A 57,671-nucleotide genomic window follows, 5' to 3' on the forward strand; every position below is an offset into this window, starting at 1 on the left:
CTTCACGGTGTAGCTGACCGGCGTGGTCGTTCCCGCGAAGGTGCTGACCGGCGTGAAGATCACCGTGCCGTTCGCCTGCACCGTGTACGTGCCCTCGGCGTTCGTCAGGGTCTTGCCGCCGTTGCTGACGGTGCCGCCCGCCGTCAGGATCACGGAGGTGGTGTCGATGGGCAGCGTCCTGGCGGTGTCGTTCGTCGCGCCTTCCAGGGCGACGGGCGTGTTCCTGGGGGTGGTCTTGCTGTCGTTCACGGCCACCGGCGGGGTGATGGCGCTGACCGTGACGGTGAGGCTGGCCGGGTTGCTCGTCTGTCCGGCCGCGTCCACGAAGGTGTACAGCACCGGGTTCAGGGTGCCGGTCCGGCCGAGGGCCGGGGTGAAGTCGACGGTCCCGTCGGTCCGGATGGCGTACACGCCATCCGCGTTGGTCAGGGTCTTGCCGCCGTTGCTGACGACGCTGGTTGCGGGTTGTCCTGTCGCCGGGAAGAGCAGGCTGGTGAGGACCTTGCCGGTCCCGAGGTCGTTGTTCAGGACGGGAACGTTCACCAGGGTGCTGGGCGCGGTGGTGGCGGTGTCGCTGGTGGCGACAGGCGTCACCGTGACGGTGAGGGTGGCCGCGTTGCTGGTGGCGCCCTGGTCGTCCTGGACGGTGTAGTTGACGGGGGTGGTGGTGCCGCTGTACCCGGGGGCGGGCGTGAACGTCACGTTGCCCGTGTTGTCGAGGGTGTAGACACCCTCGCCCGGAACGGTGAGGGTGCGGTTGCCGTTGCTGAGCGTGCTGCCCGCAGGCTGCCCGGTGGCCGCGAAGACCGTGCTGGCCGCGTTGACCGTGCCGGGCGCGGCGTCCGTGTCGTTACCGGTCACGCTGAACGTCTTCGCCACGCCGGCCGCCGTCGTGCCCGTGTCGTTCACGGCGGTGGGCGGAACGTTGATGGCGGTGGTGACGGTGTTGCTGGTGTTGTTGCCGGTGCTGGTGTCGCTGACGGTGGTGGGCGCGGTGACGGTGGCGGTGTTGCTGAGCGATCCGGAGGCGTTGGCGGGCACGGTGCCGGTCACGGTGACGGTCACGGCCGCGTTTCTCGGGAAGGTGGCGACGCTGCCCGTCACGGTGCTGCCGCTGACGCTCGCGCTGCATCCGGCCGCGCCGCCGCTGAGGGTGCCGCAGGTGGCGGTCACGCCGGTGAGGGTGGCGGGCACGGTGTCGGCGAAGGTCGCGCCATCCGCCTTGCCGAGTCCGTTGTTCGTGACGGTGAGAGTGTACGTGACGGTCGTACCGGCCGTGACGACGGCAGGTCCGGCCTTGGTGATGCTCAGGTCGGTGGTGCGGGGGGCCAGGTCGCTGCAGGCGATCTGCGTGAACAGGGCGGAGTTGCTCGTCTTTCCGTCGAACGTCACGCCGCGCGAGGCGTTCGACGTGCCGCCCGAGAAGCCTGCCCGCAGCACGAAGCTGTTCACGTCCAGGTACACCGCGCCGAGCGCGTTGCGGGGGTCGTTGCCGTTCGGGTCGTTGTACCCCAGGTAGGTGCTGCTCTGTGCGCCGCGCGTGCCGGACGTCAGGGCGAGACGGGTGGGAGAGTTGTAGAAGACGCTGTTCGGGCCGACGTACTCCGCGTAGTCGCTGAGGGGGTTGCTGGTGGAGAGCCCGTCGATGTCGAAGGAGTACAGGAAGACGTCGATCGGTGCGGCAGGCGTGGATGTCCCGGACAGGACGAGGTCCACGCGGTACTCGACGGACGCGCTGCCGTTCGCGGTGAGGTTGGCGCTCAGGCCGCCCTGCAGCAGGGTGGCGCTCGTGGCGCTGACCGAGTTGACGGTCACGAGCGCGTCCATACCGGTCGCGACGTTGCTGAAACGGTACACGGCGCCCGCCGTGTTGGCCGTGCCGGACACCAGGGTGCCTGCCCCGCTGAAGTTCAGGTTGGTGGGACTGGCGTTCGTGTACGCCGAGCAGGTGCCGGTCGTGCCGCCCGGCGCGCCCGCGATGGGAGTCACGTCGCTCGCCGTGTCGTTGGTGGTGTTGCCTTCGTTGCCGCCACTGACGGTCGCCTGGTTGGTGACGCTGGTGCTGGCCGTGGGCGAGGTGGTGTCCACATCCACGGTGACCGTGATGACGGGGTAGCTCGCCCCGGCCGCGAGGGCGTCGCTGCGGGTGCAGGTGAGGGTGCTCTTCACGCACGTCCAGCCGGTCCCGGCGATGGACACGGCGCTCAGGCCGGTGGGGAGCGTGTCCACGACGGTCACGGTGCCGCTGGTGGCGGTCACGCCGCTGTTCGTGACGGTGAGGGTGTACGTGCGCGCGAGATCGCCTTTCGTCCAGGTGCCGGTGTGCGTCTTGGTGATGGTGAGGTCCGGTTTGGCGGTGTTGGTGAGGGTGCAGGTGATGGCGTCGCCCGCGGCGGGGGTCAGCGTGAAGCTCTGCCCTGCCCCGCTCGGCAGGACCGTGCTGGACCCGGCCGTGCTGTTGGTGCAGGTCACGGCGGTGTCGTAGTACGTGAGCGGCGACGGGCCGGCCGCCATGACTTCCGTCAGGGTGTACGCCGTGCCGCTCAGGACCGTGACGGCGCCCGTCCCGGCCGTCGTGCCCGCTCCGCTGGTCGTGCCGCTCGCCGTGACGGCCGCGCCGTTCTTGAGCTGCACCGTGAACTGATCGGCCGCGGCCGCACGGCTGACCACGGACTTGTTCAGCGTCACGGTGGGCGCCGCCTTGATGGTCAGGCGGTAGTCTTCCACCTCACCGCTGTCGAGTCGGCCGGTCGGGGACTGCACGCCCGCCGTGTCGTAACTGGCCCGCAGGCGCACGTAGTTCGTGCCAGCGCTCAGGCCGGTCAGGCCGGTCCAGTTGAGCACCACGCTGGTCGCGCCGGACGCGAAGGCCGAGCAGGCGCGTTCGCCCGTGTCGAAGGTCCCGTTGCGCCCGAAGTCCACCCATCCGCACACCTGTCCGGACTGACTCGCGCCGCTGATCGGGACCGTCAGGCTGTATGCCGTGTCGTTGGCGGCGAGGGCCGGGAAGGTCGTGATGGCGTCCTCGTCCGCCCCGTCACCGTTCGTGCCGGTGTTGTCCGCCCCGGCCGCCACGGCGTTCGGACTGGGCGTGATGGCCGTCCCGCCGTTCAGAGTGCCGGTGTTGTCCGCGTCGACCGTCGCACCGAGCTTCAGGTCCCCGATCACGTGGCTCGCGGCGGCCCCCGGGTCGTAGCTCGCCGGGGCGTCCCCGAAGTCCTCGTCGACACTGACAGCCAGGTTGACGGCGTCTGCGGTCGGGCCGCTGTCGACCGTGCTGCCGGGCGGCCCGGAGTAAAGCGCGTAAGGGTAGGGGGTGTTGGTCGAAGTGGCGGCGACAACCTTCTTCGTTTCCAGGCGCACCTCGAACTGCAGCTGCGAGACGGTTCCCGTGAACCTGAAGCTTCCGCAGCCGGCGGAGGTGGTGCCGGCGGCCGGGGTGCAGGTGCCCTGGATGATGTCGTAGGTGTTCACCTGCGGGGTACCGGTGCCTGTCGCGACCAGTGTGCCGGAACCGAAGCTCGTCACGCCGATGGACGGGGTGCCCGACACGGTGGTGACGGCGAGGTTGGTAGGAGTGCCGACCGGCGTGACCGTGACGCCGCCCGTGAGGAGCCGCAGGCGGGTGGCCGCACCCCAGACGTCGTTGGTGCGCCGGGCGTTCCCGCCGACGCCGGTGATGTGCAGGACGGGGTTGGTGACGGGGCGGCTGAAAGTGACGGTCAGGGTGCCGCGCAGGCAGCTGCCGGTACTGCCTGCCGCGCCGGTGGCGCCGTAACAGGTGGGGTCGTCCTTCTCGCGAACTGTCTGCGTGTTCGCGGGGTTGGTGGAGTCGGTGACGGTCTTGGTGGTGAAGCTCCCGTCCTGCTTGAGGGCGTTGGTCACGACATAGAGGCCTTCGACGTTCGCGGGTGTGAAGGTCGGAGAGAAGGCGGTGTAGCCTGCGCCCGCACGGGTGGACATGGGATCTTTCAGGGTCGTGGTCGCTCCGGAAGCGTCGCCGACATACACGGAGTTCTGGTTGTTGCCGGTGTCCTTGCTGGCCGTGACGGTCGTGACGAGCGACGACCGGAAGGTGGCGGAGGCGGTGCCGCCCGCGTAGTTGCCGGCTGTCGTCTGGTAGGTGCCGATGGTGCCGCCCCAGGTGGTGGCCGTGGCGGACGCGTCGCCCACGATCTGATATGCGCCTGCCATGCCCGTGAGCGCGAGTGTGGCGGCGGCCAGCACCGTCCGTTTCAGGAGGGCGCGGACCGCGCGTGAGGCGCCGGGCGTTCTTCGTGTCGCGGAGTGGGGCGTACCTGGACTCGTGGGTGTAGGTGCGGCTGAATGGGGGGTCGGGCTCATGGTCGCCTCCGTCCGGGGATGTCTGGTGTCGGGTGGGTGGTGCTTGCGGCCGGGGTGCGCCGCCGAGATCCGTGGGAGGTCGTCGGCCTGCCGCGCGTGCGCGGGAAAAGGGCCAAGTGTCCTGCAGAGATCATTACCGTCCGCTTCTTTCAGGATCCTGACTCGGGCATGTATGTGTAGGGGGTGAGCCTGCCAGGGCACTGTGCACCTGGAGGCGTTGACGGGGGCGGGGACGGGTGTTACAGTTTGGGTAATCGTTAACCCAACCGTTCGGGGGGCCTGGGCCGCCCCGACAGGAGCCCCCATGACTTCACGCGTCACCATCGCGGACGTCGCCCGTCTCGCTGGCGTGTCCGCCGTCACCGTGTCCAAAACACTGAACAACACCGGACGCATCTCAGACGACACCCGTGCGCGTGTCCTCCGGGCCGTCCAGGACCTCGGCTATATCGCCAATCCCGCCGCCCGCAGCCTGCGCGGCGCGCGGAGCAACCTGATCGGCATGGTGATCCCCGAACTCATGAGTCCGTACTTCGCGGAACTCGCCCGCGCCGCCGCCGAATCGGCCGGCGAGGCAGGCCTCGACCTGGGCGTCTTCACCACCAGCCGCGACCCTGCACGCGAACGGCAACGCGTGGCCGCCCTCACGGGCGGCATGGCGGACGGCGTGATCATCGTGGTCCCCACCGACGACGCCGCTCACCTCGCCATCCTCGAGAAGAGCCGCACGCCCATCGTGCTCATCAGTCACTTCGGCGCGAAGACCGACCTCCCGAACGTCCGCGCCGACTCGTACCACGGCGCATGCGCCGCCACCCGACATCTGCTCGGCCTGGGACACACCCGCATCGGGTTCGTGGCGGGCGCGGTGGAGTCCACGCAGGCGCAGGAACGACTGCGCGCGTACCGGGACACCATGCGTGAACGCGGGCTGCTGGACCCCGAACTGATCCGCCCCGGCAACTTCACGCAGCGGCGCGGCTTCACGGCCACGCACGAACTGCTGGCCCTGAAGGAAGCGCCCACTGCCATCTTCGCGTCCAGCGACGCCACGGCCTTCGGTGCGCTCGACGCCGTCAAGGACCGGGGCCTGCGCGTCCCGCAGGACATCAGCGTCGTCGGCTTCGACGACATCGCCACCGCCAGCCAGAGCCACCCGGCCCTCACCACCGTCCGTCACCCCATCCGTCAGATGAGCGAGCAGGCCCTGAACCTCCTCGCGTCCGCCTTCCAGGGGCAGGACGTTCGCGGCACGCAGCTCGACCACCACAGCGAACTCGTGATCCGCGACAGCACCGCGCCCCCCCGCACGACCTGACCCCACCCGGCAGCGTGGAGGACACCTCCGCGCCGCGTTCCGAATCCCGGCCCCGCGTTTTCCCGCACGCCCCCCCTGCCCGCCCCGTCACGGCCGGCCACACTCCACCTCACCCGCCTGCCGCCGGAGCCCGCCAGCACCGGTGATGGGCCCTCACGTCCCCACAGGAGGCCCCACCCATGACAGACGTGCTCCACCCCTCCCCCACCGCCGCACGCGCGACCGCGAGGCAACGCGGCCTGCAGCGCGCCTGGCGGCACCGGGGCCTGTACCTGATGCTACTGCCGGGCCTCGTCTGGTTCGTGGTCTTCCGGTACTGGCCGCTCTGGAACGCCCAGATCGCCTTCAAGGACTTCCAGCCGGTCCAGGGTATCCTGCACAGCCCCTGGGTGGGCCTGGGCAACTTCACGCAGTTCTTCCACTCGTACTACTTCACGCAGCTCATGACGAACACGCTTCTCATCTCCTTCGCGAAACTGCTGATCGGCCTGCCGCCCGCCATCGTGCTCGCCGTCGCCATCCACGAGAGTACCCGGGGGCGCCTGGCACGCTTCACGCAGACCGTCACGTACCTCCCGCACTTCCTGTCGTGGGTGATCGTGTTCGGCATTCTGCTCGCCATGCTGTCCCCCAGCAGCGGCCTCGTGAACCGGGGCCTGCAGGCGACCGGGCTGGACCCCGTGAACTTCCTGACGGACCCCGGCAGGTTCCGGTTCGTCGTGATTTTCAGCGACATCTGGAAAGAGACCGGGTGGAGCGCCATCCTGTTCCTCGCGGCCCTGATCGGCATCAGCCCCTCGCTGTACGAGGCGGCCGAGGTGGACGGCGCGACCCGCTGGCAGCGCATCCGGCACATCTCGCTGCCCGGCATGCTGGACGTGATCGTGCTCGTGACCCTGCTGCGCCTGGGGCACATCCTGGACGCCGGGTTCTACCAGATCTACGTGCTGTACTCGCTGCCGGTGTACTCGGTGGCGGACGTGATCGACACGTGGGTGTACCGGCAGGGCATTCAGAACTTCCAGTTCTCTCTCGCGACCGCCGTGGGGCTCTTCAAGGGCCTGATCGGCCTGCTGATGATCGTGGTCGCGAACCGCGTCGCCCGCCGCTACGCCGGCCAGGGCCTGTACTGAGGTGCCTGCATGACCAGAATCCGCCGCAGAGGTGACGCCGCCTTCGACCGCAGCGTGAACGCCTTCCTGATCACCGTGCTGCTCGTGACGCTCCTCCCACTCGTGTACGTCGTGTCGGTCAGTCTCACACCCCTCGGCGAGACGAACACTCTCCTCCCCTTGCGCGTGTCGCTGAACGCCTACGCCGAGCTGCTCAAACAGCCCGCGCTGCTGCGTGCCCTGGGCGTCAGCGTGTTCCTGACGGTGACGGGTGTGCTGCTCAGCATGCTGCTGACCGTCGCGACAGCGTACCCGCTCTCCCGCGCGGACCTGCCGGGCCGCAAGTTCCTGACCGGCATGATCCTGTTCACGTTCCTGTTCAACGCCGGGCTGATCCCACTGTACCTGGTGGTGCGGGACCTGCACCTGGTGGACACGTACTGGGCGCTCCTCCTGCACGGCGCCGTCAGTGTCTACAACCTGCTCGTCATGAAGAACTTCTTCCAGAACCTTCCCGAGAGCCTCGAAGAGGCCGCGAAGATCGACGGGGCGAACGACCTGCAGGTGCTGTGGCACATCGTGCTGCCGCTCTCCAAACCGATCCTGCTGACCGTCGGGCTGTTCTACGCCGTCACGCAGTGGAACAGCTTCTTCGAACCGCTGCTGTACCTGTCGGACAGCAAGATGATGCCGCTCCCCGTCGTGCTGCGCGACATCCTGACGGGCCTGAACTCCGCCGATTACGTCGACGCGGCCGCCACCACCACCGCCCCGCCGGACGCCCTGAAAATGGCGGCCGTGGTCCTGACGACCCTGCCGATGCTGCTCGTGTACCCGTGGATTCAGCGGTACTTCACGTCCGGCACCCTGTCCGGAGGTGTCAAGGGATGACCTGACGCTCCTCGCCCGCACCGCACCCACCGCCCCGGCCCGCCGCCCCCCGTCCTGCAAGGAGAGCATCATGACCCGTACCCTGCACGCCCTCACCGTCCTCGTCTCGCTCGGCAGTGCCGTTCTCGGTCAGGCCGCCGCGCAGTCCGCCGACCTGAACGTCACCCTGTACGCCGCGAACCCCGAAGCGCCCGCCCCCGGCAGCGGCTGGGAGACGGCGGACCTCATCCGGGCCGCGTCCGGCGCGAACCTGAAATTCACCATGATCCCCACCGGCGCGGACGGTGACAACAAGATCGGCGCGCTCGCCGCCGCCAACAGCCTGCCCGACCTGTTCGAGATCCGCAACCGCACCCTCTTCTACCAGCTGATCCGCCAGGGGCAGATCGCGCCCGTCGGGCCGCTTCTCACACTGATGCCGCAACGCACCCGCGCCCGCTACAGCAGCACCACCCGTAACGGCCTCGTGAACGAGAACGGCCAGATGTACGGCCTGCAGGAACCCGCCGCGCTCAGCCGCCAGTACGGCATCATGGTGCGTCAGGACTGGCTCGACAGGCTGAACCTCAGGGCACCCACCACCCTGGAGGACTTCCTGAACGTCGCGCGCGCCTTCACGGAACGCGACCCGGACGGCAACGGCCGCAAGGACACCTACGGGTACTGCGGCGTGATCGACTTCGACAACTCAGGCATCTTCCCGAGCCTCGGGCTGGGCAACCACTTCCAGTGGATCTACGGCGCGTACGGCGTGCCCGGCACCTGGAACTACCGCAACGGCACCGCCTTCGCCGCGAACCTCCGCAGCCCCGCCTACCGGCAGGCGACCGAGTACGTCCGGAAGCTCGTGGACGCGCGCGTCATGGACCCCGACTGGGCCACCATGAAACGCAGCGACCTGCGCAACCGCTGGCAGCAGGGCCGCTGCGGCATGTTCTTCGAGAGCGTCGGCGGCTTCAACGCGGGCTTCAAGAACTTCGACGCCAACAACCCCAGGGGCGACGCGACCTTCATCGCCGCGCCCACCGGTCCAGGCAACCACCGCTCCATGGGCACGTACGCGAACGCGGGCACGCTGCTCGTCGTGTCCAGGAAGGCCATGGACGCCGGCAAGGGACAGGCCATCGCGAAACTGCTGGAATGGGCGAACAGCGGTCCCGGATACATGCAGCTCGTGTTCGGCACGAAGGGCCTGGACTACACGCTCGTGAAGGGCGTCCCGACCGTCACGAACCGCAACGCCACCGAACGCCTCACCGACACGCAGCTCAAGTACCTGTCCCTGAACGGCTCCACGCAAGAACTCAAGGCCCGCTACGCCACCGCGCGCTACAGCGACGGGCGCAGCGTGAGCCTGTCGGACCTGCTGGCGTTCACGCAGCGCCGCAACAACTGGATCGACCGCAGCGGCGACCTCGTCGTGCCCGCCGCGCCGAACCAGGCGGACATCGACCGGTACGTGTCGGAATCGCTGGTGCAGTTCGTGCTGGGGCAGCGGCCCCTGAACGACAGCAGCTGGAAGTCATTCCAGGACGGCCTGAACGGCCTGAACTTCACGGCGTACGAGAAGAACGCCGCCGCCGCCCTCCGGGCGAACGGCTACCTCAAGTAAAGGACGACCATGACCCAGTACTTCCACACCGTTCCGTCACGACCCGGCCTGAACGCACTGCAGGACGACGCCTGCGAACTGCTGAACTTCGCGAAACTGAACCTCGCGGCGGGCGAACGCGTGAGCGGCACCTCCGGCGACCGCGAACTGCTGCTCGTCGCGCTGAGCGGCCGCGCCACCGTGCAGGTGGGCGACCGGACCTTCGAGTGGGTGGGCGGACGCGCCAGCGTGTTCGCGGGCCTGCCGCACAGCGTGTACGTCCCGCGCGGGCACACGTGGACCGTCACCGCCCTCACCGATTTCCAGGCCGCCCTGCCGTCCGCGCCCAGCGACCTCGACACCGCCCCCTACGAGATCCGGCCCGAACAGGTGCACACCGGACAGTGGGGCACCCTGAACTACGCGCGGCACTTCCGCGAGATCCTCGTCGCGCCCAACGGTCTGCCTGCCAGTCGCCTGATCGTGGGCGAGACGATCACGCCCAGCGGACACTGGAGCACCTACCCCCCTCACCGGCACGAACAGGACTCGGGCACCGAGAAACGCCACGAGGAGATGTACTACTTCCGGGTGAGCAGCAGGGAAGGCTGGGGCCTGACGCGCCACTACTCCCCCGAGCGCGGCTACGACGAGACGTACACCGTGCGCGACGACACGCTGCTGTCCATCCCGCACGGGTATCACACCTACACGGGCGCGCCCGGGTACAGCAGCTACTACCTGTGGTTCCTGGCGGGCGACGGGCGCACGCAGGGCGCGAGCCTCGACCCGGACGTCGGCTGGGTGCAGAAGACCGTGGGGATGATGTGACGCCCGGCCCCTTCGACCTGACCGGCAGGGTGGCCCTCGTCACGGGAGGCGGCAGCGGGATCGGACAGGCGCTCGCGGTGGCCCTCGCGCAGGCCGGGGCGGACGTGGCCATCACCATGCACGCGAGCAGCGGCGCCCGGACCGGCGAGGAGGTGAGGGCGGCCGGACGACGCTTCTCGGAATGGCAGGTGGACCTCTCGCGGCTGGACGAGGCCGGAGCGGTCGACCTGATCGGCCGGACCGAAGCTGAACTGGGCCCGGTGGACATCCTCGTGAACAACGCGGGCATCATCCGCCGCGAGAACGCCGAAACCCACCCGGACGAGGACTGGCTGGCCGTGACGGCCGTCAACCAGCACGCCACCTGGCGGCTGTGCCGCGCCGCCGGGACGCGCATGCTGACGCGCGGGCACGGCAAGATCGTGAACGTCGCTTCCCTGCTGTCCTTCCAGGGCGGCGTCCGCGTGCCCGCGTACACGGCCAGCAAGCACGCCGTGGCGGGCCTCACCAAGGCCCTCGCGAACGAGTGGGCGGCACGCGGAGTGAACGTGAACGCCGTCGCGCCCGGCTACATCGACACGGCGAACACGGCCGCCCTGCGCGCCGACCCGGAACGCAGCCGCGCCATCCTGGACCGCATTCCGGCCGGACGGTGGGGCACCGCCTCCGACCTCGCTCAGCCGGTCGTGTTCCTGGCGTCGCCCGCCAGCGACTACGTGAACGGACACGTGCTGGTGGTGGACGGTGGCTGGCTCGCCCGCTGACCCGGACGGCATCGCCGGCGTGCTGCGCGCCTGCGGCGTGGTCGGCGTGCTGCGCGCCCCCACGGCAGACTCGGCCGTCCAGGCGGCGCTCGCGTCGGTGCGTGGCGGCCTGAGCGCCATCGAGCTGACGTTCACCACGCCCGGCGTGACGGACGCGCTGCGCGAACTGCGGGCCGCGCTTCCCGCGCACGTCACGCTCGGGGCGGGCACCGTCATGACCGGCGTGCAGGCGACCTCGGCGATCACGGCGGGCGCGACCTTCCTCATCAGTCCGCACCTGGGAGAGGACGTGCTCGCCGTGGCCCGCGAGGCGGGCGTCCCGTACCTGCCGGGCGTCCTGACGCCCAGCGAGATCGTGCAGGCCGTACGGCTCGGCGCGCGGACCGTGAAGCTCTTTCCGGCGGGCACGGCAGGCGGTCCGGCGTACCTGCGCGACCTGCTCGGCCCGCTGCCGGACCTGCAGGTGATGGTGACGGGAGGCATTCCGCCGCGCGAGGTGGGCGCCTACCTCGCGGCGGGCGCGCTCGCGGCGGGCCTGGGAAGCAACCTGTACCCCAGGGCCGCCATGAACGGCGGCGACTGGGAAGGCGTCGAGACCGCCACCCGCACTGCCCTGCAGGAGGCGGGCGTCGCCTTGACAGGCCACCGAGGCGTGGCCGCGACCGGAGCGCGCGCGTGACCCTGCCGCTGCCCGGACCGCGCCCGCTGGACCTGACGGGCCTCGGGGAAGGGATGGTCGAGCTGCGCGCCGACCAGCCGCTCGGCGAGGCCCCGCACCTGACCCGGGCAAGCGGCGGTGACGTCCTGAACGCCCTCGTCAGTGCAGCAAGACTGGGAAGCCGCTGCGCGTTCATCACACACGTCGGCGACGACCCCTTCGGGGCGGCCCTGCGGCGCTCGTGGCAGGACGAGGGCCTCGACCTGACGCACGCGCCGCTCGTGCAAGGAGAGAACGGCGTGTACTTCATCAGCCTCCTGCCCGGCGGGGAACGAGAATTCACGTACCGCCGCGCCGGGAGTGCCGCCAGCCGGATCGCGCCTCAGGACGTGCACGAGGACGCCGTGGCCTCCAGCCGCGCCGTGCTGCTGTCCGGCATCACCCAGGCGATCAGCACCAGTGCCCAGGCCGCCACGCTGCACGCCGCCCGACTCGCCCGCAGGCACGGCACGCTCATCGCGCTGGACCCCAACTACCGCCCGGCCCTGTGGGCCGAACGCGGCGGGCTGAACGCCGCCCGCGCCGCACTCCACGACCTGCTCCCCTTCACTGACCTGCTGCTCCCATCCTTCCCGGCCGACACGGCCCTGCTCGGCCAGCCCACACCCTGCGCGGCAGACGCCGCCCGCGCCTTCGCGGCGCTCGTCCCGCACGTCGCCCTGAAGGCCGGGGCAAACGGTGCCTGGCTGTCCGACGTGGGCCGCGTCCCTGCCGCGCCCGTGCCGGACGTCCTGGACACCACCGGTGCCGGGGACGCCTGGAACGGTGCGTACCTGCACGCCGTCCTGCACGGCGCGCACGAAGCAGACGCGGCCAGGCGGGCACACGCGGTCGCCGCGCACGCCATCCGTCACCGCGGCGCCATCCCTCCCCGCCTTCACCCCCCGGAGATTCCCGCATGACTGACACCTCTCCCGCTCCGCCCCTTACCCTGGGCGCCGACTGGACTCCCGCCGAGCCGGGCGTGACCCGCAGACTCGTCGCGCGCGGGCAGCAGCTCATGGCCATGCAGGTGCGGTTCGAGCAGGGCGCGCGGGGCTCCCGGCACACCCACCCGCACGAGCAGCTCACCCTGATCCTGACCGGTTCCTTCCGGTTCGTGCTGGGCGACACGCCTCACGTCCTGCACGCCGGGGACAGCCTTGCCATCCCTGGTGGGACCGAACACGAAGCGCTCGCTCTGGCGGCCGGAGAGCTGCTCGACATGTTCACGCCGGTCCGCGAGGACCTCGTCGGGCCGCCCGACTGAACCCGCTTCCCGTTCCCCTGCGCCGACCCGGGCCGACCCGGCGCGCAGGACAGGTCCATTCCACCGCCCCCTCCCCGGACGCGCGCCGATGCCCACGTCCGGGCGACCCCCCGTGAGCGAACCCGTGCCCAAAGGCCAGCTGATCCCCCTGACGCCCCACACCTCCCACGACCCGGTCACGGGCGCGCGCGTGACGCGCCTCACCCCGCCGGACGTCACCTGTCACCGCAATTACTTCTATCAGCGCTGCTTCACCTCGGACGGTCGGCACCTGCTGTTCGGCGGACGTTTCGACGGGCACTGGAACCTGTACCTCCTCGACCTGTACGTATCGCAGGCGCGGCAGCTGACCGAAGGGGAGGGTGACAACACCTTCGGGTGCTTCCTCAGTCCCGACGACCAGTCCGCGTACTACGTGAAGGGCGGGCGGGAACTGCGGTGCGTGGACCTCGCCACGCTGCAAGAACGCGTCGTGTACACCGTACCGCCTGGCAGGCGCGGGTACGGCACCTGGGTCGCGAACAGCGGCTGCACCCGCATGGTCGCCATCGAGGTGGTGGAGGGTGACCTGCTCCCACTGGACGACTGGGCCGGGTTCCGCGCCACCTTTCATCGCCGCCCGCGCTGTCGACTGATCGTGATCGACCTGCAGACCGGACAGGCGCAGGTGATCCGCGAGGAGTCCCGCTGGCTCGGGCACCCCATGTACCGCCCGCACCACGACGCGACCGTCGCGTACTGCCACGAGGGACCGCACGATCTGGTGCGGGAGCGCATGTGGCTGATCGACGAGGACGGCCGACACGCGCGGCCCGTGAGGACGCAGGCCGACGGGGAGTCCTGCACGCACGAGTTCTGGGTCCCGGACGGGTCCCGCCTGATCTACGTGCTGTACCGGGAGGGTTCACGCGACCGGTGGATCTGCGCGGCCGAGCCCGACACCCTCCACAACGAGACGCTGATGACCATGCCACCCTGCTCTCACCTGATGAGCAACCACGACGGCACACTGCTGGTCGGGGACGGCAGCGGCCCTCCCGAGGACGTCGCCAACGCCGAAGCACACCGATTTGAGCCGGACACGAACCTGTACCTCTTCGACCTGAACGCCCGCACCTGCCGTCCACTGGCTGGGCACCACTCGAGCTGGCGGGTGCATCTCGGCAGCCGACAGGTGACGCACCCGCACCCGTCGTTCACACCGGACGAACGGCAGGTCCTGTTCACCAGCGACATGCACGGCGAACCCGCCCTGTACCTCGTGGACCTCTGATCCGGGACGGCACACCCCCCGTCCCGACAGACAGAGCAGAGCGGCGGAGGCGGCGATGCAGCGAGGCCACCACCCGAGGTTCTCGAACCATCCAAACCTTGGATAACCAGGACATGGCCCGAGTCCGGCGGCCGTCAGGACCCACGCCACCCCTCACCCGGACCGCCCACGAGGCTATCCAAACCTTGGATAACGGGTGTCGACCCAGGCCAGGCGCCAGACGTCTCGTCGAGCAGCAAAGCGCCAGCACGCACGATGGACACTCAGCCAGCCGGAAGCGCGTGATAGAGACGAGAGCCGCCCGCGTCACCACGAGGGCGGCGCGGGCGGCAGGACGTCCGGGGCAGACTCCCGTGAGATTCAGGTCGTCAGGTCCGTCATGGTGGTGGCCGTGATGTAGCGTACGGCTCCTGGCAGGACCTTCGCGCGGAATTCCTGCACCTCGCCGTCCAGCGTCTCCCCGTCGTACTGCGCAGGCAGTGGTTTGCTGGCGCGGACCGTGACCTCGCACGCCTCGTAGCGCTCCAGGTTGCTTCCGAGGTCCGGGTCGCCCAGGTTCAGCTTCGCCCGAACACTGCCGATCAGGGTCGGCAGCAGGCTCGCGAGGTTGCCGCCCTTCAGCACGATGACCGTCAGCTTGCCGTCCGCAGGGCTGACGTCACCGGTGATCGGGACGCGGAAGTTCGCGAGTCCGAAGTTCGCGACCATCACGCCCATCCCCTCCACGGTGCGCGTCTCGCCGTCCAGCGTGAGCGTGAACTCCGCCTGCTCGGGGTTGATCTGCTTCAGTGCACTGATAAGGTACGCGCCGACCCCGAATCGGCCCTTGGCCTCCTCGCTGTCGCGGATCATGGCCGCGTCCACCCCGAGGCCTGCCAGCATCGCGAAGCCCTTCGTGTCGTCCTGAATGTTCAGCTCGGCCAGGTCGAGCGTCAGGGTGCGGCCGGACAGGAAGAGGTCTGCCAGTTCGCGGGGGGTGTCGGGCAGGTCGAGGTTCTGAGCGATGAGGTTCGCGGTTCCGGCCGGATAGGCGAGGTACGGCTTGCCGAATGAGCGGGCCGCGTACGCGAGACTGCTGACCGTCCCGTCACCACCTGCACCCACCAGCGCATCGAAGCCCTCCAGGCCTTGGACATACCCGTCAGGCGTGCCTTCCGCCGTCGTTTCGCGCATCTCGACACGGACGCCCGCGTCCCGGAGGTGCTGCGCGAAGTCCTCCACGCCGCTGTCCCCCTGACCGCTCTTGGGGTTGAAGACGATCAGGGCACTCTGGAATGGACTGGACGTGTCGGGGCTCATACGATCAAGTACAGCACGGGCGTCAGGGGTGCCCCTTATGGAAGAGTTGAGGATCGGTGGATATCAGGTCCGCGCCGGCCCTTCAGCATCCCCGTCCGGGTCAGTCTGTCTCTCCTGCCAGCAGGACGTTGAGGAGACTGGGGGCAGGCATTCATCTTCGTGGCGGGCGGGTCGGGGAGAATGACGGGCGTGAACCGACTTCCTGCCGCACTGCTGCTCTGCCTGACCACCTCCGTCTTCGCTGGCGGGAACGACGCGTCGCCTGACGCGTTCGAACTCACGCTCACCCGGGAATCCTGCTTCGGGACGTGCCCCATGTACACCGTCCACGTGAACGGCAACGGTGCCGTCGACTGGAACGGTGAACGCTGGGTCAAGGTGACCGGGCCGCTGAAGGCCAGCGTGGGTCAGGGGAATCTGGTGCGCCTGCGTCAGGCGGTGCAGGCCAGCAACTTCTTCTCGCTGCGGGACGAGTACCTCGCCATGTCAGTGAGCGATCTGCCGTACGCGAGCGTCGAGGTCCGGCAGGGAGCGCGCCGCAAGAAGATCCGCTACTACCTCGGAGATCCGGGTGTTCCGTCCGCCCTGCTGAACCTCGCGAAAACCGCGGACCGCGAGCTGGGCACGGCCACCTGGATCGGCCGCTAGCGCCGGTTCTTCCGTCTCCGACCGACCTGAACCCGCTCCTGTGGATGGTCAGGGGAGAGGCTCTGCGTTCAGGGTGAGGTGCCGGGTCGTGACGCGCTGCACGAGGCGGCGGTCGTGACTGGCGAGGATGACGGCGCCGGGAAAATGGAGCAGCAGCGCTTCGAGCGCCTCGATGGCGCGAACGTCGAGGTGGTTGGTGGGCTCGTCGAGCAGCAGCAGGTGCGCGGTGGTGACCTTCAGCCGGGCAAGGCCGAGACGTGTGAGTTCACCGCCCGACAGGGATGAGAGCGGCTGTCCCGGCCCGCCGGTCAGGCCGCTGCGCGCCGCGAGTTCAAACACCTGATGATGCGTCAGGTTCGGGTTGGCGTCCAGCAGGGCGTCCCGTACCGTCTCCAGTCCGTTCAGTTCCTCATGCTGCTGTCCGGTCCAGGCGACGCGGACCCCGTGTCCGAGGTGCAGTTCGCCGCGGTACGGCAGGTCACCGCGGATGACGGACAGCAGGGTGGATTTCCCTGCCCCGTTCGCACCCAGCAGGGCCCAGCGTTCGCCGCGCCGGACGTGGAGGTCCAGGTCACGGATGACGCGGTGTGACGCGCGTTCCACGCGGAGGGCGTGAATCCGCAGGACGTCCGAGGGGCCGGGCGGGACGGGCGGCAGGTCGAAGTTCAGGGTCCGGTGGTCGTCATAGGGTTTCGGGACCGGTTCGAGACGTTCGATTCGCTGTTCGAGGGCCCTGGCGCGGCTCGCGTTGACGTTCTGCGCGTTCTGGGTCCTGCCTTTCGCGAGCAGCTTGTCTCCGTCACCGGCACGCCTGGCGTTGTGCGTTCCCGCGCTCCTGGCTTTGCTCTGCCGGCGGTGCGCCTCGGCTTCCAGGGCGGCGCGCTGGCGTTTCCCCTCCCGGTACTGTCGTTCGGCGGCGGCCCACATCTCGGCCTTGACGGTCATGGCTTCGCTGTACCCGCCCGGGTAGACGCTCAGTGTGCCTCGCTCCAGTTCGGCGGTGCGGGTGCTGACGGCGTCCAGGAACGCGCGGTCGTGACTGGCGATCACGAACGTCTTCGGGGACGCGCGCACCCAGGCTTCCAGCCAGGCCGTGCTGCTGGCGTCGAGGTGGTTGGTCGGCTCGTCGAGCAGGTAGGTGTCGGCGGGGGTGAGCAGCAGACGGGCGAGCATCAACCGCCGCACCTGGCCGCCGGACAGCCGGGCGGGGTCGCCGTCCGGGTCGAGGTGCAGGGCGGCCAGCACGCGTGCCGTGCGGGCGGCGGCCTCGTATCCACCGAGGGCGCGGTAACGTTCCTCGGCAGCCGTGAACCGCTCCAGTGTGCCGGCGGCACGACCAGGCAGTGCGGCAGTGGCGCGGCCGAGGTCATCTGCGGCGCGGCGCAGTTCGGGGGGAAGTGCCACGTCCTGCAGGGTGCCGTGCAGGTCAGCGTTCAGCTGTTCGAGGAGGGCGACGTGTCCCTCGCGGCGCACCGTGCCGTCGTCAGGGGGTTCCAGGCCTGCCATGACGCGCAGCAGGGTGCTTTTGCCGCTGCCGTTCTCGCCGATCAGGGCGAGCCGTTCGCCGGGTGCGACCGACAGCGTGACGTGCGTGAAGAGGGGCTGGTCGCCGATGACGCGGGCGACTTCGTGAAGGGAAAGACTCAACCTGACCTCCAAAGGAATGAGTGGCCCGGCAGCTGCGGGCCTGGACTCGGAACGGCTCCTTCAGGGGGTGAAACGGGTCAAGTCGGTGCGTCCTTTGAATGGGCTTCGGGCGGACGCCGAGCCGCTGAACGGTGATGGCCGGATCGTCACCGGCAGCGTAGCGCGGGACGGCCACGGACGCATCCGTCATCTGGCGGAGCCGTCCCGGATGGTCATTTCGCCGTGGGCCGTCGGCGCCCGCGGCAGGCTGGCCGCGGGATTGCCAAGAGGGCGCGCGTCCCTGACGCTGGGACAGGATTCCAGACCTGCCCACCCCTCCTGAGGAAAACGGTGTGGCCCGCAGTGGACTGCGCTCCCGGATCGTCGGCAAGGTGCAGCCCACCGTGCTGCTCGACCTGAACGCACAGCATGGCGTCTTCACGGACGCCGGAGGATGGTCGTGGATGACGCCGACCGTGACCATGACCACGAACATGCAGGGGGACTGCTGGGCGGCCTGAGCCGGGCCTTCGGTGGCGGCACCGCCTTCCTGATTCACCTCAGCACGGCGTCACAGGGACAGGCTGCCTTCTGCGCCGACGTTCCGGGCAAAGTCGTGCCCCTGGGACTCGAGGCGGGGGAGAGCATCGTCACCCACAAGCACGCGTTTCTGTGCGCGGAGTCGAGTGTGCAGCTGGCCGTGACCTTCACACGCCGTCTGAGGGCAGGGCAGGTCGGTGGAGACGGGTTCGTGCGGCAGAAACTCACCGGACCGGGCATGGCCTTCGTCGAGATGGACGGCGACGCGATCGAGTACCACCTGAAGGCCGGCGAGCAGATGCTGGTCGAACCGGGGCCCGTCGCCATGTTCGACCCCGGCGTCGACTTCGCCACCCGGCGGATGAAGGGGATACGCCATCTGCTGTTCAGCGGTGAGAGCCTGTTTTTCGCCCGCCTCACCGGCCCGGGCCGCGTCTGGCTGAACTCCGTGACTGTCACCAAGGTGGTGCACCGTGTCGGGGAATACCTGCCCGGCAAGGGATGAAGGAACGGTCGGTCACGACCGACATCAGCTTCCCCGTCCAAGTACCGAGCTGTTCGGGTTATCCAGGGGTTGGATAGTGCGGTGAACAATCCAGGGCTGCTGGATCTGTGGAGGACGTATCCAAGGTCTGGATACGTCGGATTCCGCCCCACGCCCGTTCCCACCTGGACAGGGCAAACCCGCCGTCTGCGCAACGGCGGGTTCCGGTCGGCGCTCCCGTTCAGCCCTGGTCGAGGGGGCGGATCAGGATCTCGTTGACGTTCACGCGTTTCGGCTGCGTGACGGCGTACAGGACGGCGGCCGCGATGTCCTCGGCTTCCAGGGGCGTCATGGTGGCGATACGGGACTCGTAAGTGTCCTTGGTGCCCTGGTGGGTGATGTGGTCGGTGAGTTCGGTGGCGACGACGCCCGGTTCGACGACCGTGACGCGGATCCCGTCGAGTCTCACCTCCTGGCGCAGGCCCTCGCTGAAGCCGCCGAGCGCCCATTTCGTGGCGCTGTACCCGGCGCTGAGGGGGCTCGCGCCGCGTCCGGAGACGCTGGAGATGTTCACGACGTGCCCGGTCCCCTGGGGTTTCATGACATCCAGGGCAGCGTGCGTGAGCGTCATGACGGCCAGGACGTTCAGATCGAGCATCCGGGTGAAGTCGCTCGGATCCGCCCCGGCGACCGGGCCGAGCAGCATCAGCCCGGCGTTGTTCACGAGGATGTCGAGGCGCCCGAGGCGCTCGTGGGTGGTCTGCACGGCCGCGCGCGCCTGCGTCTGGTCGCTGAGGTCCGCGCCGATCACCTCGGCCTGCCCGCCCAGGTCGCGGATCTGGCCCGCGAGGGCTTCGAGTCGGTCGGCACGGCGGGCGACGAGGGCGACGCTGGCCCCGGCACGGGCGAGGCTGAGGGCGGTGGCGGCGCCGATGCCGCTGGACGCGCCGGTCACGAGGGCAACCTGACCGGACAGCGGGCCGGACGAAGTGCCGGACTGGGGGAGGGTGGTGTGCGTCATGGGGTCTCCTGGGGTGCGGGGCGCGGAGGGTTCTCCGGGGTGGGGGCGGGCAGGCCGTACAGGTTGCTGAACTTGCCGCTGAGATAGGCGAGGTACGGGTCAGGGTCGAGCGGTCCGCCCGTGACGCGCTGCAGGAGTTCCTGCGGAGTGTACGTGCGGCCGTGCCGGTAGATCTGCTGGGTGAGCCAGTCGCGCAGCGGGCCGTACTCGCCGCGCTGCAGGTCCGAGTCCAGGTCGGGCAGGGCGCGCTGCGCGGCGTCGTGGAACTGGGACGCCATGATGTTGCCGACCGTGTACGTCGCGAAGGAGCCGATCATGCCGGCCGACCAGTGGATGTCCTGCAGCACGCCGCGCGTGTCGTCGGGCACGGTCAGGCCGAGGTCCGCCTGCATGCGGGCATTCCAGGCGTCAGGCAGGTCCCTGACCTGCAGGGTCCCCTCGATGAGCTGGCGTTCGAGGTCGACGCGCAGCATGACGTGCAGGTCGTACGTCAGTTCGTCCGCCTCGACGCGGATCAGGGTGGGCTGGACGCGGTTCACGGCGCGCAGGAAGGTCTCGGCATCCACGTCCGCGAGCTGGTCCGGGAAGGTCTGCTGCAGCGCCGGGAACTGCAGGTCCCAGTACGCAGCTGAGCGGCCGACGCGGTTCTCCCACAGGCGGGACTGGCTCTCGTGCGTGCCGTAGCTCGCGCCGCCCACCGCGTACTGGCCGAGCAGGTCGGTGGCGAGTGCGGTACGGGTCAGGTCCGGGTGGACGCCCTGCTCGTACAGGGCGTGCCCGACCTCGTGCAGGGTGCCGAAGAGCGCGCCGGGCAGGTAGTGTTCCTGCACGCGGGTGGTGATACGGACGTCCTGCCGGGTGAAGCTGATCTCGAAGGGGTGGGCGCTCTCGTCGAGGCGGCCCCGTCCGAAGTCGTACCCGAAGCGTTCGGCGGCCGCGCGGGCGAAGGCGCGCTGCAGGGCTGCCGGGTAGTGGCGCGTGAGGAAGTCCGTGCGCGGGGCGGGGCGCGCCTGGATGGCCTGCAGGAGCGGCAGGTGATGGGCGCGCAGGCGGTTCAGGACGGGCGTGAGGGCCGCGGTGGTGAGGCCCGGTTCGTACAGGCCGAGGAGCGCGTCATACGGGTGGTCGCCCGGCCCGAGGGCGTCCGCGAGGCGGCGGTGCAGATCCACCATGCGTGTCAGGGACGGCGCGAAGCTCGCGAAGTCGTTCCCGGCGCGGGCGCGCACCCACACGTCCAGCGCCTCGGCACGCAGGTGGGCGAGATCGCGGGTCAGGTCGTCCGGCACGCGGCGCATGGCGTGCACGGCGTCCAGCGACTGCCGTGCCGCCCGGTCGGTCGGGTGGGGGGCCGTCAGTGCCGCACGCGCAGCAGTCTCGTAGGCCGGGTCGAGCAGGCGTTCACGCGCGAGCCCCGTGAGGGTCGCGAGCTGCTGCGCGCGGGTGACGCTGCCGCCCGGCGGCATCTGCGTGCGGGCGTCCCAGTTCAGGAGGTTCAGGACGCACAGGAGGTCGTTGAGTTCAGCGGACCGCTGCCGGAACGCGTGGTCTGGGGGAGGGGAGACGGTCATGCCGGGTGGTCCTCCGGGCGGGCAAGCCGGGCGAGGTACGACGCCCAGGCGCGCTGGCCCTCCTGAATGCGGTGCAGGCGGAAAAATTCGTTCGGAGCGTGGATGTCCTCGTCGCCGACCGCGAAGCTGAAGAACACCGTGTGCAGGCCCAGCACCTCCTGGAAGGTCTGCAGGATCGGGATGCTGCCGCCCATCCCGACCTCCAGGGGCGGCTGCCCGTACAGGTCCGTGAGCACGTCCCTCGCCACCTGCAGGCCCGGCAGGTCGTGCGGCACGGCGTACGCGCGCGCGCCGTGCGCGGCCTCCCGCAGGTCGAGCGTCACGCCGGGCGGGGTGTGCGTCCGCAGGTGCGTCTCGATCAGGGTCCGGACGCGGTCCGGGTCCTGGCCCGGCACGAGTCGGGCACTGAGCTTCGCGTGCGCGCGGCTGGGGAGGACGGTCTTGCTGCCCTCGCCGGTGTACCCGCCCCACAGGCCGTTCACTTCGAGGGTCGGGCGGTCCCACTGGCGTTCGAGGGTGCTGTACCCGGCCTCGCCGTGCACGGCGGGCGCGCCGGTCTGCGCGAGGTACGCGTCGTCGTGGAAGGGAAGCCTGCGCACCGCGTCACGCTCATGCGGCGGGCGGTCCTGAACGCCGTCGTAGAAGCCGTCCACGGTGACGCGTCCGGCGCGGTCGTGCAGGCCCGCGACGAGTTCGCTGATGGCGTGCAGGGGGTTGTGGACGCTGCCGCCGTGCCGTCCGGAGTGCAGGTCCGTGGCGGGACCGGTGACCGTGAACTCCAGCGCGGTCAGGCCGCGCGCCCGGACGGTGAGGGAGGGGTGCTCGGCGCTCCACATGCCGCCGTCGGCGCTGAGCACGAAGTCCGCCCGGAGCCGGTCGGCGTTGGCGCGCACGAGGTCCGGCAGGTGGCGGCTGCCGACCTCCTCCTCGCCCTCGAACAGCAGTTTGACGTTGACGGGCAGCCGTCCCGTCACGCTGAACCACGCGCCGATGGCCTGCACCGCGATCAGGAGCGGTCCCTTGTCGTCGCTGACGCCGCGCCCGTACACGCGGCCGTCCCGTACGGTGGGCGTGAAGGGCGGGCTCTGCCACTCGTCCAGCGGATCGGGCGGCTGCACGTCGTAATGCCCGTACACGAGCATCGTCGGCTGACCCGGCGCGCCGAGCCACTCCGCGTACACGGCCGGGTGACCGGGCGTGGCCCAGCGTTCGGTGGTGAGCGGCCCGGCGGCCTGCAGCCTCTCCATGAGCCACCGGCAGGCGCGTTCCATGTCCTGCGCGTGGGCAGGTACGGCACTCACGCTGGGAATGGCGGCGAACGCCTGCAGGTCCGCGAGCGAGTCGTCGGCGCGCGAGGCCAGCGTGTCGAGGACGTCCGTGAGGGCCGTCACCGGCCGCCGTCCACGCTGAGCACCTGGCCCGTCACCCAGTCGGCGGCGGGCGAGGCGAAGAACATCACGGCGTTCGCGATGTCGTCCGCCGTGCCCAGGCGCCGCAGGGCGATGCCGTCCAGCAGGCGGCGCTGACCGTCCTCGCCGTAACTCTCCCACTGGCGTTCGGTGGTGGGGTTGCTGCGCACGAAGCCCGGCGCGACGGTGTTCACGGTGATGCCGTGCCGGCCGAGTTCGTGCGCGAGCTGGCGGGTCAGGCCAATCTGCGCGGCCTTGGCGCTCGCGTACGCCTGAATGCCGGTCAGGCTCACGCCGAGGCCCGCGCCGGAGGAGATGTTCACGATCCGGCCGCGCCCCTGGCGTTTCATGTGCGGGGCGGCCGCCTGCGCGAAGTAGAACGCGCCGTCCACGTTCACGCGGAAGAGGGCATGCCAGTCGGCTTCGCTGATCTCCTCGATCGGCCGACCCACCTGGCCGAGCACACCGCCCGCGTTGTTCACGAGCACGTCGAGGGGGCCCCCGTCCGCCGTCACCTCGGCCACGAGGGCCTGCACGGCCGCGCGGTCACCCACGTCCACGGTACGCGTCCGCAGCGGCAGACCTCCCTGTTCCGCGAGGACGGCCGTCTGCGTCAGGCCGCCCGCGTTGGTGTCGCAGGTCCAGACCTGCGCGCCGCTGCGCGCGAAGGCGAGGCTGATGGCGCGCCCGAAGCCGTGCGCGCCGCCCGTCACGAGGACGCGCTGCCCGGCGAAGTCGAACTTCACGCGTCCCCCGCGCGGGCGGGAAGGGACGCCTTCAGGTCCTGCAGGTTCCCGTGCGTCAGTTCGCGCTGGCCGTCCTCGATCTCGTGGATGAGGCGCGTGAGGTGCGTGGTGAGCGGGGTGGGCACGCCGAGCCGCGTGCCAAAGTGCACCACCCACCCGAGTTGCGCGTCCACCTCGGTGCGGCGCCTGCGGACGGCGAGGTCCCGCCAGATGCCGCTGTGCGTCTTGGCGCTGCGGCGGTTGAAGGCCACCATGTCGTCCAGGCTCGCCTCGGCCTGCGTGCGCGTGGCGTGCGGCAGGAACGCGGCCGGGTCGAAGCCGTTGAACGCTTCCGGCGTGACGCCCTGCGCGAGCGCGACGCGCAGCACCTCCCGGCCGAGTTCCACGTACAGGTCGCGGTCCTCCGGGCGGGCGAGCGCGTCGGCGATACCGTCGTTCGTGACGGCCGTCGCGAAGAGCAGCGCGCCGTACCCGAGCTTGCTCCAGAGGTAGCCGTAGATGTTGCCGCTCAGCACGGCGCGGTCGTCGAAGGTGAGCAGCATGGCGTGCAGGGCGCGCGCGCGGTCCGTGAGGGTGCCGTCCTGCTCGCCGATCACGACGGCGCCCCGCCCGCCGTACGTGACGGTCCCGGGCGACAGGTAGTCCGCGCCGAAGTTCACGAAACTGCCCATCACGCGCACCTCACCGAGCACGTCGTTGAGGGTCAGGGGATTCAGGCCATTCTGGACGCTCACCACCACCCCGTCCGGGCGCAGGTGCGGCGCGAGGGCCTGTGCGGCGTCCCGGGTGTCCTGCGCCTTCGTGCAGAGCAGGACGGTGTCCCACGTGCCCTTCACGTCCTGCGGCAGAAACGCGGGGGCCTGCACCGTGAAGTCCTCGATGGGGCCCGTGACGTGCAGGCCGGACGTCCGGATGGCGTCCACGTGCGCCGGGTCGCGGTCCACGAAGGTGACGCGCGTGCCGCTCCGGGCGAGGTACGCGCCGATCGTTCCGCCGATCGCGCCCGCCCCCCACACCAGCACCTCCTGCGGGGACGTCACTCGCCCCACCCGCCGTCCAGCAGGGCGCGCGTCTCGAGGACCGCCTCGTCCCAGATGGCCTGCATGTCCGCGTCAGGCCGTTCGTAGCGGCCGCCGTAGTTGCCGTCCCCGAGGTACGCGCGGAGTTCCTGGGGGGCGAGGAGCCGCAGCCGGTCGAGGTCCAGCGCGGGCTTCTCGGTGTCCGGCATGGTGACGCCCGGCAGGCGCGTCCACGGGAAGTTCTCCATCCACGAGGCGTGGCTGGCGTTCGTGTCGGTCGCCTGGACCTTCGCCCAGGTGCGGGGCGCGTTCCACCAGTTGTGGAACTTCACGCGCGCGCCGGGATGGTCGGCCATCCATTCGGCCGTGAAGCCCTGCGCGGGCGTGTTGCCGCCGTGCCCGTTGACGATCAGGATGCGGCGGAAGCCCTGCTCGTACAGGCCGTCCAGCACGTCACGGACCACCATCAGGTACGTCTGCACGCGCAGCGTGACACTGCCGGGGTACGCCCGGAAGTACGGTGTGACGCCGTACGGCAGGACCGGGAAGACCGGCACGCCGCCCGGCGCGGCCGCTTCCAGCGCCAGACGTTCCGGGAGGATGTTGTCGACGCACAGCGACAGGTACGCGTGCTGCTCGGTGCTGCCGAGCGGGAGGATGCAGCGGTCGTCGGATTGCAGGTACGTCTCGACCTGCAGCCAGTTCAGTTCACGGATGGGGGGCATGTCACGCTCCAGGGTCGGGGGGGAGGGGGAGGTGTCGGGCCTGCACGGCGGGAAGCACGAGCTGCTCGATGTCCCTCGGGTCGATGGTGTGCCGGTACTCGAAGGTGGGCTTCCGGGTGAGGCTGCCCACGAGTTCGGAACCGGTGGCGTACACGGCCTCGTCGCACCACTGCAGCAGGGCGTGCAGGTCCGGCGCGTGCACGTGCGTCGCGCGAATCTCGGTGACGTGCGGCGCGAAACGTTTCACGCCCGCCAGGAAGGTCGGGAGGAACTCCTCGAAGGTGGCGATTACGGCGAGGCGGATCATGGGATTCAGGACCGCCAGCGCCTGCCGGGTGGTGTCGGACGGAATGAAATTCACGGGAATGATGGGCGTGCCGGGCAGCAGCGCGCGCGTCTCCGCGAGGCGGTGCGCGAGGGCCAGGACCACGTCCGCGCCCGCGGCGCGCGAGCGGCCCGCCTCGGTGCGCAGGTCTTCGAGCGTCAGGGCGTGCACGGCGTCCCCGGAGGGCAGCGCGTCCTGCAGGGTGCGGGCGTACGCGCTCGTCGCGTCGAGGAACAGGCCGACGAGCACGACCTCCACGCCGGGCCGGGGCGCGCCGCCCGCGCGGGACGCGAGGACCGCCAGCACGTCGCTCACCTGCCGCAGCGTGTACCCGGCCGCCTCGGCCTGCCGGACCGTGCTTTCCAGCAGGCGGCGCAGCGGGCCGAGGTCGGCGTTGTCGGTCCGGGGCGCGTCCGTCACGAAGGTTCCGCGGCCCGGGTACGTGACGATCAGCCCGAGGGCGAGGAGGTCCTTGTACACCTGCACGACCGTCATGTGCGCCACGCCGAGGTCCTGCGCGAGTTCCCGGACGCTCGGGAGGCGAGAACCGCGCAGGATCTCCCCGCCCGCGATGCCGTACTCGATCTGCCCGCGCAGTTGCACGCCGACCGGGATGGCGAGCGTCCGGTCAATGTGGAATTTCGGGATGACCGGGGTCTGGGCGTTCGCGTGGGCGGGATTCGCTTGAGGGGGTTCTGAGGCGGGCATGGCTGATGCTTTCACGGCCGGGCCGTCCGTGTCTCCTCAGGGAGCGGGGGGGTGTCCAGGTGGCAGGCGACCTGCTGACCGTCCGTACGGGCGCGCAGTTCGGGGCGTTCCGTCTCGCAGCGCGCGAAGGCGTGCGGGCAGCGGGTCCGGAAGGCGCAGCCGCTCGGGACGCGCAGCGGGCTGGGAAGTTCCCCCACGATGGCCGGCTGGGCGCGGCGGCGGGTGGGATCGAGGCCCGGTGCGGCCGCCAGCAGGCCCTGCGTGTACGGGTGGCTCGGCGCGCTGAAGAGCGTCTCCGTGTCGGCGATCTCCACCACGCGCCCCAGGTACATGACGGCCACGCGGTGCGACAGGTGCTGCACGAGGCGCAGGTCGTGCGCGACGAACAGCACGGTGAGCTGCAGGCGCGTCTGCAGTTCCAGCAGCAGGTTCACCACCTGCGCCTGCACCGACACGTCGAGCGCCGACACGAGTTCGTCCGCGATGAGGCACTCGGGTTCCAGTGCGAGCGCGCGGGCGATCCCGACGCGCTGCCGCTGCCCGCCCGAGAACTCGTGCGGGAGCCGCCCGGCCGCCTCGGGGGGGAGGCCCACCAGGTTCAGCAGTTCGGTGACGCGCGCGGGAATTTCATGGGGGGGGCGCAGGCGGTGCACGGTCAGTGCCTCGCGCAGCACCTGTCCGACCGTCATGCGCGGGTTGAGGCTGGAGTACGGGTCCTGGAAGATCATCTGCACCTGCCGGTGGTACCGGCGCAGCGCAGGGCCCTGCAGGGCGAGCACGTCCGTTCCGGCGTACGTGACGCTGCCCCGGTCGGCCGGCATCAGGCGCACCAGCGTCCGGGCGAGGGTGCTCTTGCCGCAGCCGCTCTCGCCGACGATGCCGAGCGTCTCGCCGCGCCGCACGTCCAGCTGCACGTCCGTGAGCGCCTGAACGGCCGCGCGGGGCTGGCCGCGCCAGCGGTCCAGCAGGCCCTGCCGGACGGGGAAGGTCTTGGTGAGGCCGCGCACGGACAGCAGGGGGGCCGCGTCCGGGGTCGGCGGGGTGGCCGGGCCGCGCGGCGGGATGGGGGAGGGCACGGCGGTCATGCCTGCCCCTGCAGCGGCGGGAGGCGGTCGTGGTGAATGCAGGCGCTCGCGTGCCCCGGCGCGACCGGCACGAGCGGCGGTTCCGCCACCCGGCAGGCGTCCGTGACGAAGGTGCAGCGCGGGGAGAAGGCGCACCCGGCAGGCAGGGCCCGCAGGTCCGGCGGGCTGCCGGGGATCGGCTGCAGCGGCTGCCGGTGCGCGCCGCTCCCGCCGTCCGGCAGGCTGCGCAGCAGGCCAGACGTGTACGCGTGCAGCGGGTGCGTGAAGAGCGGCGTGACGGGCGCCGTCTCCATCAATCGCCCGCCGTACATCACGGCGACCCGGTCGCAGGTCTGCGCGACGACGCCCAGATCGTGCGTGACGAGCACGACACTCATCCCGAGTTCGTCACGCAGCTTCAACAGGAGCCGCAGGATCTGATCCTGAATGGTCACGTCGAGCGCGGTGGTGGGTTCGTCCGCCAGCAGCAGTTTCGGTTCGGACGCGAGCGCGATGGCGATCATCGCCCGCTGCCGCATCCCGCCCGAGAACTGGTGCGGGTAGTCCTGCAGGCGGGCGCGCGGGCTCGGGATGCCGGTCAGGTCCAGCAGTTCCGCCGCGCGGTCCATGGCGTCCCGCCCGCGCAGGCGGGTGTGCTCGCGCAGGTTCTCGCGGATCTGCTCGCCGACCGTCAGGACGGGATTCAGGGCGCTCATCGGCTCCTGGAAGATCATGCTGATCTGCCCGCCGCGCACGCCGCGCAGCCGGGCGTCCGGCAGGGTCAGCAGGTCCTGCCCGGCGTACGTGACCCGCCCGCTCAGGCGGGTGCCGCGCGGGTGCAGGCGCAGCAGGGCGCGCAGCGTGACGCTCTTGCCGCTGCCGCTCTCGCCGACCAGGCCGAGCACCTCGCCGGGCCGCAGGTCGAAGCTCACGCCGCGCACCGCGTGCAGTTCGCCGCGCGGGGTGGGCAGGTGCACGTTGAGGTCCTGCACCTGCAGCAGCGGACCGTCCGCGCCCGTGACCGGAGCAGTCACGTGGCCCGGGTGGGAGGCGGCCGTCACGAGCGGGGCCTCAGGGCGTCCGCGAGCCCGTCGCCGAGCAGGCTGAAGGTCAGGCCGGCCAGGGTCAGGGCCATGCCGGGGAAGGTGCTGATCCACCACGCGGTCACCATGAAGTTCTTGCCGTCGGCGACCATCACGCCCCACTCCGGGGTGGGCGGCTGCGCGCCGAGCCCCAGGTAACCGAGGGACGCGCCGAGCAGGATGCCGAGACTCATGTCGGTCATGAGGTACACGATGGCGGGCGTGACGGCGTTCGGGAGCAGGTGACGCAGCAGCACGCGCGACGGGCTGTACCCCAGCACCTGCGCGGCCTGCGCGTACTCCGCCCCCTTCTGCGTGCGGACCTCGCCGCGCGTGAGCCGCCAGTAGCTGACCCAGCCGACCGCGCTGACCGCGATGTACATGTTCGTGAGGCCCGGCCCGAGCACCGCCACGATGGCGATCACGAGCACCAGGAACGGAAAGACGACCACGAGGTCCGCGAGGCGGCCGACCACGGCGTCCAGCACGCCGCCCCGGAAGGCGGTGACCGCGCCGAGCAGCGTGCCGAACACGAACGGGAAGAGGGTCGTGAGAAGGGCGATCTGCAGGTCGATGCGGGTGCCGTGCACCACGCGGCTCAGCACGTCCCGCCCGAAGTTGTCGGTCCCGAAGGGATGCTTCCCGGTCGGTCCCTTCAGAATGGCGGTGTAGTCGAAGTCGGTGGGGCTGAACGGCGTGAAGAGCCGCGGGAAGGCGGCCGCCGCGAGCAGCAGGGCCAGCAGCAGCAGTCCCAGCACGAGGGTGGGTTTGGGGAGGCGTCTGCGCGTGGCGCGGGGCCGGGCGCGCGGCGCGTCGAGCGTGGTGATCACTTGAACCTCCGGAACACGAATCGTTCTACCGTCCTAGTACGGAACGGGAATACGGCACTCATACGGCCTCCACGCGCGGATCAAGCCGGGCGTGCAGCAGGTCCGTCGCCAGGAACACCAGCGACACCAGCAGCGCGAACACCAGCGTGAGCCCCTGCACCACCGGGTAGTCGCGGCTGAAGATGGCGTCCACCATCAGACGCCCCACCCCCGGAATGGCGAACACCGTCTCGGTGATGACGGCCCCGCCGATCAGCGCGCCCACGTTCAGGCCCAGCAGCGTCACCGTGCTGATCAGGGCGTTGCGCAGCACGTGCCGCGACAGGATCACGGACGAACGCAGGCCCTTCGCACGCGCGAACTCCACGTACTCGGCCGTCAGCACCTCGATCACGCTGCTGCGCAAGGTCCGGACAAGCACCGCCGCGAGGTTCAGGCCCAGCGTCAGCGCAGGCAGGAACAGGTGCGACAGGTGCTCCCCGAACGTCACGCCGTACCCGCCGATGGGAAACAGACCCATCCGCGCGCCGAGCAGCGTCAGCAGCTGCAGCCCCAGGTAGAAGACCGGCAGCGACAATCCCACCTGAAACACGCCGCGAATCACGACGTCCACCCAGGTGTTGCGCCGCACGGCCGCCAGCACCGCCAGCGGCACCGCCAGCAGCACCCCGATCAGGGCCGCGTACACCGTCAGGAACAGCGTGACGGGCAGGCGCTCCGTCACGAGCTGCAGGACCGGCACCTTCAGGTTGATGCTCTCCCCGAGGTTGCCGTGCAGCAGGCCCCACACGAACAGCCCGAACTGCACGACGAGCGGCCGGTCCAGCCCCAGTTCACGGTTGGCGCGCGCCACGATGTCGGGCGTGGCCCGGTCCCCGAGCAGCGTGCTGACGGGATCGCCCGGAATGAGGTGCACCAGCAGGAAGATGAGCACCATGACCGCCAGGAACAGCGGAATGATCTGAAACAGCCGACGAATCACGAACGATGAACCCATGCGCCCTCCCGGCGGGCCGCGACCCTCACGCGGACCCTCGACGTTCCCCGGAGGCGGGGCAGGGCCGTGGCCCGCTCCCGCCCGTCACCTGGGACAGTCCTGCTCTCCCGGCGGGCGAGGCGACGTTCGCCCTGCCCGCCGGGTTCCGAAACCTCCCGCCCTACTTCTCGATGGAGGTGCGTTCGAAGATGTTGTAGCCGAGCGGAATCTGGATGAAGCCCTTCACGTTCTTGGTGAGCGCCACCGGGTACGGCGTTTCGAACAGGTACACGGTCGGCGCGGCGTTCGTGTAGAGGGTCTGAATCTGCCGGTACAGGCCGGCGCGCTTCACGCGGCTCGTCTCCTGCTGGCTCTGGTCGAAGAGCTTCTCGATGGCGTCGCTGCGGAAGCCGGTGTGCGCGGCCTCGGTCGCGCCGGAGACGGCGTAGTAGCCGGTGATCTCGCTGGGGTCGGCGATGTCGTCCGTCCACGCGCCGGTCCGCATCTGGAAGTCGTTGGCGCGGTAGCGGGCGGTCTTGGTGGCCGCGTCGAGCTGCTCGATCTTCAGGCGCACGCCGACCGCGCCCCACATCTGCTGCAGGGCCGTCAGGAGCGCCTGGTCGTCGGCGCTGCCGCTGGTGGCCATGCTGGTCACGTCGATGCCGTTCCTGTACCCGGCGGCGGCCAGCAGGGCCTTGGCCTTGGCGGGGTCATAGGTGTAGCCCTTCTGGGAGGCGTCAAAGAGCGGCGTGGCGGACGACATGTAGGACTTCATGGGTTTGCCGGTCCCGAAGGTGACGAGGGCGATCAGCGCGTCGCGGTTCACGGCGTAGTTCAGTGCCTGGCGCACGCGGACGTCGGAGAGGGGGTTGGCCGTGCCGTCCTTGAGTTTGGGGCGGTTGTTCATGATGATGTCGTTCACCTTGGTGGACGGGAAGAGCATCATGTTCAGCTTGGGGCTGGCCTTGAGTTCCGCGACGCGGCTGAGCGGGATGAATTCGGCGCCCTGGATCTCGCCCGCCTGCAGTTTCAGGATACGGGTGTTGTCGTCGGGGATGATCTCGAAGCGCAGCGTGTCGAGGTAGGGGAGGGCTTTGCCGTCCTCGCCTTTCTTCCAGTAGTAGGGGTTGCGTTTCAGGACCATGTACGAGCCGCGCTTCCATTCGCTGAGCACGAAGGGGCCGGATCCGACGGGTTTCTCGGCGAAGGCTTTGGCTTTCGCGGCATCGTTCGCGCCGGGCGCGGCCGCGAAGAGTTTCTGCGGCATGATGGCGGAGTTGAAGGTGGCGAGTGCGGACGGCAGGGTGGGGTCGGGGTGCTTGAGGGTGAGCGTGACGACGTTCCCGCTGGCGGCGACGCTCTGGATGGATTCCAGCAGGCCGTTCCACGCGCCGTTGTCGGGGTTGCGGGCGCGGTCGAGGCTCCACTTGACGTCGGCGGACGTGATGGGGCTGCCGTCCGCGAAGCGGATGCCGCTGCGCAGCACGAGGCGCATGCTCTTGCCGTCGCCGGAGACGACGTAGGTGGAGGCGAGGCCGGGCCGGACGCTCTTGCCGTCGTCGGTGGGCTGCAGCAGGGTGTCGTAGAGGTTCGTGAGGATCCAGATGTCGAGGTTCGCGTCGTTCAGGACCGGGTCGAGGAACAGAGAGTCGGCGTAGCGGCCGTAGGTCAGCTGTCCTCCCCGGGTGACGGCCTGGCTCTGCCCGAGACTCAGGGCGGCCAGCAGGGTGAGCGCGGCGCGGACGGTGGACGGGCGGACAATGCTTCCTCGATTCATAGGTGAACCTCCACGAAACAGTCGCTAAATTGTTCTATAACGATAGAACACTTATGAGCGGAAGGTCAAGGGAGAGTCAGCCGGGCAGCCGGACCATGAATCGACGCCGGACCGGCCCGGTTCCTCACCGCCCTTCCCGGGCGCCGGCACGACGGCTCCGGACCTCGTCTCTAGACGACCGGTCTAATCAGATGTATGCTGGGGGCGTGACTGGCTCAGCATCCCGAACCCAGACCCGTCAGCACCTGCTGGATGTCGGCCGGACCCTCATCCTGCAGCGGGGATACGGTGGCGTGGGCCTCAAGGAACTGCTCGACGAGAGCGGCGTCCCGAAAGGCTCCTTCTACCACTACTTCGCCTCGAAGGAAGCCTTCGGCGTCACGCTGCTCGAAACGTACTTCCAGGAGTACGAGACGCGCCTGCAGGCCCTCTTCGTCCAGCCGACCGGCGCCCTCGACCGCCTGATGCGCTTCTGGCAGGCGTGGCTCGACCACGTCGACGCGAGCGGCATCGCTCACCGCTGCCTGGTCGTGAAACTCGCCGCCGAGATCGCCGACCTCTCGGACCCCATGCGCGAGGTCGTGCACGCGGGCACCACCCGCCTGATCGAACGGGTCGCGGCCGTCATCGCCGAGGGCCAGCAGGACGGCACCGTGAACGCCGCCATGCCCCCCCTGCCGCTGTCCCGCACCCTGTACGGGCAGTGGATCGGCGCGGCCGTGCTCGCCAAGGTCGACCGCAACCCCGCTGCACTGCAGGACGCGCTCACCATCACCCGCCACATGCTCACGCCCCAAGGAGGCACCCCATGAAGATCTTCTACAAGACCCGCGCCACCGCCACCGGCGGCCGTTCCGGCCGCACCGCCCTCGACGACGGCAGCCTCGCCTTCGACCTCGCCGTGCCCGGCAGCAGCAAACCCGGCGCGAACCCCGAACAGCTGTTCGCACTCGGGTACGCCGCCTGCTTCGACAACGCCATGCAGGGCGTCGCCAAGGAAATGAAACTCGGGGCCTTCGAGACGAGCACCTCCGCGCAGGTCGGCATCGGCCAGCGCGCCGAGGGCGGCTACGCGCTCGACATCGACCTGTACGTCACCCTGAACGGCCTGGACGAGGCGACCGCCCAGAAGCTCGTGGAGGCGACGCACCAGGTCTGCCCGTACTCCAACGCCACGCGCGGCAACGTCGACGTCCGCCTGCACGTCACGGTGGCCTGACATGAAGACCCTGACCTACCACGCCTTCGGTGAACCGCAGGACGTGCTGGCCGTGCACGACGCGCCCACCCCCGAGCCCGCCGAGGGCCAGGTGCGCGTCCGCACCACCCTGTCCGCCATCCACAACCACGACCTGTGGACGGTGCGCGGCACGTACGGGTACCGCCCGACCCTGCCCGCCATCGGCGGCACCGAGGCCGTCGGCGTGATCGACGCGGTCGGCGCGGGCGTCGACGCGGCCCTGATAGGCCGCCGCGTGACCACCGCCGCCGGACGCGGCACGTGGGCCGAAGCGTTCCTGGCACCCGCCAGCGCTGTCATCCCACTGCCCGGGGAGATCACGGACGAGGCCGGCGCGCAGCTGATGGCCATGCCGTTCAGCGCCCTCGCACTGCTCGAAACCCTGAACGTGCAGCCGGGCGACTGGATCATCCAGAACGCCGCGAACGGCGCGGTCGGCCGCACCCTGGCCCTGCTGGGCCACGCGCGCGGCGTGAACGTCATCAACCTCGTGCGCCGCCAGGACGGCGTGACGGACCTCGCAGCCCAGGGCATCCAGTACACCTTCGCCACCGACACCGACCACTGGAAGGACGACGTGAAGGCCCTCGTCGGGGACGCCCCCATCCGCGCGGCCGTCGACTCCATCGGCGGGACCGCGTCCGGCGACCTCGCGCAGCTGCTCGGCATGGACGGCGTGCTGGTGTCCTTCGGGTCCATGAAGGGCGAAGCGATGCAGATCTCCTCCGGCGACGTGATCTTCAAGCACCTGACCGTCAAGGGCTTCTGGGGCAGCCGCATCATCGGCGACATGGCCCCCGAGGAACGCGCCCGCCTGACGCGCGAACTGGTGACGCTCGTCGCGAGCGGCGACCTTCCCCTGCCGGTCGCGGGCACGTACGCCCTGACCGACATCCGTGACGCGGTCGGCGCGTCCCTGACGCCCGGCAAGACCGGCAAGGTCCTCCTGAAACCCTGACACCGGCAGGAAGGAGGGCGGAGTTCAGCCGTGACGTGCTGAACTCCGCCCTCCTTCCCGTCTCTGCCGCTTCAGCGCAGCTGAACGCCGGGAACGCGGCCCGCCGTGACGCTCCGCAGCGCACGGGCGGACAGCCAGACCGTGCGGACGGTCCCGGAAGTCAGGACGCGTTTCTTCTGCAGGTTCGCTTTCTGCACGCGGCGGTGCTTGCCCGTCACCTTGCGGCCGACGCCGCCTGCGGCGCGCGCCCGGCCGCGCCGCGTGACGCGGTGCACGACCATCCTGGACCGGCCCGTGAGACTGCACTTCCTGCTCATCTGTTCTCCTTTCCGGCCGCGCCGGGCTGCGGGTTGCTTCCGTCCGTCCGCGAAGGACGGAATGCGTGTCTCTCTGCGCCGCCGCGGGCCGCGTTCAACGGGTGGCGCGTGCGGGCGCGGTGCCCGGCGCGTGTCCACGTGGCGTGTCCGCCTGGGCCTGTCCCATCAGGGCGTCGATGCCGTCCGGATCGAGGTCTGTGCCGATGAAGACGATCTCGCTGAACGCGTCGCCCGGGTCGTTCCACTCGCCCGCCAGTTCCAGCGACAGGAACCGCCCCGTGTGGTTCCACAGGGTGGCCCCGGCACTTCCGGCGATGTCGATCCAGCCTTTGGAGCGGATCACGTTGCGCGGCAGGCCGGAACGCAGGGCGTCCGAGAGGCGCGCGTCGTCGAAAGGGACGTGCGAGCGGTACACGTAGCTGCTCAGACCGAACGCCTCGCTTTCCGGCACGTGCTCCTTCCCGAGTTCCTCCATCCAGGCGTCCATCTGCATCAGGCGCTCGGCGTCGAAGAGGCGCACGTCCAGCAGGTCGTGGACGGGCAGCTCGCCGCGCACGCTCTCCAGAATGCGGGCGCGGGGGTTGGTGATGGCGATCAGGCCGCGCAGCCGGGCGACGCTGGCGGGGTCGGCCACGTCGAGCTTGTTGAGGACCACAATGTCCGCGAACTCGATCTGCTCGGCCAGCAGTTCCCCGAAGCCGCGCTGCGCGTCGTCGCCGGGCACGGTGTCGCGCCGCATCCACAGCTCGAAGAACTGGGCGCTGTCCACCACGGTGATCATGGCGTCCACGTGCACGCGGCCGGTGAGGTCGGGGATGTCGTCCTCCAGTTCGAGTTCCTCGGGCGTGAGGCAGAAGGCCTGCGCGATGGGGAGCGGTTCGCCAATGCCGGTCGATTCGATCAGGATCAGGTCGAGGTCGCGTTCGCGCAGGAGGGCGTCGACCGCTTCGAGCAGGTCGCCGCGCAGCGTGCAGCAGATGCAGCCGTTGCTGAGTTCGATGGTCTTCTCGTCCGTCCGGACGACAAGCGAGGCGTCCACGTTGACTTCCCCGAACTCGTTGACGATGACGGCGATCCTGCGGCCGTCCTGGTTGGCGAGGAGGCGGTTCATGAGAGTGGTCTTGCCCGCGCCGAGGAAGCCGCACAGCACGGTGATGGGAACGGAACGGGAGGGTGGGGTGTGGGTCATGGTTGGGGTCCTCGTGGTGGGAGTGGCGGGCCGACCGCACCGATGGGGGAGGGCGGGGCGTTGCCGTGGGGGTGGCCGGGCCTGGGCACGCCCCGAACGACGTGAGGGTGAGCGGGGCGCAGGCCTGAAGAGAAGGCGTTCTCGCCGGAAGGGGTGTGACCGGGAGCCCCGGAGGTCGGCCAGAGAGGCGAAATCGGCTTTCTGGCAATGGCTGAACAGGGGTACTGGATGGGACGGAGGAGGTTCTCGCCTCCGTATTGAGAATAGTATATCATTATCATCCGCCGGGTCCAGTCCCGGAAAGGAGCCCTCATGCCCCCACGCCACGACCGCATCCCCGTGACCGTCATCGGCGGCTTCCTCGGAAGCGGGAAGACCACCCTGCTCAACCACCTCATCCGCACCGCAGACCGGACCTTCGGCGTCATCGTCAACGAGTTCGGCGACCAGGGCATCGACGGCGCCCTCATCCAGAACCTGGACGACAACGTCACCGAACTCACCGGCGGCTGCCTGTACTGCACCGCCAGACACGACCTCGTCGCGGCCCTCGTCAGGCTCGCCACGCACACACGGCCCCCCAACCACATCCTCGTCGAACTGAGCGGCCTCGCCGACCCGGCCCCCGTCCTGCAGACCCTGCTGACACCCGACGTGAGCGCCGTCTTCGAACTGGACGGCCTGATCACGGTCGTGGACGCCCGGAATCTCCACCACACCCTGCAGCACCACCCCGAGGCCGCCCTGCAGCTCGCCTACGCGAACGTGACCGTGATCAACAAGGCCGACCTGGCCGGACCGGACCTCGTCCGCCAGACGTGCCGGACCGCCCTGCAGCTCGCCCCACTGGCCCGCACCGTCACCGGCACGCACAGCCGGGTGCATGCCGGACACCTGCTGAACCTCCGCGCCTTCTGCGGACCGTGGCGGCCTCACGGGCACACGCACGCCCACACGCCCGGCCTGACCAGCTTCACGCTCCGCACGCACCGGCCCCTGAACACCCCCGTCTGGGAACGGTTCCTGCACACCTACGTCCTCTCCCGGCCCGGCGACGTGCTGCGCGTCAAGGGCTTCCTCGCCCTCCACGGCATTCCCGAACGGGTGACGTTCCAGGCGGTCCGGGACGTGTTCACGGCCGACGTCATGCCCGGCACACGGCACGACGGCACCTCGCACCTCGTGTTGATCGGGCGCGACCTGAACGCACAGGAGTACCGGGAGGCCTTCCACGCCCTGCACCGCTGGCCGACCGGCCCGACCACCCCGCACGGTCGGGCGTGACCGGCGCGCGAGCACGCCGGACCCGCAGCGCCGCGTGGTCCGCCACCCGAAATCCTCTCGTCGTGCAGTTCTGGCTCCTCGGACTGGACGCCGCCCAGGGCCACCTGCGGCAGCGGGGCTTCGTCAGGACGCCCAGCCGTCACGGCTCCAGTGTCCACACGCTGGACCGGCTCGCCCTGCACTCGCGGGGCCTGTGGCTTCACCTGCCGGACTGCACCGTTCACTACCTGCGCCCCAGACAGGCGTTCTACCGACTCCCGGCAGGTACCCGCCCGGACGAAGCCCGTCAGCCCTCCGACCCGCGTCGCACCCGGCACCTCACCCGCGCTGACGGCCTCCACCTGCTCCAGCCGTACCTGCTGGAACACGAGTGCTGGATCGCCACGCACGCCGGGGAGGGCCACCGTGCCCAGCAGCTCCGACAGCCGCTGCCGCCCCCCGTCCGCCGCCTCATTCCCGCCTGGACAGCCTGGACGGCCGACCGGCACGCGGACACGTGGCAGCCGGGACAGCCGCACGACCGCACCCGCACGCCCCCGACCTTCCGGCTCGTCACGTCCCCCCCAGCGTGAGGCAGCGGTGTCGACACCGTCAGGTGACGTGGCACACTCACGGCATGCGTTCCTCACACCCTCGCCTCGTCCGCCTGGCCGTCCTGCTGCTCGCGCTGGCCGGACCGGTCCACGCGCAGACCGGCGCCCTCCCGGACCGGCCCGCCAGCATCGGCACGTACCTGCGCGGCACCTTCGGCACGCTCGACACCGCCACGCAGGACGCCACCGTCACCCTGACGGACGGGCGCAGGGTAACGGCCCTCGTGCAGGAAGGCAGCCCCACCTACCACCGAGGCCAGCAGGTCATCGTGTGGCAGTCCGCCGGGGGGTACGTCGTGCAGGACGCCGTCCGCACCCCGGCCCTCGCGTTCCTGCTGGGACTGCTGGTCGTGCTGGCCGCCGTGCTGGGCCGCTGGAAGGGCGTCCGGGCCGTGGTCGGGGCCGCCCTGAGTCTCGCGGTGCTCGTGTGGGTGATCGTGCCGCGCCTCGCGGGCGGCGGTGACGTCCTCCCGGTCGTGCTGCTGGGCACGCTCGGCATCCTGTGCGTCACCATCTACTTCGTGCACGGCCTCGGCCGGAAGACGACGGCCGCCCTGCTCGGCACCGCCATCACCGCCACGCTCGGGTACCTGATCGCGCTCGCCGCCTCGAACGCCATGGGCTTCACCGGCACCGTCAGCGCGGGCGGGTACGTCGCCAGCACCATGTTCGACCTGAATCCCGTCAGCGTGTACCTCGTCGGGATCATCGTCGGCACGGTCGGCGCGCTCAACGACGTCACCGTCACGCAGGCGGCCGTCGTGCAGGCCCTCGCGCACGAGAACCCCGCCCACCGCGTCCGGGACCTGTACGCGCGCGCCATGCAGGTCGGCTTCGACCACATCGGGAGTCTCATCAACGTGCTGGTGCTGCTGTACGCCGCGACCGGCATCCCGCTGCTGCTGCTGCTGGACCGCGACCCGACCCCCTGGTGGGTGAAACTGAGCGGCGAGGGCTTCGCGTCCGAGGTGACCAGCATCCTGATCACGTCCATCTGCCTGCTGCTCGCCGTGCCGCTCACCACACTCATCGCCGCGCGGTTCTTCCGGGGTGGCCGCCACGCCCCGGACGGACACGCGCACGTGCACTGACCACAGATGCCGGTCGATCTGTGCCGGTCACCTTCGCCCGTTTGCGCAGCGGGGGTACATTGCGTGCATCGGCAGTTATCCGTCCCGGCCCGCCTGCGTTTCGAGGAGGTTTCCTGGAGAGCTGCCGTTCCGGCAAGTGTCACTCCGGCAGGGTCCCGCCGACCGGTTCACGGGCGTCGGCCCCATCGACCCGCTCTTCCCGGCAGGCGCGCCTGCCCGAGCCGACGGGAACGCCGTGACGTTCGAGCCGCGCGGGCACCACTGGCATGGCGCGGCCCCGGCACCGCCATGCCACACATTGCCATTCAGGACACTGTGGACGCATTGAACGTCACGTGGCAGGCACACGTCACGGACGAGGAATACGATGCTCCGCCCGTTTCATGCGATTGACGCGGACACCGGACACCGCTCAAGGAACGGCCAACCTCCCCTGAAGGCATCTTCCGCTCCGCTCTCCCCGCTTCAGGGCGGCGCGTGCCACTCTGAGGGATGCGACCCACACGCCTGATTCTGCCCGCCGCCCTGCTGGCCCTGGCACTGCGCCGCCACTTTCTGCCGAGGTACACCCTGACGGGCAGGCGCGTGCTGGTCACCGGGGGGTCACGCGGCCTGGGGCTCGCGCTCGCACGGGAACTCGGGGCGCGCGGGGCACGCCTGGTGCTGCTCGCCCGCGACAGGGAAGAACTGGACACGGCCGTCCGGGACCTGCGCGGACGGGGCGTGCAGGCCGAGGCCCTGATGGCCGACGTGACTTCCGAGGACTTCGAGGCGGTGCTGCAACAGGCGGCCGAGGTGTACGGCGGGGTGGACGTGCTCGTGAACGTGGCGGGCGTGATTCAGGCGGGCCCACTCCCGAACCTGACCATCCAGGACTACCACGAGGCGATGGACACCAACTTCTACGGGCCGCTGCGGGCCATGCAGGCCATGAGGCCACACCTGCAGCGCAGCGGGGGCCGCGTCCTGAACGTCGCGTCCGTGGGCGGCCGGGTCGGCGTGCCGCACCTCGCCGGGTACAGTGCCAGCAAGTTCGCGCTGGTGGGCCTGGGGCAGGCGTGGCGTGCGGAACTGGCGCGTGAGGGCGTGACGCTCACGACGGTCCTGCCGGGCCTGATGCAGACCGGCAGCGCCCGCAACGCGGCCATCAAGGGAAAGCACGCCGCCGAGTACCTGCTGTTCGCGACGCTGGACAACCTGCCGGGCCTGTCCCTCCGGGCAGATCAGGCAGCCCGCCGGATCGTGGACGCCCTGGAGCGCGGGGACGCGGAGGCCGTGATCGGCGGACCGGCCCGCCTGATGATCTCGGCGCAGGCGGTCGCGCCGCAGCTGTGGGCGGACCTGATGGGCCTCGGGGCGCGCCTGCTGCCGTCCGCCGGGCCGGACGACTCGCGCCGCGCGGGCCGCGAGGTGGAGAGTTCCCTCACGCGCGCGAATCCCGTCAAGCGCCGTGCGGAGGCAGAATTCAATGAGCTGCAGACCTGACCGGAACACGCGAAGAGACGGGCCGGACCACCCCGGATAGAGTGGTCCGGCCCGTGCCGTTTCATACGGTTTTGATCCGATTCCAGGGATGCCGGAAACAGCACCGACATCCCTTCTTGGGCAGAACAGCGCCCTGCAGGACGCTTGCCCGCTTCCATCTCCTCCAAACCGTACTTTTTGGTGCTCGCTTCGCTCGGCTGAACTCTACAAGTTCAGCTCAACACCGTATCACTTCAGGCCCAGGGGTCGAGGACGACCTTGATGCAGTGGTCCTGCTTGTCACGGAACGTCTGGTAGAGGCGCGGCGCGTCGTCCAGGCGTGCGCGGTGCGTGATCACGAAGCTCGGGTCGATGTCGCCCGCCTCGATGCGTTTCATCAGCGGATCCAGGTACCGGTGCGTGTGCGTCTGCCCCATCCGGAAGACGAGACCCTTCGCGAAGGCCGCGCCCATCGGCATCTTGTCGACCAGGCCGCCGTACACGCCGGGCATGCTGACGGTGCCGCCCTTCGCGCAGCTCTGGATGGCCCACCTCAGCGCCGTGATCCGGTCGAAGGTGAGGCGCGCCCGCTGCTTGACGGTGTCGGCGAGCGCGCCCGGCCCGTGCCCGTGCGCTTCGAGGCCCACCGCGTCGATCACGTGGTCCGGGCCGCGCCCGCCGGTGCGTTCCTGCAGGCCGATCAACACGTCCTCCAGTTCGTAGTTCAGGGTGTCTGCCCCGCCGCGCGCCGCCATCTCCAGGCGCTCCGGCAGGCGGTCGATCACGATGACGCGCGCCGCGCCGAGCATCATGGCGCTGCGGGCCGCGAACTGCCCGACCGGGCCCGCCCCGAAGACCGCCACCACGTCCCGTCCGGGCGTGATGCCGCAGTTCTCGGCCGCCTGATACCCGGTCGGGAAGATGTCCGTCAGGAACAGCACCTGTTCGTCCTTCACGCCGTCCGGCACCACGAACGGCCCGACGTCCGCGAACGGAACGCGCACGTACTGCGCCTGCCCGCCCGCGTACCCGCCGTACAGGTGCGAGTACCCGAACAGTCCCCCGCCGCTCACGGCGCCGTACAGGGCCTCGGCCATGCGGTGGTTGGGGTTGGAGTTGTCGCACGCGGAGAACAGGCCGCGCCTGCACGGGTCGCACAGTCCGCAGGCGATGTTGAACGGCACGACGACCCGCTGCCCGACCCGCAGCTTCTTCACGTCGCGCCCGACCTCGATCACTTCGCCCATGAACTCGTGCCCGAGCAGGTCGCCGCGCTCCATGCTGGGAATCACGCCGTCCATCAGGTGCAGGTCCGACCCGCAGATGGCTGTGCTGGTCACGCGGATCAGCGCGTCCGTCGGGAGGAGCAGTTCCGGGTCCGGCACCGTCTCCACGCCGATCCTCCCGGCGCCCTGCCACACGACGCCCTTCATACCTTGCCTGCCCGGACGCCGCGTCCGCTCGTCTGGCCTTTCGCGGTGGGAATGAAACCCAGCTCCATGATGCGTTTCAGTCTCATCAGGTCGTCCCTCGTGCGCTGTCCAGGCTCGTGGTTGAGGATGCGGGCGATGGCCGCGCCGGCCGGTCCGCCGGGCGGGGCGTACCCGTAGCGGGCGAGCACCTCGGTGCCGCGGTCGCCGGGCGCGGGCCGGAACGTGACCTCGCCGTGATGCTGGACGCCCGGGCCGGGGACGGTCCGCCACGCGATGCGCTGGCCGGGCTCGTCGGCCGTCAGTTCGGCCTCGAACGTCAGGGGACCGGCCGGGCCGCGCACCGTCCAGCGGGACCGTGTGCCGTGCAGCACCTCGATGCGCTCCAGCATCTCCATGAAGTCCGGGAGGCGCGACAGGTCACGCCAGCGGGCGTACACCTCGTGCGGGGGGCGACCCACCGTCACCGCTTCCCGCACGAGGATCTCCCCGGCGTCGTTCTGCCGGAGCTTGAGCGCGTCGTACAGCGGATTGCGGCCGGTGGCGGCCAGTGTGACGAGACCACCCCCCAGTGCCAGGAGCGCCACGCGCGCCAGTGGTCCGTGCCGCCTCCCGAAGGCCAGCGTGCCCACGCCCGCCGCCAGCGCGCCCCACACGGCCCGTTCCGGACCGCTGCTGATGGCCGGACGGTTCAGCGGATTGGGCGGCAGGGACGACCGCACCTGCGGGGCCTCGACGCCGCCCGCCCGGACACGGTTCCCGCCGGTCACGATGGACCTCCGGGATGTCCAGCGGACCTGCTGCAGCCCCGCATGGACAGGTGAACGAGGATTCGCGTCTGGACCGGCGCAGCGGGCAGGGCGGCGGCTGAAGTGCTGTGTTCACGCATGAGCCCGTTCTACCGGCAGGAAAAGGCGACAAAGACCGGTCCACCCACCTTTTGAACGCTTCCCCAAGCGGGACGGCCCGCAGGATGAACGTGAAGTGCCACAATTCCCACACTCATCGCGGGAACAGGCAACGGCTGACCGGTCCGAACGGCATACCGCTCGTGCAGGAGTCCTCTACCCGAACAGGAAGGAGGAAGGACGCCGCACCACAGTCAGAGGGGCCGGCCCGGTCCGCACAGTGCGCCCCAGCCCTGACCGGTGGGCATGAATGGAGGTCGTCCGGCGATGAGGATCCACTGCCTTACGCCCGCGCCGCGAGCGCCACCCCCGCCACACACACCGCCAGTCCCCCCAGCGACAGCGGCGTCAGCCGCTCCCCGAACAGCAGGAACGACTCCAGCACCGCCAGCGGCGGCACGAGATAGAAGAGGCTCCCCACCCGCGCGGCAGGCAGGTCCCGCAGCAGGCGCATCAGCAGCAGGATCGCCCCGACCGACAGCACCAGCACCAGCCATGCCAGCGACACCACGAACTCCGCGTTCCAGTGAATCACGCCGCCCCCACGCGCCAGCGTCACCAGACCGAGCGCAGCCGCACTCGCCACGTACTGCGCCGCCGTCCCGCCCAGCAGCGGCATGTCCGCCCCCGCCCGCCGCTGGTACAGCGTCCCGGCCGTCGTGCACAGCAGCGCGAAGCCCGCCGCGAGCAGCGCCGGGACACCCATCACCGCCCCGCCCGGCGCGCGGCCCGACACGACCAGCAGCACCCCCACGAAACCCAGCGCGAGCCCGCCCCACTGCCGGGCACTGACACGCTCCCCCAGCACCGGCCACGACAGCAGCCCCGTCAGGATCGGCTGCAGGCCCACCAGCACACTCGTGATCCCGGCCGGAAGGCCCAGCCAGATCGCCGTGGTGACGCCTCCCAGATACCCGGCATGCAGCAGCAGACCCGTCACGCCCGCCCGGCCCGCCTGTGCCCGCGACGGCCACGACGCGCGCAGCACAAGGGTCAGCAGCACCATCAGCACCGCCGCGAGCGCGAACCGTACCGTCAGGTACGCGAACGGATCGGCGTTCCGCGCCGCGCCTTTCGTCCCGATGAACCCGGTGCTCCAGAGCAGGACGAACAGCAGCGGCGCGGACGACAGCAGCAGGGAACGCAGACGGGACATACGGCAAGGCTAGAGCATGCACCCGGGCCGGGTAGGCCAGCCGCCCGGCCTGGCGCGGTGGGCGGCGTTCACCCGCCCAGCAGGGCAGCGACCGCCTGCACCGTCCGCCAGTTGCGGACCGTGGCCGATACGCCCAGCACCCGCTCCAGCACCGCGTGCGACAGTTTCAGGTTCCGGACCCCCACCGGCACCGTCTGGTACACGGTGCGGCCCACCACCTCCCAGCGTTCCGGACGCACGTCCCGCCCGCGCAGGACGGCCACCGCGTCCGCGTGCGGCACCGCGCCCAGGAACGCGACCGTCACGGCTTCCGTGGACAGGTGCTCGGGGCAGCCTGTCGCCACCTCCCGCCACTCTTCGGCCGTGCGCAGCGTCACCGGCACCGGAAACCCGTACCGTTCCGCCAGCGCGCCCTCCAGCCGCCCGCGCAGGTCCGGGGCCTCACCCGCACCGAATACGGCGTTCCCGCTCTGAAGGTACGTGCGGACGTCACGTGCCCCCAGGTCGCCCAGCAGGGCGCGCAGGTCCGCCATCGGGACCTGACGCTTCGCTCCGAGATTGATGGCGTGCAGCAGCGCGACCGTGGTCATGCCCGTCATGCTACAGGGCGCGCCGCGCGCCGTCCCGCACCTGCCTTACCTCGTGCGGCGCACGTCCAGCGGCGTGAGGCCCGTCCAGAGCTTGAGGGCGCGGCGGAAGCTGCGCGCGTCGCTGAATCCCAGCCGCTGCGCGATCTCCTCGACGCTCAGGTCGGAGTGCCTCAGCCATTCGTCCGCCTGCTCGCGGATCATGTCGGCCCGCACCTCCCGGAAGCTCGTGCCGAGCAGTTCCAGGTGGTGCCGGACGGTGCGGGGGTGCAGGTTCAGGGCGCGGGCGACGTCGCTCAGGCGGCGGGCGTCCGGCGACAGCACGCGCAGCTGATCGCGGACGCGGACGTCGGTGGGGGCGTGCGTGCCGTGCCCGTGGGTGTTCGCGAGGCGGTCGCACCACTGCAGGGCGTCCTGATGCGTGACGGGATCGTGCCGCAGCAGCGGGAGGCGCAGCGCCTGCTCCGGAAAGGCGAGCAGGTACGCGCCGCTCCCGAACTCCACGTTCCGGAAGGTCCGCTGGTGGTGCAGGCGCGCGGTGAGCGGCAGGTCGGCGCGCGCGATCTCGACGCGGGCCGCGCGGAGATCCTGGCCGGTCTCGCTGCGGATGATGGCGAGGAGGCTGGAGAGGAGTTCCTCGGCGAGGAAGCCCTCGACGTGCGGGTGCAGGTGCAGGCCGCCGTGAAGGTGCAGCTGCACCTCGCCTGCCGTGTACCGGGCGTCCAGCAGGAGCGGCGTGCCGATGAGCCGCTGGTACTTCAGGCCCACCTGCAGGGCCTCGCCCAACGTCGGGGAGGTCATCATGGCGATCCCGGCCGGGCCGAAGGACGTGAGGGTCTGTCGCCCGCCGATCTCGATGCCGAGGGCCGGGACGTGCGCCTGCCGCCGCAGGACGGTGTCCACGATGGCGTTCACCTGGCGCGTGGTGAGGGTCGGCGGGGGCCGCAGGTGCAGGACGTCGTCGCGCCATGCGGTCAGGTACAGCGCGGGATCGCCGTCCTGGCCTTCCCCGACGAGGTCGAGGAGGGTTCGCCACAGGACCGGCGCGAACTGCAGGGACCCCTGGACCTGCGGAGCGTCACGCCTTCGATGTCGGTCGCCCATTTTGTCCCCCTGCTGTCCACTATAGCCCTGTGCGGCGTCCGGGCACCGTGGTCCCATGAGGGTCATCAGGACCACGCGGGCCACCAGCGACCGCTGCCCCGCGACAAGGAGCGAACATGACGGACAGAACGTATTGCATCATCGGGGCGGGGCCGTGTGGACTGTCGCTGGCACGCGCGTTCCGTCAGGCCGGCGTCCGCTACGAGCAGTTCGAGAGGCACAGCGACGTCGGCGGCATCTGGGACACGCAGAACCCCGGCACGCCCATGTACCACAGCGCGCACTTCGTATCGTCCAAGACGCAGTCGGGCTTTCTGGGCTTCCCCATGCCGGACGACTACCCGGACTACCCCTCCAACCGGCAGATCCTGGAGTACCTGCGGTCCTTCGCACGCACGTTCGGCCTGTACGAAGGCGTCCGGTTCGGGGTGTCGGTGCGGGACGTCCAGCCGGACGGACGCGAGTGGCGGGTGACCTTCAGTGACGGTCAGGAACGCACGTACGCCGGCGTGATCTGCGCGACCGGCACCAACTGGGAACCGCAGGTGCCCACGTACCCCGGCACCTTCACCGGCGAGGCCCGGCACAGCGTCACGTACAGCCACCCGGACGAGTTCCGCGGCAAGCGCGTGCTGATCGTCGGGGCGGGCAATTCCGGCTGCGACATCGCCTGCGACGCCGCCCGAAACGCCTCGGCGGCCTTCGTGAGCGTCCGGCGCGGCTACCACTTCATCCCCAAACGCGTGTTCGGCCAGCCGTCCGACGCGTTCGCCGCCAAGGGACCTCACCTGCCCAGGACCGTGGAACGCACCGTCATGCAGGGCCTGCTGAAACTGGTGGTCGGCGACCTCACCCGCTACGGCCTCCCGAAACCCGACCACCGCCTGTTCGAATCGCACCCCATCGTGAACGACCAGCTGATCCACCACCTGTCGCACGGCGACGCCCGCATCAAGCCGGACATCGCCCGCTTCGAGGGTGACGAGGTGGTCTTCAGGGACGGCTCCAGGGAAACCATCGACCTGATCCTGTACGCGACCGGGTACACCATGAACATCCCGTACGCCCGGCCGTACTTCGAGTGGCGCTCCGAACGCCCCGACCTGTACCTCACGGTCTTCAACCGGCAGCACCGCAACCTCTTCGGACTGGGGTACCTGGAGACGGACGCGGCCCTGTACGGCATGGCCGACTGGATGTCGCACATGCTGACCCGCTACCTGCAGGACCAGGCGCAGCACCCGGGCGAGACGCGGCCCTTCGACACCCTGATCCGGCACGACCGCACCGACCTGTCCGGCGGACCGCACGTCAACTCGCCCCGGCATGCCATGTACATCGAGCACCGCGCATACATGCAGCACCTGCGGACCCTGTGCCGCCGCCTCGGCTGGTCCGAACCGGACACGGCGGCCCTCTCCACACCGGTCCGGCCCGCCGCGGCCCCCGCCGCCACGGCACGCGGCGACCTCGGGGTGACCGCGTGAGCGCCGCACGCGACCCGCACGGCTGCGTGGCCGTCATCACGGGCGCGGCGGGCGCCATCGGCACGGAAATCGCCTTCCTGCTCGAACGGGCCGGCGCGCACCTCACCCTGGTGGACCTGGACCTGCCGCGCCTGGAGCTCCTGCAGGCGCAGCTGAGACGGCCCGCGCAGCTCATCGCGGCAGACCTGACGAACGCCGACGACATCCGGCGCGTGCGCCAGGACGTGATCGCGCACCACGGCACCTGTCACCTGCTCGTCAACAACGCCGGGATCGTGAAGGTCGAAGCGTTCGAGGAGACGACCGCCGACTCGGTCGAGCAGGAACTCCGCATCAACCTGCTCGCGCCCGCCCTCCTCAGCCGGGAATTCTTCCCGTGGCTGTGCCTGGGCAGCTGGCAGGGCGACCGCTGGCAGAAAGGCCAGATCGTCAACATCGTGTCGATGGCCGGCATCATGCCCATCGCGGAAAGCGCGGTGTACACCGCGTCGAAGTACGGTCTGCGCGGCCTGATGCTGGCCCTGCACCAGCGCTTCGAGCCGCGCGGCGTGCACGTGAGCAGCATCCTGCCCGGCGCTGTCGACACCGGAATGCTGCGGCACGAGGCGACGCACGGCGGGTCGCCCCTGAACTTCCTGAGCGAACCGCAGACGCCAGGGCAGATCGCGCAGGCCGTCATGAAGACCGTCCGGCACCCCAGGGTCGAGCGGTACGTGCCGATGAGCGACGGCGTGTCCAGCCTGCTCGTCATGCTGTTCCCCGGCCTGCTCGCCAGACTCGTGCCGTTCATGAGCGGCATCGGGGAACGCGGACGGAAACGCTACCTGCATCAGCGCGGGCTGCAGGCCGTCCAGCAGGCGCAGGCACGCCCGGCGGCCCGCGCCGCACCCGAACGGCCCGCCACGGCCCGCACCGCCTGAACCTCAGCCGCACCGATACCAGGGACACCGGACCACCATCAAGAAGGAGGACGCGCAGCACGCATGCCCCACTCACCCTGCCCCCCCGAACCGCCGTCCCCGTCCGCACCGGGGGCACCGTGAACCGCTGGGCCATCCTGGGCGGGTACGCCCTCCTGAGCGCCTGCACGCAGACGCTGTGGCTCACGTACGCTCCGCTGACGGTGGAGTCGGCCGCCGCGCTGCACACCAGCGTCGCGCACGTCGGCTGGCTGTCCGCCGTGTTCCAGCTGCTGTTCATCCTGCTGTCCGTCCCGGCCGGACGTGCCCTCGACCGGCGGTTCGGGCTGGCGCTCGGCGGCGGGGCCGCCCTGACCGCCACCGGCGCCCTGCTGCGGGTGGCCGGGCCGGACGGGTTCGGATGGCAGCTGGCCGGGCAGTGCCTGATCGCCGTGGCTCAGCCGTTCATCCTGAACGCCGTCACCGAGATCGCCGACCGGTACTTCCCGCCGCACGAACGCACCCTGGTCGTCTCGGTCGGGACGGCCAGCCTGTTCCTCGGCATCCTGATCTCGATGATGACAGGACCGCTCGTGTACGCGCACGGCGGCCTGTCTGCCGTGCTGGACTCACAGCTGGCGGTCACGGCCCTCGCGGCCGCCTGGGTGACCGTGGCCGTCCGTTCGCCCGCCCGGCATGCCGCCCGTGCTCCGGTGGCCCGCCCGGACGCAGCGCTGTACCGCGACCCGATCCTGTGGCGGCTGGGCGTCCTGCTGTTCCTCGGGTACGGCGCGTTCATCTCGCTGAGCACCTGGCTGGAAGCCATCCTGAACGGCTACGGGATCGGCAGCGTGCAGAGCGGCACCCTGACCGGCCTGATGATCCTCGCGGGCATGATCGGCTCGGCCGTCCTGCCGCCCCTGGTGGTCGCGCGGCACCTCGACCGGCGCATGATCCTCGCGTCCCTCGCGCTGGGCGTGACGGCCCTCGCGGCCGTCGCGTGGCACCACTCGCTTCCCTGGGTGGGCGCGTGGCTCGCCCTGTGCGGCCTCTTCACGATGTCCACCCTGCCCGTCATCCTGCACCTCGCCGAGCAGCACGTGGGCGAAGGCGTGCAGGGCGCCGCGGTGGGCTTCCTGCTGCTGCTCTCCAACGCGGGCGGACTGGTGCTGGTGCTGGTCGTGCAGCCGCTCGTGGGCGTCACGCCGTGGCCCCTGCCGGTCCTGACCCTCGCGCTCGCACTCGCCTGGCCCGTCGCGTACCGACTGCCGGGCCGGGCGAGAGTCATCCCGACTTGAGCCGAACTCCTGGAGTTCAGCCGAGCGGAAGGAGCGCCAACGCGTGCGGTCTGGAGGAGTGGAAGCGGGCAAACGTTTTCTTCTTCGGAGATGTACCAGTCCCGTGCGGAGCTGTACCAGTCGTGGGCGCTGATCTGCCCGGGAAGGGATGCCGGTGCACTTTCAGTCATCCCAGTTGGATCAACACCGGATGACCGCGCGCGCACGTGCCTGACTGCCCACCCCGAGACGGCACGCTGCGCTTTCCTGGGTTTCGGTGAGGACAGCGCGGCGCGGAGGGACCGGTCGGTGGGCCGGTTCCCGTTCCTGGTCGTTCGTGCCCTGTCCCGCAGACCCGCTACCGGTGCTCTCCGAGCAGGACCCGTGCGGCCGGGTGTTCGTTCAGCCGGGTCTGCAGGGCGTGGGCCAGCGCGTCGCGGAGCGGCACCCCGAACAGCGCTCCCCGGAGGGTCATCGTTCCGGCCGCACTCTGGAAGGCGCGCCGGAACGCCTGGACGTGCTCGGCGGAATGGGCTTCCACCACTTCGAGAACCGCACGGTACACCTGCGGCTGGACCCGCAGCTCGTCGTAGGTGCTGTCCAGCGTGACGGGCGTCGGCGCGGCCGCCGGAGCCTGCGGCCGCCGCCAGGTGTGCGTGCCTGCTCCCACCTCGAACACCTCCCCGGTGGTCGGCAGCGTGACGCGGGCCGAGGTGTTGGGCGGCACGACGACCTCCAGCACGAGTTCGCCATGCTCGATGAACCATCCCGACACCGCTTCCCCGTACGGCGTGATGTGGCGGGCGCGGGCGCGGGTGAAGGTCCCGCCCGGCAGGGGGCGGATCTCCAGGCGACGGTAGCCGGGTTCGGCGGGGGCCAGGCCCGCGACGCTGCGGTGCAGCCAGTCGGCCACCGCGCCCAGGGCATAGTGGTTGAACGACGTCATCTCACCGGGGTTGAGGCTGCCGTCGGGCAGCATGCTGTCCCAGCGTTCCCAGACGGTGGTGGCACCCATGGTGACGGGGTAGAGCCAGCTGGGGCATTCCTCCTGCGTCAGCAGCAGGTACGCTTCCTGCACGGCTCCCACCGCGCACAGCGCGTCGCAGATCAGCGGCGTGCCGACGAAGCCGGTGCTGATGTGATCGCCGTTCTCCCGGAGGAGCACCTTCAGGCGCTCGCCCGCCTTGTGCCGTTGGCCGTCGGTGCCCAGCAGCCCGAACGTCAGGCCGAGGGCGTAGGCGGTGGCCGAATCGCTGATGATCTGACCGCTGGGCGTCACGTACTCGCCATTGAAGGCGGCCCGGACGTCGCGTGCCAGGTTCAGGTACGTCTCGCGCGCTTCGGGTCGCCCGAGCACGTCTGCGGCGCGTCCCAGCAGTTCGGCGGACCGGGCGAAGTACGCGGTCGCGACCACGCCCGGCTGGGTGCGTCCGGCGGCCGCGTTGTCGGGCGGGGCCGCCGGGTCGAGCCAGTCACCGAACTGGAAGTCCTGCGTCCAGAGCAGCGATTTTCCGGCACGACCGGCGACGTAGTCCACCCAGCGCTGCATGCTGGAGAACTGCGCGGCCAGGATGTCGCGGTCGCCGTACCGCTCGTACAGCGCCCAGGGCACGAAGGTGGCCGCGTCACCCCACACGGCCGCCACGATGGGCGTTTCGAGGACCTGCGGCACCACGCAGGGCACGCCCCCGTCGGGGAGCTGATCGGCTGCCAGGTCGGCCAGCCACGAGCGGAGGAACCCGGCCGTGTCGTACAGGAAGGTGGCGGTGGGGGCGAACACGCCGATGTCGCCCGTCCAGCCGAGCCGTTCGTCGCGCTGCGGGCAGTCGGTGGGCAGGTCGAGGAAGTTGCCGCGCATGCCCCAGACGATGTTCTCGTGCAGCCGGTCGACGAGAGGTTCGGAGCTTTCGAACCAGCCGCGGCGTTCCAGGTCGGAATGCACCACCACCGCTTCGAGGGACGCCGGGTCGAAGGGTCCGGGCCAGCCGTCCACCTGCACGTACCGGAAGCCGTGGAAGGTGAAGCGTGGTTCCCAGACGTTCTCGCCGTCTTTCAGGGTGTACCGGTCGGTGCATTCGGCGAACCGCAGGGGTCTGGTGCCGAGTTCGCCGTGTTCCAGCACCTCGGCGTGCCGCAGCGTCACGGTCTGTCCGGCCTCGCCGTTGACGCGCAGCCGCACCCAGCCGACCAGGTTCTGCCCGAAGTCCACCAGCGTCCTGCCGGAAGGCGAGGTGTGAACGGACACCGGAGCGAGCGTCTGGATGCGGCGCACGGGTGGTCCGTCGGGGGCGACCAGGGTGCCGAGGTCGTGGTGCACGGCCCGGACGCCGGTCCAGTGTCGGTCCTCGAATCGCGGGGTGTCCCAGCCGGGCTGCTCCAGCCGCGCATCGCAGGTCTCGCCGTCGTAGAGGTCGCTGGCCCGCACGGCACCGGTACTGGCCCGCCAGCGTTCGTCGGTCACGACGCGTTCCAGCGTGCCGTCGTCGTAGCGCAGTTCGAGCTGGGCCAGCAGTGCCAGCCGCTCGCCGTACAGGTTGCGTCGTCCGCCTCCGAAGCCCAGGCGGCCCCGGTACCAGCCGTCGCCGAGCATGGCCCCGAGGGCGTTCTCTCCGGTTGTCAGCTGCGCCGTCACGTCGAAGGTCTGGTAGCGCAGGCGGTGACGGTAACTCGTCCAGCCGGGGGCGAGCCAGTGATCGCCCACCCGTGAGCCGTTCAGGCGCGCCTCGTACACCCCGAGGGCCGTGACGTACAGGCGCGCGGAGCGCAGTCCGGGCCGCACGGTGAAGGTCGTGCGCAGCAGCGGGGCAGGCTGGGGACGGGTCAGGTCCTCGTCCCAGTCGGGGGTGACGAATCGGGCCTGCCAGTCGGCGGGCGTCTGCAGGCCCGCCTCGACGCTGAGCGGCTCACTCCACGCGGACGCCGAACCGTCCCGTCCCCACACGCGGACCCGCAGTCGGCGCTGCTCCCGGGACGTGAGCGGTGTGAACGGCCACGCCACCAGCACCGACCCGGCGCTCTGGACGCGCGGCGTTTCTTCGAGCACCTGACCGTCCACACCCAGGCTCTGCAGCTGAAAGGCCGCCTGCATCCAGTTCGGGGCGTCGGTCTCGGTCCGCCACGACAGGCGCGGAGACGGTTCGCCGATGCCGAGCGCGTCCTGATGATGCTCGGCGTGCAGGTGCACGGCCCGGGGCGGGGGAGTGGGGAGGAACGTCATACAGGGCTGACCTCGGGGGCGGGCGAAAGGCGGAAGGAGACGGAAAGCGGAAGGTCGACGGAGGACGCGCCGACCAGCAGACGGGCCACGCCGTCCGCCTGCGCCCAGCCGTCCGAGTCTGAATTCCAGCGTGAGAAGGGCCGGTCCGGCGAGTGGTGGTCGAGGTGGACGGCCACTCGCCGCTGCTCGCCCGCGTCCAGGGTGACGCGCGCCCAGCCGACCAGTCTGCGGGGCTCCGCGTGCTGCGGTTGCCCGGCGACCGGAGGCAGGTGCAGGTACACCTGGGCCGTTTCCGTTCCCGGACGGCTCCCGGTGTTGCTGACCGTGAACTCGGCGCTCAGGCGGCCGGCCGCGTCAGCGACGAGCCTGAGGTCGGCGTACCCGAAGGTCGTGTAGGACAGACCGGAACCGAACGCGTACCTGGGCGTCAGGCCGAGGGCCTCGTAGCCCCGGTACCCGACATTCAGGCCTTCGCTGTACTGCACCGTGCCGTCCACGCCGGGGTACTCGGCGGGACGGGTCAGCGGTGAACGGTCGAGGCTGTGCGGGAAGCTGAGCGGCAGGCGGCCCACCGGGTGCGTGTCGCCCAGCAGCAGCCGGGCCAGGGCCGCGCCCTGCCGCTGGCCCGGGTACCAGGCGGCCAGGATGGCCGCAGCACCTTCCTCCCAGGCGGACACGTCCACCGCGCCGCCGCTCATCATCACGACCACCGTGCGGGGATTGGCCGCGGTGACGGCCGCGATCAGGTCTTCCTGATTGCCGGGCAGGGTGAGGGCGGGCCGGTCCATCGCCTCGCTCTCGAAGGTCCGGACGACCACGACCGCCACGTCGCACGAGCGCGCCAGGTCAGCCGCTTCCCGAAGCCGGGACGGGACGGTTCCCGCCGGGGGTCGCCAGCCCAGTCGTACCTGAGCGCCGAACAGGAAGTTCTGCTCGGGCAGGTCGGCGGCGTACTCGACCCTGACGGGGACGGTCTCGCCTTCGTTCAGGGTGAGCTGCGCCGTGAAGGTCGGCGTGCCGGTGCCCATCCAGCGCAGGCCGTCGGCGCGCGTCTCGCTGACCAGGCCGCGTGAGGGCCGTGCACCGGGCGCGTCCAGCAGCAGCGTGTCGCCCAGCCACACCCGGCCTGATCCGGCGCAGGTGAGGCTGAAGGTGTACTCGCCGCTCGAAGGTGCGGTGAGCGTGCCCTCCCAGCGGACCGACATGGCCACCGGCAGGCCCTCCGGAGTGGGCAGGTGGCGGGCCGAGGCCGCGCTGAAGCCGGGCAGGTCGAAGAAACCGCGGTTCAGTTCCGCGCCGGGTTCCGTGCGGGTCAGCAGCGGCTCGCCGCTGAAGCTGGCGTTCGGCCAGTACGTCGCCTGCAGGCCCGGCTGCCCGCTCCCCGAATCCAGCACCGAAGAGGGCAGAGGCGGCAGGCCTGGCAGCAGCGCGCCCGGTCCGATGGGGTCGGTGCCGGGCGCGAACCGCACGTCCACGCCCGTCCCCAGCCGCTCTCTCAGGCCGTCCAGCACGCTGACGCTTTCCACGGGCCGCACGAGGGCGCTTCCGCCTCCCGCGGCACACACGCTGTCGGCGTCCGGGCCGATCACCGCGACCCGCTTCAGCGTCCCGGCGTCCAGCGGCAGCAGGTGGGCGTTCTTCAGCAGCACCGCGCTCTGTTCGGCGATGGTCTGCGCCACCTGCGCGTGGGCCGCGAAGTCCGGCGGCGATTCCTGCCCGGCACGTGCGGTCATCAGGCCCAGCGAGGGCCGCAGGATCCGCCGCACCATTTCCGTGAGGACCGCGTGGTCGAGCCTGCCCTCGTTCAGGGCCGCCGTGAGGCGCTCTCCCCACTGCGGCGCGAAGGTCAGTTCCCAGTCGAGGCCCGCCAGTGCCGACGGGAGCGTGCTCTGGTTGGCGCCGAAATCGCTCATCACCCAGCCGCGAAACCCCAGCTGGCCGCGCAGCACGTCCGTCAGCAGGGCGCGGTTGTCGCACACGAACTCGCCGTCCACCCGGTTGTACGACGCCATCACCGAGGCCGCCCCGCCCTCCCGAATGGCGGCCTCGAAGGGCGGCAGGTACAGTTCGTGCAGCGCCCGGGGGTCCGCCAGCACGTTGACGGTGTGACGGGCGTCCTCCTGGTTGTTCAGCAGGTAATGCTTCAGGCACGCCTGCACGCCGCGCCGCTGGATCGCCTGCACTTCCGGCACGACCATGCGGCTCTGCAGCAGCGGGTCCTCCCCGAACGACTCGAAGGTCCGCCCGGCCAGCGGCGCGCGGGCCAGGTCGATGGCCGGGCCGAGCAGCACGTTGTGGCCGGTGGCGGCCGCCTCGGCGCCCAGCACGTCACCGTACTGCCGGGCCAGGTCCGGGCTCCAGGTCGCGGCCAGCGCGATCGGGGCGGGCAGGGCCGTGCCGCGTCCCTCGTTGGAGGTGCCCGCCCCGCGCCGGATGCCGGCCGGGCCGTCCGCCAGGTGAAACAGCGGCACGCCGCTGGCCGTGACCTGCCCAGCATCCGGCGCGCCCAGGATGACCTGCCCGCTGACCAGCCGCACCATGTCGTCGGGGGACAGTTTCGCCAGGACGGCCTCCACCTGCTGTTCGAGGGCCGGATCGCCGGTCCAGTCGCTGGCGGTCATCCCTTCACCGCTCCGGCAGTCAGGCCCTTCATGATCTTCTGATTGAGCAGCAGGTACACGATCACGGTCGGCGCGACCGCCAGCGTCACCGACGCGAACGTCGGTCCCCACTCGCGCTGCCCGTACTGCCCGGCGAAGTTCAGCAGGCCCGCCTGAATGGTCCGCAGGTCGGGATTGTTGATGAAGGTCAGCGAGACGAGCAGGTCGTTCCACATGAAGAAGAACTGCACCAGCGCCACCGTCACCACGCTGTTCATCACCATCGGCAGCACGACCTTCCAGAACACCTGGTAGATGGTCGCGCCGTCCACGACGGCCGCCTCGATGATCTCCCGGGCGAAGTTCCTGAAGTAGCCGGTCAGGAAGAAGATGGTGGTGGGCAGTCCGAACGCCGTGTACGTCAGGATCAGTGCCCAGCGGGTGTCGAGCAGGTGGGCCCTGAAGTACATGGTGAAGAGCGGCAGCAGCACCATCTGGATGGGGATCATGATGCCGAGCAGGAACAGCAGCGACACGCTCGTCTTGAGACGCCAGCGCATGATTTCCAGCCCGAAGGCGGCGCCCACGCCCATCAGGATCACCAGGGCGAGCGAGGGAATCACCGACAGCAGGCTGTTCACGAAGTACAGGTTCATCTTGCCGACCGTCCAGGCCCGCACGAAGTTATCGAAGCTGAAGGTTCTGGGCAGCGCCCAGATCACGCCGCCGGAGAACTCGTCGGCGGTCTTGAAGGACGACAGCAGCATCCAGACGAGCGGGTACACCGTCACGACCAGCACCAGCGCGACGATCACGAAGAGCGGAACCGACTGCAGGCGTTCGGCGAGCGGGTGCGGCCTGCCGGAACGTTCGGCCAGCGGCGCGGGGGCGATTCTGGTCATGTCAGTTCTCCCTGGAGCGGCGGATGATGATGAGCGAGACGATCATGCACAGCAGCGTCAGGGCCACCGCGATGGTGCTGCCGTACCCGTACTGGCTGTACGAGAAGGACGTCTTGTACATGTACAGCGTCAGCGGGGTGGTGGAGGTGCCGGGGCCGCCGCCGGTCAGGGCCAGCACCGAGTCGAAGACCTTCAGCGTGCCGTTCAGGCTGAAGATCAGCGAGGTGACGATCACGGGAGTCAGCAGCGGCAGGATGATGAACTGCGTGAGCTTCCAGCCGTGCGCTCCGTCGAGGCGGGCGGCCTCCAGGGTGTCCTCGGGAATGTCCATCAGGCCGGTGTACAGCAGCACCGCGTACAGCCCCATCGCCTTCCAGACGTCCATGACGACGATGACCCAGAAGGCGCTGCCGCCCTGCCCCAGCCACGGCTGAACGAGGTCGTCGAGGTGAACGGCATGCAGGAAGCTGTTCAGGAAACCGTACTGCGGGGCGATGGCGAACAGCTTCACGAACAGCTGCGCCACCGCCACGGTCGGCAGCACCACCGGCAGGAACACCAGGGTACGGACGAGCACCGAACTGCGCTTCAGGTAGAAGCTGTACAGCAGCGCCAGCATCAGCCCGAAGAACACCTGCCCCGCCGACACCAGCACGGCGTACTTGACGCTGAACCACAGGGCCGACCAGAACGCCGGGTCCTGCGCCAGCCGCACGTAGTTGCTCAGGCCCACGAAATGAAAGCCCGCGATGACCGAGCCTTCCGTCAGGGTGTAGCCCAGGGACCAGACGATCGGAACGACCAGAATGACGACGAACAGCAGCAGGGCCGGGCCGACGAAGACAGTGATGGCCCGCCAGTCGCGGAGCGTCCGTTCCATGGTGCCTCCTTTCACGCGGCGGTGAAGCGGAATGGGCCGGACGCCGCGCGCCGTCCGGCCCACTGGGAGGAGGGCTTACTTCAGGGCGTCCTGGAGTTTGCTCATGTAGTCCTGGGGCGTGATGTCGCCGGTCACCAGCAGCTGCGCGTTGTCGGTGGCGACGGAGGTGGCCTTGGGGCTGAAGTTGGCCTCGAACCACAGGTAGCCGTTCTTGACGGCTTTGAGTTTCGTCTGGGTCAGTGAGGTGAGGACCGGCAGGTTCCTGGGCGTCTGCGTCACGGTGAACCCGGTGATCATGCCCGACTCGGCGAGCGCCTTGTTGCCGTAGCGGGTGAACACGTACTTGATCCAGTTGCCCAGGTCGGCGTCGTTGAACTTCTGGTTCACGGCCGTGGAGATGCCGGTGTTCAGCGACCAGTCGTTGGTGCTGCCCTTGCCGCCGGTCACGGCGGGGAAGTTGAACAGACCGATGTTCTGCGTGCCGATCTTGTTGCGGGCGGCGTCGTTGAAGTCGCTCAGCACCCAGCTGCCCATGTAGATCATGGCGGCCTTGCCCTGCAGGAACTGGTCGACCGCCGTGGCGTAGTCGACGGTGTTGACGCCCTTGCCGAAGTAGTTCTTCTTTCCGAGGTCCTGCACGGCCCGGGCCGCCTCGACGAAGCCGGGATCGGTGAGCTTCAGCGTTCCGGCTTTGACCCTGTCCATCACGTCGTAGCCGTACTTGCGGGCCGCGTAGCCGCCGATCAGCCGGGTGAGCGGCCACTTCTGATCACCGGACGCCGCGAACGGCTGGAGGCCCTTGGCGTTCAGGGTGGCGGCGTCCTTGACCAGTTCGGCCCAGGTGCGCGGTTCCTTCAGGCCGTTCGCCGCGAAGATGGCCTTGTTGTACCAGAATCCCTCGATGTTCAGTTCGAGGGGCAGGGTCACGAGCCTGCCGTCGTTCTGGCGTTTGATGAGGGCGACAGCGGCGGGGTTCAGGGTGTTGTAGATGCCGAGCTTCTTGAAGGTGGCTTCCAGGTCGGCGGCCTGCCCGGTCTTGTACAGCTGGCCGAGCAGGGCGGGCTGATCGATGTTGTACACGGTGGGCAGGCTGCTGCTGGCGGCGAGCAGCTGGAGTTTCTGTGCCAGGTCGGTCTGCGGGGCGTTCTGG

At 70.1% G+C, this 57,671-nt stretch carries 50 protein-coding genes (1 of these 50 running past the window's edge); 23 read left to right on the top strand and 27 right to left on the bottom strand.

Going from position 1 to position 57,671, the window contains the following annotated elements:
• The coding region (locus IEY33_RS03980) for a beta strand repeat-containing protein (protein WP_188960990.1) at positions 1 to 4,194 on the bottom strand (4,194 nt) is incomplete at its 3' end.
• 454 nt (positions 4,195 to 4,648) lie between these two features.
• On the opposite strand from IEY33_RS03980, the gene IEY33_RS03985 reads away from it, so the two are divergent.
• From IEY33_RS03985 to IEY33_RS04030, 10 genes are all read left to right on the top strand, one after another.
• Positions 4,649 to 5,662, top strand: coding sequence for a LacI family DNA-binding transcriptional regulator (locus tag IEY33_RS03985; protein ID WP_188960991.1), 1,014 nt, complete (start codon positions 4,649 to 4,651; stop codon positions 5,660 to 5,662).
• 179 nt (positions 5,663 to 5,841) lie between these two features.
• Entirely contained in the window at positions 5,842 to 6,795 is a 954-nt protein-coding gene (locus tag IEY33_RS03990; protein ID WP_229670751.1) for an ABC transporter permease, read from the top strand.
• A 9-nt stretch (positions 6,796 to 6,804) separates the two neighbouring features.
• On the top strand, positions 6,805 to 7,665 hold the full coding sequence (locus IEY33_RS03995) for a carbohydrate ABC transporter permease (RefSeq protein ID WP_229670752.1): 861 nt from the start codon (positions 6,805 to 6,807) through the stop codon (positions 7,663 to 7,665).
• A 70-nt stretch (positions 7,666 to 7,735) separates the two neighbouring features.
• Positions 7,736 to 9,277 carry a type 2 periplasmic-binding domain-containing protein gene (locus IEY33_RS04000; RefSeq protein ID WP_188960992.1) on the top strand — a complete coding sequence of 514 codons (1,542 nt, stop codon included), beginning with the start codon at positions 7,736 to 7,738 and terminating at the stop codon, positions 9,275 to 9,277.
• A 9-nt stretch (positions 9,278 to 9,286) separates the two neighbouring features.
• Entirely contained in the window at positions 9,287 to 10,087 is an 801-nt protein-coding gene (gene iolB, locus IEY33_RS04005) for a 5-deoxy-glucuronate isomerase (RefSeq protein ID WP_188960993.1), read from the top strand.
• Positions 10,084 to 10,851, top strand: coding sequence for a 2-dehydro-3-deoxy-D-gluconate 5-dehydrogenase KduD (kduD, locus tag IEY33_RS04010; protein ID WP_188960994.1), 768 nt, complete (start codon positions 10,084 to 10,086; stop codon positions 10,849 to 10,851). The genes iolB and kduD overlap by 4 nt, the downstream gene beginning before the upstream one ends.
• A complete protein-coding gene (locus tag IEY33_RS04015) occupies positions 10,832 to 11,530 on the top strand; it encodes a bifunctional 4-hydroxy-2-oxoglutarate aldolase/2-dehydro-3-deoxy-phosphogluconate aldolase (RefSeq protein ID WP_229670753.1) in 699 nt (232 codons plus the stop codon). Before kduD ends, IEY33_RS04015 begins: the two co-directional genes overlap by 20 nt.
• On the top strand, positions 11,527 to 12,471 hold the full coding sequence (locus IEY33_RS04020; RefSeq protein WP_229670754.1) for a sugar kinase: 945 nt from the start codon (positions 11,527 to 11,529) through the stop codon (positions 12,469 to 12,471). The genes IEY33_RS04015 and IEY33_RS04020 overlap by 4 nt, the downstream gene beginning before the upstream one ends.
• Entirely contained in the window at positions 12,468 to 12,818 is a 351-nt protein-coding gene (locus tag IEY33_RS04025) for a cupin domain-containing protein (protein WP_188960995.1), read from the top strand. Before IEY33_RS04020 ends, IEY33_RS04025 begins: the two co-directional genes overlap by 4 nt.
• Positions 12,819 to 12,930: 112 nt before the next feature.
• On the top strand, positions 12,931 to 14,091 hold the full coding sequence (locus IEY33_RS04030) for an oligogalacturonate lyase family protein (protein WP_306415595.1): 1,161 nt from the start codon (positions 12,931 to 12,933) through the stop codon (positions 14,089 to 14,091).
• A 360-nt stretch (positions 14,092 to 14,451) separates the two neighbouring features.
• Here the strand turns inward: IEY33_RS04030 and IEY33_RS04035 are convergent, their stop codons facing one another.
• Positions 14,452 to 15,390 (bottom strand): diacylglycerol/lipid kinase family protein, encoded by a 939-nt coding sequence (locus IEY33_RS04035; protein ID WP_188960996.1) that lies wholly within the window; start codon positions 15,388 to 15,390, stop codon positions 14,452 to 14,454.
• 189 nt (positions 15,391 to 15,579) lie between these two features.
• Between IEY33_RS04035 and IEY33_RS04040 the strand changes: the two genes are divergently transcribed.
• The gene (locus tag IEY33_RS04040; RefSeq protein WP_188960997.1) at positions 15,580 to 16,038 is read left to right on the top strand and encodes a DUF6438 domain-containing protein; all 459 of its coding nucleotides are present in this window, start codon (positions 15,580 to 15,582) and stop codon (positions 16,036 to 16,038) included.
• A gap of 48 nt (positions 16,039 to 16,086) precedes the next feature.
• Here the strand turns inward: IEY33_RS04040 and IEY33_RS04045 are convergent, their stop codons facing one another.
• Complete coding sequence (locus IEY33_RS04045; RefSeq protein ID WP_188960998.1) at positions 16,087 to 17,685, bottom strand: ABC-F family ATP-binding cassette domain-containing protein; 1,599 nt, start codon at positions 17,683 to 17,685, stop codon at positions 16,087 to 16,089.
• Between the two features lie 332 nt (positions 17,686 to 18,017).
• On the opposite strand from IEY33_RS04045, the gene IEY33_RS04050 reads away from it, so the two are divergent.
• Both IEY33_RS04050 and IEY33_RS04055 read left to right on the top strand, forming a co-directional pair.
• Entirely contained in the window at positions 18,018 to 18,185 is a 168-nt protein-coding gene (locus IEY33_RS04050) for an AIM24 family protein (RefSeq protein ID WP_188960999.1), read from the top strand.
• Positions 18,125 to 18,709 (top strand): AIM24 family protein, encoded by a 585-nt coding sequence (locus IEY33_RS04055; RefSeq protein ID WP_188961000.1) that lies wholly within the window; start codon positions 18,125 to 18,127, stop codon positions 18,707 to 18,709. The genes IEY33_RS04050 and IEY33_RS04055 overlap by 61 nt, the downstream gene beginning before the upstream one ends.
• A 220-nt stretch (positions 18,710 to 18,929) precedes the next feature.
• Here IEY33_RS04055 and IEY33_RS04060 read toward each other — a convergent pair whose 3' ends face one another.
• From IEY33_RS04060 to IEY33_RS04115, 12 genes are all read right to left on the bottom strand, one after another.
• Positions 18,930 to 19,709, bottom strand: coding sequence for an SDR family oxidoreductase (locus tag IEY33_RS04060; protein WP_188961001.1), 780 nt, complete (start codon positions 19,707 to 19,709; stop codon positions 18,930 to 18,932).
• Positions 19,706 to 21,277, bottom strand: a complete 1,572-nt coding sequence (locus IEY33_RS04065) for a carboxypeptidase M32 (protein ID WP_188961002.1) — start codon at positions 21,275 to 21,277, stop codon at positions 19,706 to 19,708. Before IEY33_RS04065 ends, IEY33_RS04060 begins: the two co-directional genes overlap by 4 nt.
• Positions 21,274 to 22,668, bottom strand: a complete 1,395-nt coding sequence (locus IEY33_RS04070; protein WP_188961003.1) for a dipeptidase — start codon at positions 22,666 to 22,668, stop codon at positions 21,274 to 21,276. The genes IEY33_RS04065 and IEY33_RS04070 overlap by 4 nt, the downstream gene beginning before the upstream one ends.
• Entirely contained in the window at positions 22,665 to 23,432 is a 768-nt protein-coding gene (locus IEY33_RS04075; RefSeq protein ID WP_188961004.1) for an SDR family NAD(P)-dependent oxidoreductase, read from the bottom strand. The genes IEY33_RS04070 and IEY33_RS04075 overlap by 4 nt, the downstream gene beginning before the upstream one ends.
• Positions 23,429 to 24,472: a ketopantoate reductase family protein gene (locus IEY33_RS04080; RefSeq protein WP_188961005.1), complete on the bottom strand. Its 1,044-nt coding sequence runs from the start codon at positions 24,470 to 24,472 to the stop codon at positions 23,429 to 23,431. The genes IEY33_RS04075 and IEY33_RS04080 overlap by 4 nt, the downstream gene beginning before the upstream one ends.
• Positions 24,469 to 25,176, bottom strand: coding sequence for a creatininase family protein (locus tag IEY33_RS04085; protein WP_188961006.1), 708 nt, complete (start codon positions 25,174 to 25,176; stop codon positions 24,469 to 24,471). The genes IEY33_RS04080 and IEY33_RS04085 overlap by 4 nt, the downstream gene beginning before the upstream one ends.
• 1 nt (position 25,177) lies before the next feature.
• Complete coding sequence (locus tag IEY33_RS04090; protein ID WP_188961007.1) at positions 25,178 to 26,209, bottom strand: GntR family transcriptional regulator; 1,032 nt, start codon at positions 26,207 to 26,209, stop codon at positions 25,178 to 25,180.
• Between the two features lie 11 nt (positions 26,210 to 26,220).
• Positions 26,221 to 27,294, bottom strand: a complete 1,074-nt coding sequence (locus IEY33_RS04095; RefSeq protein ID WP_188961008.1) for an ABC transporter ATP-binding protein — start codon at positions 27,292 to 27,294, stop codon at positions 26,221 to 26,223.
• Entirely contained in the window at positions 27,291 to 28,307 is a 1,017-nt protein-coding gene (locus tag IEY33_RS04100) for an ABC transporter ATP-binding protein (protein WP_229670755.1), read from the bottom strand. The genes IEY33_RS04095 and IEY33_RS04100 overlap by 4 nt, the downstream gene beginning before the upstream one ends.
• Positions 28,308 to 28,330: 23 nt before the next feature.
• A complete protein-coding gene (locus IEY33_RS04105; protein WP_229670756.1) occupies positions 28,331 to 29,185 on the bottom strand; it encodes an ABC transporter permease in 855 nt (284 codons plus the stop codon).
• Positions 29,186 to 29,243: 58 nt separating this feature from the next.
• Positions 29,244 to 30,182: an ABC transporter permease gene (locus IEY33_RS04110; protein ID WP_188961009.1), complete on the bottom strand. Its 939-nt coding sequence runs from the start codon at positions 30,180 to 30,182 to the stop codon at positions 29,244 to 29,246.
• Between the two features lie 160 nt (positions 30,183 to 30,342).
• The gene (locus tag IEY33_RS04115) at positions 30,343 to 31,938 is read right to left on the bottom strand and encodes an ABC transporter substrate-binding protein (RefSeq protein ID WP_188961010.1); all 1,596 of its coding nucleotides are present in this window, start codon (positions 31,936 to 31,938) and stop codon (positions 30,343 to 30,345) included.
• 206 nt (positions 31,939 to 32,144) lie between these two features.
• Here IEY33_RS04115 and IEY33_RS04120 point away from each other — a divergent pair, with 206 nt between their 5' ends.
• From IEY33_RS04120 to IEY33_RS04130, 3 genes are read left to right on the top strand one after another with little or no spacing between them, the layout of a single operon-like run.
• A complete protein-coding gene (locus tag IEY33_RS04120) occupies positions 32,145 to 32,750 on the top strand; it encodes a TetR/AcrR family transcriptional regulator (protein WP_229670757.1) in 606 nt (201 codons plus the stop codon).
• A complete protein-coding gene (locus IEY33_RS04125) occupies positions 32,747 to 33,157 on the top strand; it encodes an organic hydroperoxide resistance protein (RefSeq protein ID WP_188961012.1) in 411 nt (136 codons plus the stop codon). Before IEY33_RS04120 ends, IEY33_RS04125 begins: the two co-directional genes overlap by 4 nt.
• 1 nt (position 33,158) lies before the next feature.
• Entirely contained in the window at positions 33,159 to 34,136 is a 978-nt protein-coding gene (locus IEY33_RS04130; RefSeq protein ID WP_188961013.1) for a zinc-binding dehydrogenase, read from the top strand.
• Positions 34,137 to 34,207: 71 nt separating this feature from the next.
• Here IEY33_RS04130 and rpmB read toward each other — a convergent pair whose 3' ends face one another.
• Positions 34,208 to 34,453 (bottom strand): 50S ribosomal protein L28, encoded by a 246-nt coding sequence (gene rpmB / locus IEY33_RS04135; protein ID WP_188961014.1) that lies wholly within the window; start codon positions 34,451 to 34,453, stop codon positions 34,208 to 34,210.
• 94 nt (positions 34,454 to 34,547) lie between these two features.
• On the bottom strand, positions 34,548 to 35,642 hold the full coding sequence (locus tag IEY33_RS04140; protein ID WP_188961015.1) for a CobW family GTP-binding protein: 1,095 nt from the start codon (positions 35,640 to 35,642) through the stop codon (positions 34,548 to 34,550).
• A gap of 312 nt (positions 35,643 to 35,954) precedes the next feature.
• Between IEY33_RS04140 and IEY33_RS04145 the strand changes: the two genes are divergently transcribed.
• The 4 genes from IEY33_RS04145 (at position 35,955) to IEY33_RS04160 (ending at position 40,095) form a co-directional block, all read left to right on the top strand.
• Positions 35,955 to 36,926, top strand: coding sequence for a CobW family GTP-binding protein (locus IEY33_RS04145; protein ID WP_188961016.1), 972 nt, complete (start codon positions 35,955 to 35,957; stop codon positions 36,924 to 36,926).
• Positions 36,927 to 36,988: 62 nt separating this feature from the next.
• Positions 36,989 to 37,498: a hypothetical protein gene (locus IEY33_RS04150; RefSeq protein WP_188961017.1), complete on the top strand. Its 510-nt coding sequence runs from the start codon at positions 36,989 to 36,991 to the stop codon at positions 37,496 to 37,498.
• Between the two features lie 44 nt (positions 37,499 to 37,542).
• Complete coding sequence (locus IEY33_RS04155; RefSeq protein WP_188961018.1) at positions 37,543 to 38,610, top strand: YibE/F family protein; 1,068 nt, start codon at positions 37,543 to 37,545, stop codon at positions 38,608 to 38,610.
• Positions 38,611 to 39,102: 492 nt separating this feature from the next.
• On the top strand, positions 39,103 to 40,095 hold the full coding sequence (locus tag IEY33_RS04160; RefSeq protein WP_188961019.1) for an SDR family NAD(P)-dependent oxidoreductase: 993 nt from the start codon (positions 39,103 to 39,105) through the stop codon (positions 40,093 to 40,095).
• A 233-nt stretch (positions 40,096 to 40,328) separates the two neighbouring features.
• Here IEY33_RS04160 and IEY33_RS04165 read toward each other — a convergent pair whose 3' ends face one another.
• The 5 genes from IEY33_RS04165 to IEY33_RS04185 form a co-directional block, all read right to left on the bottom strand.
• Positions 40,329 to 41,507, bottom strand: a complete 1,179-nt coding sequence (locus IEY33_RS04165; protein ID WP_188961020.1) for a zinc-dependent alcohol dehydrogenase — start codon at positions 41,505 to 41,507, stop codon at positions 40,329 to 40,331.
• Positions 41,504 to 42,274 (bottom strand): SRPBCC family protein, encoded by a 771-nt coding sequence (locus IEY33_RS04170; RefSeq protein ID WP_229670758.1) that lies wholly within the window; start codon positions 42,272 to 42,274, stop codon positions 41,504 to 41,506. The genes IEY33_RS04165 and IEY33_RS04170 overlap by 4 nt, the downstream gene beginning before the upstream one ends.
• A gap of 421 nt (positions 42,275 to 42,695) precedes the next feature.
• Positions 42,696 to 43,568, bottom strand: coding sequence for a DMT family transporter (locus IEY33_RS04175; RefSeq protein ID WP_188961021.1), 873 nt, complete (start codon positions 43,566 to 43,568; stop codon positions 42,696 to 42,698).
• 68 nt (positions 43,569 to 43,636) lie between these two features.
• Positions 43,637 to 44,158, bottom strand: a complete 522-nt coding sequence (locus tag IEY33_RS04180; protein WP_188961022.1) for a DUF1697 domain-containing protein — start codon at positions 44,156 to 44,158, stop codon at positions 43,637 to 43,639.
• Positions 44,159 to 44,203: 45 nt separating this feature from the next.
• A complete protein-coding gene (locus IEY33_RS04185; RefSeq protein ID WP_188961023.1) occupies positions 44,204 to 45,259 on the bottom strand; it encodes an AraC family transcriptional regulator in 1,056 nt (351 codons plus the stop codon).
• A 116-nt stretch (positions 45,260 to 45,375) separates the two neighbouring features.
• Here IEY33_RS04185 and IEY33_RS04190 point away from each other — a divergent pair, with 116 nt between their 5' ends.
• The 3 genes from IEY33_RS04190 to IEY33_RS04200 all read left to right on the top strand — a co-directional run bounded on the left by IEY33_RS04190 (position 45,376) and on the right by IEY33_RS04200 (position 48,943).
• A complete protein-coding gene (locus IEY33_RS04190) occupies positions 45,376 to 46,746 on the top strand; it encodes a flavin-containing monooxygenase (protein WP_188961024.1) in 1,371 nt (456 codons plus the stop codon).
• A complete protein-coding gene (locus tag IEY33_RS04195; protein WP_188961025.1) occupies positions 46,743 to 47,666 on the top strand; it encodes an SDR family NAD(P)-dependent oxidoreductase in 924 nt (307 codons plus the stop codon). The genes IEY33_RS04190 and IEY33_RS04195 overlap by 4 nt, the downstream gene beginning before the upstream one ends.
• A 119-nt stretch (positions 47,667 to 47,785) precedes the next feature.
• The gene (locus tag IEY33_RS04200; protein WP_188961026.1) at positions 47,786 to 48,943 is read left to right on the top strand and encodes an MFS transporter; all 1,158 of its coding nucleotides are present in this window, start codon (positions 47,786 to 47,788) and stop codon (positions 48,941 to 48,943) included.
• A gap of 337 nt (positions 48,944 to 49,280) precedes the next feature.
• Here IEY33_RS04200 and IEY33_RS04205 read toward each other — a convergent pair whose 3' ends face one another.
• From IEY33_RS04205 to IEY33_RS04225, 5 genes are all read right to left on the bottom strand, one after another.
• A complete protein-coding gene (locus IEY33_RS04205) occupies positions 49,281 to 52,139 on the bottom strand; it encodes a family 78 glycoside hydrolase catalytic domain (RefSeq protein WP_188961027.1) in 2,859 nt (952 codons plus the stop codon).
• Positions 52,136 to 54,760 carry a beta-glucosidase gene (locus tag IEY33_RS04210; RefSeq protein WP_188961028.1) on the bottom strand — a complete coding sequence of 875 codons (2,625 nt, stop codon included), beginning with the start codon at positions 54,758 to 54,760 and terminating at the stop codon, positions 52,136 to 52,138. Before IEY33_RS04210 ends, IEY33_RS04205 begins: the two co-directional genes overlap by 4 nt.
• A complete protein-coding gene (locus IEY33_RS04215) occupies positions 54,757 to 55,641 on the bottom strand; it encodes a carbohydrate ABC transporter permease (protein WP_188961029.1) in 885 nt (294 codons plus the stop codon). The genes IEY33_RS04210 and IEY33_RS04215 overlap by 4 nt, the downstream gene beginning before the upstream one ends.
• Position 55,642: 1 nt before the next feature.
• A complete protein-coding gene (locus IEY33_RS04220) occupies positions 55,643 to 56,521 on the bottom strand; it encodes a carbohydrate ABC transporter permease (RefSeq protein WP_188961030.1) in 879 nt (292 codons plus the stop codon).
• A 75-nt stretch (positions 56,522 to 56,596) separates the two neighbouring features.
• Positions 56,597 to 57,671, bottom strand: the 3' portion of a protein-coding gene (locus IEY33_RS04225) for an ABC transporter substrate-binding protein (protein WP_188961031.1). It continues 167 nt past the right edge of the window; only the last 1,075 of its 1,242 coding nucleotides appear in the window; the start codon falls outside the window, past its right edge — the gene reads right to left on this strand; the stop codon is at positions 56,597 to 56,599.

The organism is Deinococcus aquiradiocola, from assembly GCF_014646915.1.
In the GTDB taxonomy this organism is placed as follows: Bacteria; Deinococcota; Deinococci; order Deinococcales; family Deinococcaceae; genus Deinococcus; species Deinococcus aquiradiocola.

Bases quoted from the DNA above. Each gene is read 5' to 3' on its own strand.
- IEY33_RS04035 (WP_188960996.1), bottom strand. From the start codon at position 15,390: ATGAGCCCCGACACGTCCAGTCCATTCCAGAGTGCCCTGATCGTCTTC.
- IEY33_RS04000 (WP_188960992.1), top strand. From the start codon at position 7,736: ATGACCCGTACCCTGCACGCCCTCACCGTCCTCGTCTCGCTCGGCAGT.
- IEY33_RS04215 (WP_188961029.1), bottom strand. From the start codon at position 55,641: ATGACCAGAATCGCCCCCGCGCCGCTGGCCGAACGTTCCGGCAGGCCG.
- IEY33_RS03990 (WP_229670751.1), top strand. From the start codon at position 5,842: ATGACAGACGTGCTCCACCCCTCCCCCACCGCCGCACGCGCGACCGCG.
- IEY33_RS04025 (WP_188960995.1), top strand. From the start codon at position 12,468: ATGACTGACACCTCTCCCGCTCCGCCCCTTACCCTGGGCGCCGACTGG.
- IEY33_RS04165 (WP_188961020.1), bottom strand. From the start codon at position 41,507: ATGAAGGGCGTCGTGTGGCAGGGCGCCGGGAGGATCGGCGTGGAGACG.
- IEY33_RS04155 (WP_188961018.1), top strand. From the start codon at position 37,543: ATGCGTTCCTCACACCCTCGCCTCGTCCGCCTGGCCGTCCTGCTGCTC.
- IEY33_RS04210 (WP_188961028.1), bottom strand. From the start codon at position 54,760: ATGACCGCCAGCGACTGGACCGGCGATCCGGCCCTCGAACAGCAGGTG.
- IEY33_RS04095 (WP_188961008.1), bottom strand. From the start codon at position 27,294: ATGACCGCCGTGCCCTCCCCCATCCCGCCGCGCGGCCCGGCCACCCCG.
- IEY33_RS04190 (WP_188961024.1), top strand. From the start codon at position 45,376: ATGACGGACAGAACGTATTGCATCATCGGGGCGGGGCCGTGTGGACTG.
- IEY33_RS04125 (WP_188961012.1), top strand. From the start codon at position 32,747: ATGAAGATCTTCTACAAGACCCGCGCCACCGCCACCGGCGGCCGTTCC.
- IEY33_RS04090 (WP_188961007.1), bottom strand. From the start codon at position 26,209: ATGCCCGCCTCAGAACCCCCTCAAGCGAATCCCGCCCACGCGAACGCC.
- IEY33_RS04180 (WP_188961022.1), bottom strand. From the start codon at position 44,158: ATGACCACGGTCGCGCTGCTGCACGCCATCAATCTCGGAGCGAAGCGT.
- IEY33_RS04145 (WP_188961016.1), top strand. From the start codon at position 35,955: ATGCCCCCACGCCACGACCGCATCCCCGTGACCGTCATCGGCGGCTTC.
- IEY33_RS04220 (WP_188961030.1), bottom strand. From the start codon at position 56,521: ATGGAACGGACGCTCCGCGACTGGCGGGCCATCACTGTCTTCGTCGGC.
- iolB (WP_188960993.1), top strand. From the start codon at position 9,287: ATGACCCAGTACTTCCACACCGTTCCGTCACGACCCGGCCTGAACGCA.
- IEY33_RS04065 (WP_188961002.1), bottom strand. From the start codon at position 21,277: ATGACCGTCTCCCCTCCCCCAGACCACGCGTTCCGGCAGCGGTCCGCT.
- IEY33_RS04130 (WP_188961013.1), top strand. From the start codon at position 33,159: ATGAAGACCCTGACCTACCACGCCTTCGGTGAACCGCAGGACGTGCTG.
- IEY33_RS04175 (WP_188961021.1), bottom strand. From the start codon at position 43,568: ATGTCCCGTCTGCGTTCCCTGCTGCTGTCGTCCGCGCCGCTGCTGTTC.
- IEY33_RS04060 (WP_188961001.1), bottom strand. From the start codon at position 19,709: ATGACGCACACCACCCTCCCCCAGTCCGGCACTTCGTCCGGCCCGCTG.
- IEY33_RS04085 (WP_188961006.1), bottom strand. From the start codon at position 25,176: ATGCCCCCCATCCGTGAACTGAACTGGCTGCAGGTCGAGACGTACCTG.
- IEY33_RS03985 (WP_188960991.1), top strand. From the start codon at position 4,649: ATGACTTCACGCGTCACCATCGCGGACGTCGCCCGTCTCGCTGGCGTG.
- rpmB (WP_188961014.1), bottom strand. From the start codon at position 34,453: ATGAGCAGGAAGTGCAGTCTCACGGGCCGGTCCAGGATGGTCGTGCAC.
- IEY33_RS04185 (WP_188961023.1), bottom strand. From the start codon at position 45,259: ATGGGCGACCGACATCGAAGGCGTGACGCTCCGCAGGTCCAGGGGTCC.
- IEY33_RS04110 (WP_188961009.1), bottom strand. From the start codon at position 30,182: ATGGGTTCATCGTTCGTGATTCGTCGGCTGTTTCAGATCATTCCGCTG.
- IEY33_RS04140 (WP_188961015.1), bottom strand. From the start codon at position 35,642: ATGACCCACACCCCACCCTCCCGTTCCGTTCCCATCACCGTGCTGTGC.
- IEY33_RS03995 (WP_229670752.1), top strand. From the start codon at position 6,805: ATGACCAGAATCCGCCGCAGAGGTGACGCCGCCTTCGACCGCAGCGTG.
- IEY33_RS04160 (WP_188961019.1), top strand. From the start codon at position 39,103: ATGCGACCCACACGCCTGATTCTGCCCGCCGCCCTGCTGGCCCTGGCA.
- IEY33_RS04205 (WP_188961027.1), bottom strand. From the start codon at position 52,139: ATGACGTTCCTCCCCACTCCCCCGCCCCGGGCCGTGCACCTGCACGCC.
- IEY33_RS04115 (WP_188961010.1), bottom strand. From the start codon at position 31,938: ATGAATCGAGGAAGCATTGTCCGCCCGTCCACCGTCCGCGCCGCGCTC.